Source organism: Marinicella sediminis, from assembly GCF_002000055.1.
Lineage (GTDB): Bacteria > Pseudomonadota > Gammaproteobacteria > Xanthomonadales > Marinicellaceae > Marinicella > Marinicella sediminis.
This window is the reverse complement of sequence record NZ_MVBD01000003.1, coordinates 1-57,671: the sequence shown is the minus strand read 5'-3', so window position 1 is coordinate 57,671 and position 57,671 is coordinate 1. Positions and strand designations below refer to the sequence as shown.

The window sequence follows — 57,671 nt, the reverse complement described above, 5'->3', positions numbered from 1 at the left end:
AGAAACTGGCTGAGGGCTTTTTTGTCATTGATCTTCTGCTGGTACAGAAATGCCGAGGTGCCGGCCAGAAAGACAAACACCGGAGCACAAAAATGGGTGATCCAGCGGGTGAAAAAATATTCTGGTGAAGTTTGCGTGAGGTCTTCAGGGGCAAACGGTTCCACCGACCAGAAATCGCGGACATGGTCGATGGCCATAAGGATGATCACCAGCCCCCGAAGGATGTCCAGTGACTGAATGCGGTTGCGGCTGTCTGTCATAAGTGGCCCCTTTGATGATAAGGAATGATCTTGGGACTTCATTCAATTTTGTTCCAAACAAAATTGAAAGCGGCCACGGCGATCATGGCTTTAATTGATGCGCGAACGACGTCATCCGCACAAGCTTTCTTTTGCACAGCAAAAACCAGCATGTGCTTCATGACTGTTCTGACCCTATGATTGGCCTCCATGGATGGAGGTCTGCCGCGATAGCATGGAGCGGAAGCGGCCAACAAAGTTGAACCAACCGGGTCGGCGAGTCGAGCTGATAATTAGCTCTCATTCGATTCTAGCACCATTGAACCAGACCGGCCAGTGCAATCTACGAAAAGCTTACAACATACCCAGTAATTGTAACCAGGGCGGTAACACAAAGGCCATCAGCAAGGCCGACAAAGCCATGGCCAGACCAGAAAACGCCCCCATCACCGGATGGATCTGCAGCGCCCGGGCGGTGCCCACACCATGGGCTGAGACACCCATGGCGATGCCCTTAACCCGCTGATCCCGGATGCCGGCATAGGTAAACACCACTCCACCCAGCATCGCTCCCACCACCCCGGTGATGATCACAAAACCTGCCGTCAATGCCGGAATTCCGCCGATCTGTTCAGCCACCACAATCGCCACTGGCGTGGTCACCGAGCGCGGTGCCAATGACCATTGCACCAATTGATCGGCACCCAGCCAACCGGCCAGCAGCACCACACAAACCGATCCAAACAACAAACCGGCCAACACCGAGATCAGGATCGGCCACAGCAAGCTCCTGACCAGCGACAGGTGCTGGTACAACGGCCAGGCCAGCGCCACGGTGGCCGGCCCCAGAAAAAAATGAATCCATTGGCCACCCAACCAATAGTCCTCATAAGACACTCCTGTGATCAGCAACACACCCATCAGCACCAGCATGGCAATTAAAACCGGATGCAACAGCGGTTGTTCACCACAGCGCCGGAACAACCAGCGGGCACTGAAAAACACCAGCAGGGTCAGGCCCAACGCCGCAACCGCCAGCAGCCATTGATGGGTATCCGCAGGCCAGTTAATCATGCGGGGTGTGTTCCTTTGGCATCAGCAGCTGCATCAACCAACCGGTGAACAGCATGGACAACACCGTACTGATCACCAGTGAAACCAACATGGCCAGCCATTGATCACGGATCAGCTCCAACAGCAACACCACCCCAACCCCGGCAGGCACAAACAACAAAGCCAGGTGTCGGAGCAGAAAATCAGCGCCGACAGTGACCATTTCCGGCGGTTTGCGAAGCGCCAGCAAGGTCAAAAAAAACAACAACATACCGACCACCGCACCAGGCAATGTCCAGCCGGCCAGGCGCACCAGCCATTCACCGAGCTGATGGTAAACAATCAGGATCAAGACACCAGCGATGCGTTTCATGGTCAGGGTTGTGCGCACGCCAATTGGTGATGACTGTTGCGTAAGACCAGTTGCTGATCTGCCAGATCGGTTTGTTTGAAAGTCATCTCCCAAACCGGTTTCCAGCCACCTTCATGGCTGTCGTCCTGTTGGGTCATCACCGAGGTGTAATGCTGCTCACCCAGGGTCCAGCTGGTTTTGTAGACCACAGCTTGACCGTTTTGCTGGTATGTTTCATCAGGAAACAGCAAATGTGCGCCGGCAAAGGCCACTGAACCGCTACTGACCATACCCAGAGAATTGTAATAATGGTAACTGATGCCACCCGTTTCGGCGTCCCTGGCGTACCAGGTGCTGCCATGATACGGCGTTGCACCGGGGCCACAGACCACGTGATTATCCACGATGAACGCTCCGCCATACTGCAAACTGAAACAATGGGTGTCGGTTTTTTTGCCATCGGGAAAATCAGCCTGCCAACAATGTCCCGCCAGTTGATGCAGGTTGCCAAAAGGCTCAGCATTCACCAGCTGGCTGGTCAGTAACATTGAGGTCAGTTTCAACAGTGCTTTCATGTCATCTTCAGAAGTAATTTGGAACAACCATTATCCATGATTCAGTTCAGGATCAAAAATATGATTGCATAAAATCAGAAAGCAAACACTGTTTTGTCATCGCGCACACAGCCGAGAGATCTCCCCAAGCTGGCCAGCAGATTGAAAAACACCCCTGTAGATGAACCACTGACCTCCAGTCATGAAGACAACCTTGAACTGCGTTTCAGGCGTGTTATGATGAAACGAATCAAACAAATATAGAAGAAGGTGACTGATGATCAGGGTGTGTTTATTGATGTTGTGTTGTTCCTGGGTACAGGCTGAAACCACGGTGCTGAAAGCCAAAGCTTATCTGGATGTGCGCTCCGGTAACTGGGTCAGTCCGGCAGTATTGGTGATTGCGGGGGAACAGATTCAAGCCATTAACCCGGATCAAGTGCCGGATGTGGCAACCACCATCGACCTGGGTGAGCATCGGTTGTTGCCCGGCCTGATGGACATGCACACCCACCTGGACCTGGATTACAACAACGGCTTTGGCAACATCATCACTGGTGAAAGTGCCAGTAAAGGTGCCATCCGGGCCGCTAAAAACGCTGAAAAAACCCTGCTCGCAGGGTTCACCACGGTGCGCAATGTTGGCCAGGTCCACATCACCGGCGAACTGATTGGTGCAGCTTTGTCCGAGGCCGAACAGGCGGGTTGGATTGTCTCACCTCGGGTGGTTCCGGCCGGACACATGATCAGCATATCAGGTGGCCATGGCGATTTATCACTGGGACTGTCCGAAAACCTGTTTGAACCCGAGCCCAAACATGGCATTATCAATGGGCCGATTGACGCCATTGAAGCGGTGCGCTATCAAATAAAACACGGTGCCAAAGTGATCAAAATCCACGCCACCGCCGGGGTCATGTCACTGGAAGATTCGGTCGGCGCGCAGCAACTGAGTGATGAAGAGATGCGCACCATTGTCGAGGAAGCTGAACGTCATCACTTGCGGGTGGCCGCCCATGCCCATGGTGCCGAAGGGATCAAAGCAGCGATCCAGGCCGGGGTGCATTCCATTGAACATGGCTCACTGCTGGATGCCGAGGGCATCAAACTGATGAAAAAACACAACGTACATCTGGTGCCGACCACCGGACTGGTGGATTACGTGATGCAGGGCATCGACAACAATGATCCGAAAATCGCCGCCAAAGCCAAATACGTGTTACCACTGGCCAAGGATAACCTCAGCAAAGCCATCAAAGCCGGGGTCAAAATATCTTTGGGTACCGATTCACCATTAATACCCCACGGCGAAAACGCCTATGAACTGTCAGCCATGATGGCCCAGGGCATGAGTGCCATACAAGCCATTCGCTCGGCGACCATCCATCCGGCTGAATTGCTGGGAGTGGAAGACCGCGGTGAAATCAAGGCCGGCTTGCTGGCCGACCTGATTGCCGTCAGCGGAGATCCTTTGAACGACATGACGATCTTGAAAGACGTGCGTTTCGTGATGAAGGGTGGCCGGGTATATAAACAACCCTAAGCAGGTCAGCGACTGATTTCGGTGAACTTGGAACCTTCCAGGGTGAGGTTAAACATCAGACCTTTGTTACTGAATACAAACCCGACCACCGGGTCTTTGATGTCCAGCGTGTTGATGTCTTCTCCCACACCCCATTTGATCACTGCCACAGAACCATCGACCCCGGCTTTCCAGCCCTTTTTACCACGAAAGTCGGTCAATGCCTGCTGATTCATGAAGACCACCACCACTGCTTTTGATTGAGCACCGGCCTGAAAACCGATGGAGGCCGCAGCAGTGCTGTAATAAGCCACGTTTTGACCACCTTGTCGCAACACCCCTTCTCCATATTCTCCACCAATGCCAAAACCGGCTTTGAGCACCTGCGGGAACACCAATACCGCAGCGGCTTCATTGAGAAACCGCTGTCCACCGGTGATTTCTTCAGCAAAACGTTCCAGGGTGGCATCGGCCAGGATGTTGATCTCCTGGGCTGATTTGGCCAATCCAGCCAGAGGCAGGGCCAGTAACAGGCAAAAAATGGTGTTTTTCATGTTCAGCTTAGTATTTGAGTTGACTGCATGCTACCACAAGATGACTGAACGAAAGTTAAACCTTATTCACAAAACCACATGCCTGCCAGACAAGTATGGATGCAACCAGACCACCAACGCCACCACCCCCAGACTGACCAGCACCCCAAGGATTTCTTTGGGCCAGCTGACCACTTCAGGTGCCTGCCAACGTCCGTCACGGCGATTGATCAACAGGATTTCCGATCCGGCCCACAACAGCATCCAACTGAATACCAACACCGATTTATGATCACCATTGAGCAACAAATGAGCAGTAGCCCACAGCATGAAACCAGTCAGTTGTGGATGCCGTAACCAGGCTTTCAGACGGGAAGCGTAGTTGGCGGCACCCATCAGAATAAACCCAACAACCACCAAACCCATGGCCGGATGACGCCATGACAACATCGGCTGATATACATGCTCAGGTGGCGTGCTGCGCCAACCCAGCACAATCAACACCAGTGCGCTGATGATCAACAACGCAAAACTGCCCTGATAAGCCCCAGGCCCCAGGGTATTTTTCCATCGCGTTTTGATACCTGGGAACAGCGCAGGGGTCCAGTGAACCAAGGTCCATAACAACAAGCCAGCAAATATCAAAGTCATGAGATGCCCCACATAATTTCAATAAGCTTCAGGTTACCGCAGTCCGGTCTACCGATCAACTCCTGAGCTCATTGCCTGGCATAGTTCAATACAAATCCGGGGTTACTTCGTGAACTGACTTGCACGTTAAGAACACCATCCGCAGTCATCTGATACGCCAAAAACTGCGGAAAATCATGACCTTCATTGCTGAACACCACCCTGCCCGGCTCACAGGAATGAGCGGCAAAGGCAATCGGTAAATGGTTGTTGGGCACTTTGGCCAAAAAAAACACCTCTCCGGACATTTCCACCAGGCGCATGGTTTCTGAAGTGGTCTGACCAGGGTGCTGTTTGCTGGTGGTGGTCCCTCTGCCCTCGAAGCTGACGTCACTGACCTGTTGCCAGTGTTCTGCCACCTGGCTGTTGGGCCCATCCATCTGCCACAGGCCGAGCAACCAATCCAGTTGGCTCAAACGGGTGCAATCAGCTGCCTTTGCTGAAGGTATCATCACCACCAGCATCGCCCAAATGAATGGTCGCATCATTCAGTTGGTCGGTTGCTTTCTTTGCGGTCAGCAAAATCAAGCAAGGCTTTTTTCTGCGCTTTGTCCAACTCATAAATTGAGTCAATGGTGCATTCCTGGCTGAACTGTCCAGGCACCTGAATGGAATCGAACTTGGCATTGAGCACGGTACTGAAATCCTGTTTCAACAATATGTTTTGCGCAAACGGCAGTTCAGTGCACACCGACATCAGGCGGATCAGGTAACTGCGTTGTTGTGAGGATCGTAAAATCAGGTGCCGGTCATCCAGTGGTTGCCAGCCCTGAAAACGAAACTGTTGCACTCGTTTTTTGGCCAGCAAGCCTTGATCAGCTATATAAGCCTGAAAATCAGGGCGTTTGCTGGTGTTGCCCTGGCAGGCGGCCAATAGCAAAACCATCACCATGGTCATTAAAGTTTTCATCATTTCGCTCCCAAATAAGTCCATTTATATCAAAATGAATGCATATTTTTTGTTAAATCATTCCACTGATCTCTGCAGACACAAAAAAAGGCACCCGCAGGTGCCTTTTCAATGGGTTCACCGGGTGACTGATGTTCAATCAAGGAACTCAGTCCAGCCAGCCGTCCAATCTTGTGCTTGTGACTTGAAAGCACCAGCATAGTTGGTTTTGTCAAAGAACGCACCAAACTGCTCAGGATTCATTGCTTCAACCGCTGGTGTATTGGCCGTAGGATAAATACCGTCCAATTGTGGGTTGGCCACCAGGTTACCGGTTTGTGCTTCAAAGAAAGCCTGCACAGTGAATGCATCACCCGCTTCTTCTTCAAAATTTTGCGCACAGCTGATGATGGTGTTTTCCATGGTCAGGCTACCACTGAGGTTGGTGGGCGTACCAGCCGCCGCAAAAGTAGCGTCTGAATCCAGGTCCAGGCATTTCTCAAAACCTGTCACAATGGTATGAGTGAAGTTGGCACCGGTACCACGACGCAACACCATACCGGTGGTGGTTTTGTTGTCAGACGGACCACCGATGAAAGTGGCATTGGCGATCACTGGATTAGATCGAGGTGACGCATCATTGTTGTCTTCGAAGTTATCCGCTTCGATGCCACGCTCTTTATCAGCCGCTGCATCCGGATCCTGCTTAACCACCACGTATTGAACGTTACCGGTCCAACCGTGGGTCCAGTCCAGAGAATCATCTTTGATGCCAGTCAATACCAGATGTTTGGCATTCACGGTACCACCAAAGAACTCAACACCATCGTCTTCGTTGGCGTGAACCTGTACGTGGTCAACCACAGTACCCGAACCCACAGCCTGGAAAGCAATGCCATTCAACTCGTCTTCGTCATTAATCCGGAAACCACCGAATTGAACACGCACGTATTTCAGTACACCACTGGAATCATTCGGCAGGTTACCACCGAAGTTTCCTGAGCTGCCCTCACCCACGTCTTCACATTGCTCGAAAGGTACTTCGTCGCCACAAATGTTGATCGGGGCACGACCATTGATCACCAGACCACCCCAGTTACCGGCACCGGCAGCCGGATCATTGGCTGCAAAAGGACCGGTGAATACGATGGGCGCTGTTGGCGTGCCTTCAGCAAAGATTTTGGAACCACGTTGAACGGCCAGGAAGTCATTACCGGTCACACCCAGCACACGGGTACCTGGCTCAATGGTCAGGTTACCAGCGGTACCGCCGTCTTCACCGACGAACACACCACCTTGCAACACCCAGTTGGTGTCGTTGGTGAAAGTCACATCACCCGTCAAAGTACCGCTCACCGCACAGGTTTTGGGTTGTGCGGTTTCAGTGGCAAATGCAGGACAGCCTGAGAAAGTGGTTTGGAATGGACACACAGATGCATCCCTTGGGGTACCCGCGATTTCATCAATTGGAGACAGTTCAAACTGTGCATTTGTGGCCGAAATGAATTGGCTGCTCATGTTGCTGATGGTGGCCGAAATGCTGCGACAGTTATTCACTTCAAAAGTCATGTCACCAATGGGTTGTAAGTCTCTGGTGGTGTCGGTATCAAATGATCCGCCAGTGACTTCATACAGCGCGAAATCCAGGGTGGACTGACCTGCCACCACTGAGGCCTGACCACCTACCCAGGTTGGGTCATTGTCGTCATTGAATAAAAAACCGGTGACAAAGAACACACCTGCTTCCGGACCGGTTTTGATGTAATCCATCTGCCAACCCGTTCCATTGTCCTGGTCGCCACGATACCACTGACCTTCAAACAAACCATCTACATTGATCGCTGATGCCGATCCTGTCAACATAACACCACCCAGAATGGCAGCTCTTAAGTTACCCAATTTCATGTTAAATACCTCTGTCAAGAATTTCAAAAAACCGAAATTCTAGAGCCCGGTTGTTTCAGTTAAGTGACTGTTTTATGAAGTTTTTATGACACGACCGATTTCACTCCTTATATATATGGGAATTTTAATTTATCGTGGTTTCGGTAACCATTCTGTCACATAAGGTTCTTAAAATTTGCCGCATTCTTACAGTTGAGTGCTTTACTTATGTCACGCCAAATCACCTTTCACCGGGCCCACAATCCGGTGACCCAGTCCTTAAAGAAATGGTCATTGATCCTGTGTTGTGCATGTACAGGTCAACAAGTCATGGCTCAGGAAAACACCGATGAAATCGTTGAAAACCTGATTCAACTGCGTGGCCAGGTTGAAGACCTGCAGGCAGAACTGCAAATCCTCAAAGCAGAACATACACAGTCAATGAGTTATCTGAATACACGCAAAACAGAGCTGGAAGCCAACATCGACCGCAAACAATTGCAGATCAAACAGTCTCAGGCTGAAATGATTGATCTGCAGGAAAAAATCAAAGACCTGGGTGCTGATTCTGAGCAAATGATTCCTGATGTCCTGGCCATGGCCAACGACATTCAACAAGGCATCGTCACAGGTATTCCCTTCAAATATCAGGAACGCAGCAGTGTCGTTGATGACATCACCCGCGACCTGCAAGGCCGCAAAATCACCGCTCAACATGCCATCAATCGCTTGTGGGCTTTTCTGGAAGATGAAATGCGTTTGGCCCGGGAAAATGCCGTTTATTCACAAACCATTGAGCTGAATGGTGAACAGGTTTTGGTTGATGTGGCCAAACTCGGCACGGTGTTGATGTATTTCAAAACCCGGGATGACCGGTACGGCCAGGCAATCAGGAGCAACAACCAGTGGCGTTTTGAGTTACTTGCTGATGACACGCAGGCACAAGCGGTGGCCATTTTATTTGATTCCCTGAAAAAACAAATCAGACAAGGGTATTTCACTTTACCGCTTAACCTGCAGACCCAAGGATAAACTGAGGATACATCATGAAAAAAATATCAATCATCATTTGCCTGCTGATGTGCCCCTGGGTGATGGCGCAGGATACAGAACAAGCTGCCACCACAACGCAGCCACCTGTACCTCAGGCTGATCCTGTTCAAGCCAGGCAAGATCTGCTGCTGGCTTATAAAAAGGAACATGCTTTTCTGACCGCTCAGGTGAACAACATCACCCGCCGGCTGGCAGAGTACAAACAAAATTCAGCAGTTGAAAAACGCCGCATTGAATCAATGATTTCACAACTGGAAAATCAATTGCTGGCAGCTGAATCAACCGCCAGTGAGTTGGAAGACGATATCTACCAGATCCAACGTCATTCAGAATCAGCGCAGGACAATCAGGGATTGATTGAATCAACCATCATTCAGGCGCAATCCACCATGACTGAACATGGTTTCAGTGGGTTTGAACCGGCTGCTGAACCAGCCCTGACAGAATTGGATAAGATCAATACGCTGGTGGGTTTGGCCACAGATCACCTGGATCAGCAAGCCAGCATCACGCGTCAACCGGGTCAATTCTTTTTGACTGACGGTACAGCTGTCAATGGCCAGATCATCCAGGTCGGCAGCATCGCATCCTATGGCAACAGCCCCCAGGGTTCCGGCGTTCTGGCGCCTGCTGGGGAGCAACAATTCAAAGTCTGGCAGGACAGTGACCCTGAAGCTGCAGCTGGCATTTTCAATGGACAGTCTGCAGGCCTGTTACCTATTTTTCTCTATGAGTCTGCGTTGAAAGCCATCGAGGAACGTGAACAAAAAACCATCATCAGTGTGATCAATTCAGGAGGTCTCATTGCCTGGATCATCGCCGGCCTCGGTGCTTTCGCCCTGTTACTCATTGTGTTGCGGGTGTTCTTCTTGAACCGTGCATCAGCCAGTACCGAAAAACTGCTCGGCGGCGTGGTGACACAAATTGAAAACCGTGATGTAGAGGGTGCGATAAAACTGGCTCACCAGGAGTCCAGCTCAAGTTCGCGGGTGTTGTTGTCGGCCTTGCGCAACATTGAGCGTGACCGGGAACACATCGAAGACATTGTTTCTGAATCGATTCTACATGAATCCAGTCAATTGAACCGTTTTGGTTCACTGATCATCGTGATCGCCACCGTGGCTCCTCTACTGGGTCTTTTGGGAACTGTAACCGGCATGATCTCGACTTTTGACATCATCACTGAATTTGGTACTGGTGATCCCAAACTGTTGTCCAGCGGAATTTCCATAGCCCTGGTGACCACTGAAGTGGGGCTGGCTGTGGCCATCCCGGCCTTGTTGTTCGGCAACATCCTGTCTGGTTGGGCTGAACGCATCAAGGACGACATGGAAAAAGCCGCATTGCGGGCAATCAATGTTTACAAAAAAGTATTTGGCTGATCATGAATGACTTGAGCCAACAACTGCTGGGCTACTTTTCTTCAGGCGGCTATGTGATGCCGCCTTTGATCATTGCCACACTGGTGTTGTGGTGGACCCTCGGATATCGCATGATGGCGCTGCGCAGGGGTTCGGTCCGCAGTACCCGAACCATGGTTTTTCGTTACCTGAAAGGCATCTTACCGAGTAATCAGGGCGTACTGGTCAGGGTGTTGCACAAAGGCATGAAGCTGCGGGCCCAGGCACTGCCCGATCTGCGGCGCTATCTGGATGATGCCTTCGCTGAAGAAGCCAATGAAATCCGCAAATACAAAGTGCTGATCACCACCATTGTACTGGTGGCACCATTGCTTGGGCTGTTGGGCACTGTATCGGGCATGATTGAAACATTTGACTCATTGGGAGACATGTCACTGTTTTCTCAGTCAGGCGGCATTGCCGGGGGCATTTCTCAGGCCCTGATCACCACCCAGATGGGTCTGGCCGTTTCCATACCGGGCTTGATTGTGAACGGCATTCTGGACAAAAAACAAAAACAACTGGAAATCGAAATGGCACAGCTCAAAGACTACCTGTGCAGCCCGATTCCCGGCTACGAAACCGATTGAGGACAACACAATGAGATACCGCGAAAGCAAAGAAACGGTCCAGGACCTGAACATCTCGCCATTGATTGACATGGTGTTTATATTGCTGATTTTTTTTATGGTCAGCACCACTTTTGTCAAAGACATGAAACTCGACCTGGAGCGTCCGGCGGCATCCAGTTCAAGCACGGCTTCAACCAAAGCGGTGCGCTTATACATCGACAACGCCGGTGAAGTGTATCTGGATGGCGAAAGTATCCGCTCATGGGTGATCCAATCCAGACTCAGGGACTTATTGAAAACCAAAACACAAAAATCGGTGTTGGTGGTCACGGATGAAAACGTGCCTTCGGGCAAACTCGTTGAAGTGGTTGACCAGGCCCGTTTGGCCGGGGCATCAGACGTCGGTGTGGCCACAGAAAAAGAAGTAGGAGCAGGCTGATGAGCAAAAACATGTTAAGGCAAGAAAAAATAAAACGCAATCTGGCGGCCATGGGATCCATGGTCTTTGGTACCGTGTTGGTACTGGGTACGGTGGTACTGATCAATGATTCAGATAACTTAATGGACCAGGCAAAAGACGCGCAGGGTTCAAACATCAAAATCACCAAACAAAAACCACCTGCCAAGCAGGAAATCAAAAAGCCCAAACCCAAGCCCAAACCCCAACGTTCACGACCGGCACCGCCAACGCCACTGCTTGGGCTGAACAGTTCACTGAGCGGTCTGGACCTGGGCTTGCCTGATTTTTCTATGGACGGTCTGGCTGGCCTGGATGGCGACATCCTCGGTGGCGGCAATGGTGTGATCATGACCGATGACACCGTCGACCAATCACCCAAAGCAGTGTGGCAGGCGCCCATGGTTTACCCCCCAAGAGCCCGTGCCAAAGGCATTGAAGGGTATGTGGTATTTTCGTTGTTGATTGGCATCACCGGAGAAATTGAGCAGGTGAAGATTGTTGAATCATTTCCTGACGGGGTATTTGATGAAGTGGCCATGCAAGGCATCAACAGTTGGCGTTTTGAACCAGCTCAGTATCAAGGCAAATCAGTCAAATCATGGGCCAAGCAACGCATTCGGTTTGATTTGAGTTAATGCATCAGAGAATTTGAGAAACCCATGAAGAATAATTGGCTGTTGGCCTGCCTGATGGTCCTGAGTATGCAGGTTGAGGCACAAGACCAGGACAACCCGGATGAAGTCAATCACCTGGAACTGGCATCACTGATGCTCAAAGACAACAACCTGGAGCGCGCAGAACGGGCATTGGGTCAGGTTGATCTTGCTGAAGAAGGGCTGGATCTGCAGCGGTTTCATGTATTGACCGGCTTGTTGAAAGTGCGTCAGGGTCAGCATCAGCCAGCCATTGACGCCTTTCAGGAAGCCAAAAAACTGGGGGAAGTGGATGCCGTGATTCATGTTTATCTGGCTCAGTCCGCCTTTGCTCTTGAACAATACCAACTGGCCATTGAAGCCTTGGGTGGTGCCGGTGATGCCGTGGCCCGGATTCCATCGGTATATCACATGCGTGCGCAATCTCACTGGTTATTAAAGCAACATGAAATGGCCCTGGCGGTGATGGATCAGGCCAGCCTGATCTTCACTGAAGACGCTTCCTTTCCACAACGTAAAATATTTTACCTGATTGAATTGGGCTTGAATTCAACCGCAGCAGAATTGGGTCAACAATACCTCGAACAACACCAGGCCGGTGCCACTGATTATGTGGCCATTGGCAATGCCCTACGGGCTTCCGGAAACCTGATTCTGGCCTTGCGTTTTCTGGAACGGGCCAAACTTAAATTTCCTCAGGACGCAGATGTCAGTAAAGCCCTGGCCGCTACCTACATCAGTGATCAGAAATTTCATGCTGCAGCCAAACTGGTCCACCACCTGGCGCTGACCGACAACAGCCTGCTGAGTGAAGCCGCTGAACTGTATCGCCGGGCCGGTCAACGGCACCTGGCGCTGACCCTTAACAGCCAGATTGAAGACCAGGAAACCAAGTTCAAACAACGACTGGGCTTGCTGATTGAACTGGAAAATTATGAACAAGCGGCCGCCATGGAACAGGACATCAAACGGGTTCGGGTTGATCAGGATGAACACATCCAGTACGCCCTGGCTTATGCGTTATTCAAAGTGGGTGATTATGAACTGGCAGAACAATACCTGGCCAGAATCACTGACACCCAGTTATTCCAGAAAGCCGTTGAAGTCCGCAAAATCATGGCCGATTGTGCCGATGAACCCTGGCGATGTCAGTAACACCAGCGCCAGCCTGACCAACAGGCCGGTTTAATCCATACCGAATAAAATGAAGACTATCATGAAAAAGACCGGTTTTTCACTGCTCCTGATGTGGTGCAGTTCTGCCTTGTGGGCAACCGATGCCAACATCGCCGTTTATGTGTTCCTCAAAGGCAATCCCTTGAGTCAAATTGAAGTCAGCAGCCAAGCCCAGACATTGGGCACAACAGACACATCCGGACTGGTGCGTTTTGCACTACCACCCGGTGATCACACCCTGCAGTTCACTGCCGAAGGTAACGCGTTGTATCAATACGAGCTGTCCACCAGTAAGGATGAAATCCTGCAATTGCTGATTGATTTCCAGGTCAAAGGTGATACCGATCCGCTGGTTGATGTAGAAAGCTCCATCGATGCCCAAACTCTGATTCAGGAATCAGCCAGTGAGGTTGAGGAAACCTACCCGGTGACCCTGAGCGGACTCATCACCGATGCCGAAAACCAATCTCCGGTGGTAGGTGCCAAGGTCTATTTGTCGGGTATAGCTGAACATGTGGTCACTGATCAACAAGGGCGTTTCACCACTGAATTGAATGCCGGCACATATAACATCAGTGTGCTGCATGCGCAGTTCAATAGTCAAATCAAAAACCAGGTGGAAGTCACCAGCAAAGAAGGCCATGAAATCAACATCGAATTGACTCCGGCTGGCGCTGAGCTGCCAGAGTTTGTGGTGGTTGAACCATTCATCGAAGGCTCCCTGGCTTCTGTTCTCGAAGAGCGTCGGGCCAATAATTCGGTGGCCAATTACCTGAGTATGGAACAGATTTCCAAGTCCGGTGATTCAGACGTCGCCGGCGCCCTGAAGCGGGTTACCGGACTGACCCTGGTGGACGGTAAGTTCATCTTCATCCGTGGCTTGGGTGAACGCTATTCAAGCACCTTGCTCAACGGCGCCAACCTACCCAGCCCAGACCCCACCAGGCGCGTGGTGCCACTGGATTTATTTCCCACCAGCATCATCGAAAGCATTGAGGTACAAAAAGGCTATTCATCCCACCTGCCAGCGGAGTTTGGTGGTGGTTCAGTGGTGCTCAGAACCATCAATGTCCCTGAAGAAAACTTCCTGAACTTCGGTCTTTCCTACGGGCACAACACGCAAACCACCGGTAAAGAAGGCTTGAAATACCAAGGTGGCAGTGATGACTGGACCGGCCGTGATGACGGCTCCAGGGCCTTACCTCAGGTTCTGGCAGACGCCATTGCAGGGGACACCGAGCTGAGACCCAATAACCCTTTCTTTGATGGTGGCTTCTCCCCAGAAGAACTGGAACTATTTGGTGAGTCGCTGAACAGCAACTATGACCTGCGTTTGGCTGACATCGATCCAGGCCTGGGTTTCGATGCCGCCGGCGGCATGCGTTTTGACCTGGCATCAGGACCCACGCTGGGATTCTCGGCAGCCCTCGAATACGGCAACGATTTTGCCACCCGTTCTGAGCTGCGTCGCAGCTATAACGTCTCATCAGGCGATCAGCTGGGGCTGGAAAGTGAAGAAGTATCAACCACCACCAGTCGTGACATCAGCGCCAGCGGATTCATCACATCTGGCATCAGGTTCAACGATCAGCATGAGTTGAATGCCAATTACATGTTACTGCGCAGTACCCAGGATTTTGCCGAAATTGCCGAAGGTTTCAATGAAGACCTGGGTAACTCCAGAAGAATCTATGAATTACGCTGGACCGAACGGGAGCTGGGCTCTACCCAGGTTTTCGGGGAACACAGTTATCAACAGCTCGGCAACCTCAAACTGAACTGGCAATTCACCGATTCAGAAGCCACTTTTGCGGAACCGGACAACCGCATATATCGGTATGACCAACGTGATGAAGGCGATTTTGTGTTTTCCTCCCGCAATGATTCAAACTCCAGGGTATTCCGTGAACTGGTTGATGAAAGCCGCAACATCCGCTATGACCTTGACTTTCCCCTGACCTTTGGCAACCACCATGATTTGTTGTTCCAATTTGGTCACAACTGGGTGAAAAAAGAACGCAACTCAGACATCAGGCGGTTTGTATTTGATGACGCCGGTCCCCTGGCCAATGAGGCAGACCGTTCAGATCCATTGAGTGAAATCCTTAATCCCACATTCATAGCACCCAATGGCTACCAGCTGATTGAAGTGACCCGCGCCACCGATAACTATTTTGCCAATCTGGACATCAAAGGAACTTATTTTGGTATGGATTACGCTTATCGGGACAACCTGCGCTTTACCCTGGGTGCCAGACGTGAAACCTTTGCTCAATCAGTGACCACTTTCAGGTTGTTTGACCCCGACCAAAGTCCAATCACCGCCAGTTTAGAAGATGACGATTGGTTCCCGGCCTTTTCATCCACCTGGATCATGAATGAATCACATCAATTTCGTTTCAATTATTCTGAAACTGCCACCCGTCCAGATTTCAAAGAATTGTCACCGGCCCAGTTCAAAGACCCGGTCCTCAACCGCAACGTGATCGGTAACCCGGATCTGGTGGCAGGCAAAATCACCCATTATGACCTGCGTTGGGACAAATACTTTTCACCCGGTGAATTTGTGTCTTTGAGCTTGTTCTATAAGGAATTCACTCAACCCATTGAAGTCACCATCCTGCCTGGATCATCCAACATCATCAGCTTCCAAAATGCCCTGGCGGCTGAAAATGCCGGTATAGAACTGGAAGTTTATAAAGACTTTTCATTCATTGGCGACCGCTTTGCTGACTTTTATGTCAGTGCCAACTACGCTTACATCGATTCGGAAATCCAACTGGACACCAATGGTCCGTCAGGACAGACCAATAACGTCCGTCCACTGCAGGGACAATCTCCCTACGTGGTCAACCTGCAGTTTGGTTATGACAACAAAGACCGTGGCATCAGTGCATCCTTGTTGTTCAATCAGTTTGGTGAACGGATTTCAGAAGCCGGCACATCGGGCAGCCCGGACATTTATGAGCAACCCTTTCAACAGGTCGACTTTGTCTACACCCATGCGTTTGCCGGTCGCTGGAAACTGAGCTTCAAAGCCAAAAACCTGCTGGATGATGAGGTCCTGTTCCTGCAAGGCAGTGAAATCACCCGCTCGTTCACCAAAGGCCGCGACTTCAGTTTGGGCCTGTCACTGGACATTTTTTAAACGGATGTGAGCTGACCCCTTGTAATTCCATGGCAAACTCAATAACATGGGTGCCATGCAAAACCGAACCAACACAACGACCACCATTACCACCAGGCATCCAATGGTCATGTGCTGATTCGTTAACATAACTGACAAAGCCCGTGACCTGGAATCAGCTCACGGGCTTTTTTGTTTCAGGGGAGCACATCCCCACAACAAGGAAAACCTATGAAAGTCATGAAATTTGGTGGCTCATCGCTGGCCACAGCAGCCAAATTTAAACAAGTGGTTGAGCTCATCGAACTCCGCAGCGAACCCGTTGCAGCGGTGTTTTCAGCACCCCAGGGCATCACCAACGCATTGGTTGAACTGATTGAACTGGCTCGCCAGGGCAGCGATCTGACCCCCCAACTGGATGACATCAGCCAACGACTGCTGACCTTGTGTACCGATTGTGCAGGCTGGCGTGAGGGCTTTGATGTCAGTCACAGCCAGCAACAAACCTCAGGTTTACTGGATCAGTTGCGCACCCTGGCCCAGGGTTGTGCCATGATCGGCCAGTGTCCTGAGGTCACCGCTGCACAAATCCTATCGGTGGGAGAAAAGTTCAGCACTTTGCTGATGGCCGCCTTATTGCGCAGTCAACATCCGGTGACGGTCATTGATCCCAAACTGTTCCTCACCACAGAAGATGACAGTGGTGAGCCTGTGGCCGACATTGTTACCAGCCAGCAACGCTTTCAAAGTCACTATGGCGATGCTGAAGAACTGGCGGTGATGCCGGGGTTTTATGGCCGTCACCCGAACGGAGATTTGTGCTTATTGGGTCGCAATGGCTCAGATTACTCTGCCGCGGTACTGGCAGTCTGTACCGGCGCTGAGCGCTGTGAAATCTGGACCGATGTGGATGGCATCTATTCAGTCGATCCCCGGCTGGTTGATGGTGCCCAGCTGATCACCCGCATGTCATATCAGGAAGCCATGGAGTTGTCCTATTTCGGGGCCAAAGTACTGCACCCCAAAACCATTACCCCATTGTCCAGACACCAGATCATTTGTGCCATCAAAAACACCACCAACCCACAGCATCCCGGCACCCTGATTTCAGCCACCACCGACGAAGGCAAAGCCGTGAAAGCCATTTCCAAATTGTCTGATGTGGCCATGATCAATGTGGCTGGTCCCGGCATGAAGGGCATGGTCGGGATGGCTGCCAGGGTGTTTGCCAGCATGGCAGAATCTGACATTTCAGTGATCCTCATCAGTCAATCATCCTCAGAATACAGCATCAGTTTGTGTGTTCCGGGGGATGAGGCAGACCGGGCCGTCAAACACTTACAACGGTCCTTTCGTCTGGAGTTGAAAAACGGCATGCTGGAACCAGTCGACTGCCAGGAAAACCTGGCCATCATTACCCTGATTGGTGATCGCATGCATCAGCAAAAAGGCACCGCCAGCCGGTTTTTTGGGGCTTTATCACATGCCCGCGTTAACATCATCGCCATCGCCCAGGATTCATCTGAACGCTCCATATCGGCGGTCGTCAGGGCCAAACGGGCTGATGATGCAGTGGCGGTTTGTCACCAACAATTGTTCCTCAAGAAACCCCGCATTGATGCCTTTCTGATCGGTTGTGGCACCGTTGGTAAAGAACTGATTGCCCAAATCAATCGCCAGCAAGCCTGGCTCAAGGACAATGACATCGAACTGAACCTGGTGGGCATTGCCAACAGCCGGCAATGTCTGTTGGACGCCAAAGGCATTGAACTGAGCAACTGGCCGGAACAACTGGCGGCCTGCCGGCAGGGTCTGTCTCTAGAGCGCCTTCAGGGCTTTGTCCGCGAAGCCCACCTGACCAATCCGGTGATCATTGACTGTACCAGTAATCAGGACATTGCCATGAGTTATCTGAATTATCTGCAAGCCAGTTTTCACGTAGTCACTGCGAACAAAAAGGCCAACACCGATACCCTGACCTATTACCACCAACTGCAGGCCATGGCCACCAAAAGACAACGCCGTTTTTTGTATGAAACCAATGTCGGTGCCGGCTTGCCGGTGATTGATAACCTGCAAAGCTTGTTGCGAGCCGGCGATGAGTTGTTGCAGTTCGAGGGCATCTTGTCCGGTTCTTTGTCTTACATTTTTGGTGAAATCCACCAGGGCCTGAGTTTATCAGCGGCCACTGCCAAAGCAAGGGATCTGGGCTACACCGAACCCAATCCGGCAGAAGACCTCAATGGCCTGGATGTGGCCCGTAAAGTACTGGTCATCGCCCGTGAGGCAGGCTTGCCGCTGGAGCTCAGCGATGTCGACCTGCAGCCGGTGGTACCTGATGAGCTGGCCGCCATTGAGGATGGTGATGAATTCATGCGCCGGTTACCGGAACATGATTCGGTGTTTCAACAGTTGATTGATCAGGCCGAGTCCAATCACCAGAAATTGCGCTATGTGGCCATCATCAAAGATCAACGCTGTGCCGTCAAAATTCAGTCAGTAGGTCCGGATCATCCATTGTATGAAATTGAAGCTGGCGAAAACGCCCTGGCCATCAACACCCGGTATTACCAACCTAAACCATTCATCATCCGCGGTTATGGAGCCGGAGCTGAAGTCACCGCAGCGGGTTTGTTTGGTGATTTATTGAGAACACTTTCATGGGAACAGGAGCATTGACGATGAATAAAAAAGTGAAAGTATTTGCCCCGGTTTCCATTGGCAACGTCAGTGTCGGCTTTGATTCCCTGGGTTTGGCTCTGACCCCCATTGATGGCCAGATGCTGGGCGATGTGGTGATCATCAAGTCCACTGAAGGTGACAGCCATTTTGTCCTCAAAGGTCGTTACGCTTCGCGCCTCCCAGATGACCCTGAGCGCAATGTGGTGTGGCAGATCCGCAGCACCTTTGAAGCTGCGCTGCAACAACAGGGCATTACACCTCAGCCCATGGTGATCAAGCTGAAAAAACACATCCCGGTCTGTAGCGGCCTGGGTTCCAGTGCCTGCTCAGTGGTGGCTGCCCTGGTGGCACTCAATGCATTTTATGATCAACCTTTTGATCAGCAAACCTTGTTGCGTATGATGGGTGAAGCCGAAGCCACCATCAGTGGCTCCGTGCATTTTGACAATGTCGCCCCCAGTTTTCTCGGCGGGATGCAGCTGATGCTTAGTGAAGCTGAACAGGTGGCGGTATCCGTGCCTTTGTTTGAAGACATCTATTGGGTACTGGCCTATCCTGATGTGCTTGTCAGCACCCAGGCTGCCCGTGAGCGTTTACCACAACAGTATGACCGCAGCACCCTGATTCGTTTCGGTCAAAACCTGGCTGGTTTTGTCAGCGCCTGTTACCGTCAGGATGCTGACCTGGCCTTTGCCCTGCTGAAAGATGAAGTGGCAGAACCCTACCGGGCTGAACTGTTACCCAACTTCAACCAAACCAAACAACAATTGCTGCGCATGGGCTCATTGGCCGCCGGAATCTCCGGCTCAGGTCCTACCCTGTTTTCCGCCTGTGATGATCTGGTCACGGCGCAAGCTCAGGCGGTGTGGCTGAAACAACACTACCTGCAATCTGATGATGGCTTTGTGGCCATTTGTCAGGCAGATACCGAAGGAGCGAGGATTCTCTCATGAAACTGTATAACCTCAAAGACCCCGAACAAGTGGTGGATTTTGCCACTGCCGTCAGAACCGGACTGGGTAACAACCGCGGCTTGTTTTTCCCACGCTCCATTCCACCATTGAACAACATCAATGAATTGTTGAACATGCCGGTGCTTGAACGCAATCAGCACATCCTCAGGGCTTTTGTCAGCGACAACATCGATGACCAGGCCCTGCAACAAATCATCGAAGAAACCTTCAGTTTCCCGGCACCGCTTGTTCAGGTAGAAGATCATATACATTGCCTGGAATTGTTTCACGGTCCAACCCTGGCCTTCAAAGATTTCGGCGCCCGCTTCATGGCCCGCTGTCTGCAACATTTTGCCACCGAGCAAAAAATCACCATCCTCACCGCCACCTCAGGTGACACCGGGGCTGCCGTGGCCCATGCCTTCCATGGCATGGACAATATCGAGGTGGTCATCCTGTTTCCTAAAGGCAAAATCAGTGAACTACAACAAAAAATGTTCACCACCTTGTCCGGCAACATCCGCACGGTGGCCATAGAGGGCGATTTTGATGACTGTCAGAAGCTGGTAAAAAGCTGTTTTGATGATCCACAATTGGTACAAGCCGTGGGCCTGAATTCGGCCAATTCGATCAACGTCAGTCGCCTGTTTGCGCAAATCTGTTATTACTTCGATGGCCTGGCACAATTACCGGCAGCACAGCGCGATCAAACCGTGGTGGCCGTTCCCAGTGGTAATTTTGGCAACCTGTGTGCCGGTATCATTGCCAAAACCCTGGGGCTCCCGATCAAGCGCTTCATCGCCTCCACCAACCTCAACGACACCGTACCCCGTTACCTGCAGGATGGTGTGTGGTCGCCCAATAACACGGTAGAAACACTGTCCAATGCGATGGACGTGTCCCGACCCAACAACTGGCCCCGGATTGAATACCTGATGACATCAGGTCAATTTGACCGCAGTCTGTTAACCGGCCTGGCGGTGGATGAAGCAAAAACCGCGGACACCCTGCGCCATCTGTTTGCTCAGGGCTACCTGAGTGAACCCCACGCCGCAGTGGCCTATCAGGGCTTGCATGATTCCCTGCAGCCAGACGAAACCGGGGTGTTTCTGGGCACCGCCCATCCAGCCAAATTCAAGTCCGCGGTGGAGGAGATCCTGGACACCGAACTGGATTTGCCGCAAGCGATCGCTGATTGCGCCCGTCTGCCGGATTTGTCGGTTGATATGCCGGCTGATTATGCCGCATTGCGCGACTTATTGATGAGCTGATGCAACACTGAACACGCTGATCTGTTGATTGAGATGCTTTGGCTGCCTCACTTGTGGCAGCCATCAGTTCTTATGACACATGACACAATTCCCTCTTTAAGCTACAATGAGTGATTCTCAACACAAGGAAGTTATGATGCACAAACACCTCTTTTTTCTCCTCAGCCTGTCAATGTTGACAGCCCACACGGCAACGGCCAATCCACAGGGCATGACCGAACAGGTACTGAAAATCTCGCCGGCCGCTTTTTATCCACTGCATGGTGGAGTGATCAGTAGTTTCAATGGCTGTTTTTTAAGCCGACTGGGTCTTGGAGGAGAGCCGGATGGCCCCATGTACGCCGGTGTTTCATTGCCACCTGGATCGGTGATCACCCGTGTGGTGGGCCATTTTTACGACATCACCAACCCCAGTTCAGGACCCAGGCCAAAAATGGAATTCCGCCAACATGATGGCACCGGCAACCTCAATACCCTGGCAACCATCATCAATCCGGACATGACCACTGACTTTCTGGCATACTACCCTTATGAGGTTGATCTGGATCCGGATTTCAGTGTCATGGAAGGTGATTTTTTTGACCTTTTGTTCATTCCTCAAGGACCGACCCAGAATGCCAATTACATCTGTGGGGTTGATGTCTTCTATCAACCAGCCACACCCTGAGGTGCATCATGAAATCGATTTTCAGAATTTTGCCTTATTGGCTGCTGTTGATCAGTGGTTCAAATGAGGCATCAACACTTCATGTCCCTGGTGCGCTGTTCAAAAACCTGTCTGGTATTCCAGCAGATGTAAGTGAGTCGGCTGGTTGTTACTTTGAAGTACAAAATGCTGGATTCACCTTACCAGCTGATGCCACTGTGTTCTCCATCGAAGTGAGTACCTCCAACCTGACCAGCAGTGACGTCAATGTTAATGTTTTTTTCAGCAGGCATGTGGGTGTCGACTTTCCACAATCCGTCCTCAGTGAATCAATAACAGTTTCACCCGGTTATCACACCAACGTATTGCCTGTTCAAACCGGGAACGGGCATATTTCAACTGATGAATTCACAGTTTTATCAGTCTGGCCAAGCGATGATCAAGTCGGTATTTGCGGCCTCAAAATCCACTACCTGGATGACCTGATTTACGCCGGCTCATTTGACTGAAGCAGAATCGCAGCCGGTCACCCCACCGGCTGCAGTATAAACGTAAAAACGATCAAGCGTTGCGGAAGCGGAAGCTGTAGACAAACATCAGCATCCCGGCGACCATCAGCATCATGCCCAGACTGGCAATCAGGTCATTGGGCGATGACTCCAGTGGTTTTTCTTCGCGAAAATCATACAATCGGCGGCCACCGGGTACTTCGCTGATAAAGGTTCTGCCAGCATATTCAGTGATGGTCAGATATTGGGTGCTCAGCCGGTCCCGGTTGTTGCGTGCCCGTTCGATGAACTCTTCACGGGTTTCCATGACTTCTTTGATCGGATGATCCTGAAACTGGTGCACTGTTTCGCCGGGCCGGATCACCCCGGCGGATTCATAGATGTATTGGGCATTGGCAAAAAACACCCCAAAGATGCCCATAAAAAACAGCCCCACACCAAGGACCACCACCATCGACGAGCCCATAAACCGCCATTTGAGTCGGCTTTGCTGACGGCGTTTGATGGACGCATATTCGGCCGCCACCTCCGGGATGTGTGACAACTGTTGTTCGATGTAAGACTGACTGAGGCTGTTGATCAGCTCCATCCCGGTTACCTCAAAAGCCTGGGCGATTTTATGGATCACCTCATAAGATGGCGAACCTTTGTCATTTTCCAGCTTCGACAGGTAGGACTGTTCAATACCGGCCCTGGCAGCCAGTTCCGGCTGAGTCAATTGCTCAGCGGTTCTGAGTAATTTGATTTTTTCTCCGAGTGTCATGTAATGCTCCGTGGTTTGATTGAGAGCCTCTATTCTTGGCTGTCATATCAGGAATAGACAGCTGAATATTCTGCCATAAGCAGGAATTTCAGGAATGATCCGGCCGAGAGCAAACCAATCTGGGTTAATCGGCCTTTTCCTGTTGTTGGGCCTGCCACAGTCTGGCATAGGCACCTTTTGCCGCCAACAAACTTTGGTGGGTGCCCTGTTCTACCACCTGACCCCGCTCCAGCACCAGGATTTGATCGGCATGCACCACCGTCGACAAACGGTGGGCAATCACCACATTGGTGGTCTCCCGGCTGACCTCATCAATGGCTTGGAGGATCATCTGCTCGGCCTGACTGTCCAGTGACGAAGTGGCCTCATCAAACACCATGATCGGTGGTCGCTTCAACAAAGTCCGGGCGATCGCCACCCGTTGTTTTTCACCGCCGGACAGTTTTAATCCACGTTCACCGACCTGGGTGTTCACCCCGTCGGGTAACTCGGCAATGAAGTCATCCAGATAAGCCAGGCTGATGGCTTCCCGAACTTCCTCATCGCTGGCTTCAGGCCGGCCATAGCGAATGTTTTCGAAAATCGAGTCATTGAACAACACCGTGTCCTGCGGCACGATACCTATGGACTGTCGCAACGACAATTGTGAGACCCGGGCGATGTCCTGCTCATCGATCAGGATACGACCGGCAACCGGATCGTAAAAACGAAACAATAATTTCACCAGGGTGGATTTACCTGAACCACTGGGACCCACAACGGCCAGGGTTTGTCCCGCCGCCACTGAAAAACTGACGCCACGGATGATCGGCCGGTCTTCGCGGTAATGAAACACCACATTTTCAAAGCGCAGCGCACCGGCTTTGACCTGAAGCTCCTGAGCGGCTGCCACATCCTTGATTTTGGGATCAATGTCGAGGATGTCAAACATGCTTTCGATATTGATCATTGAAGTTTTGATTTCCCGGTAGACAAAACCCAATGAGCCCAGTGGAATGAATAATTGCATCATGAAGGCATTAACCAGTACAAAATCTCCAACGGTCATGGAACCGTCCAACACGCCAAGCACGGCCAACAGCATCATGGCCGTCATCGCCAAACTGATGATCAAAGCCTGGCCACCATTCAGCGCAAACAATGACAAACGGTTTTGGCGTTTGGCCTGTTCCAGCTTCTTGAGGTTGTCGTCATAGCGCCCGGCCTCGAAAGCTTCATTGCTGTAATATTTGACCGTTTCATAATTCAGCAGGCTGTCGATGGCCCGACTGTTGCTGGCTGAATCAGCGGTGTTGGCGGCCCTGAGAAAAGCCTTGCGCCATTCTGTGATGCGCACCGAAAACAGGATGTATACCACAATCGCCACCAATGTGGTCAGGCCAAAAGACCAGCCATACTGGAACAACAGAATACCGACCACCAACAAGATCTCAATCAATGCCGGTAAAATACTGAACACCATAAAGCGCAACAGAAAACTGATACCGCTCACCCCACGTTCAATATCCCTGGCCACACCACCGGTTTTGCGGTTCAGGTGGTAACCCAGATCCAGGCGGTGCAGATGAACAAAGACTTCATGAGCGATGCGGCGCATGGCCCGCTCGGTGACTTTACCGAACAAGGTGTCACGAATTTCACCAAACAACACATTGGCAAAGCGCAAAGCCCCATACAACAGCACCAATGCCACCGGTGCCAACAACCATTGATTGGCCTGATCTGCCGATCCATCCAACTGATCCACCATGCCCTTCATCAAAAACGGCATACCGGTGGTGGCCAGCTTGGCCGCCAATAAAAACGAGAGCGCGAATAACACCCGACCTTTGTATTCAGCCAGATAGGGAATGAGTTTTTTTAAGACACCCCAGTTTTCCGGTTGGTTGTGATCAGGTGGTGGTTGTCCGCGCATGACTCATTCAGGAAGGATCATCCTGCTCAATGACCACCATCGCCTGTTGGTTGGGGTTGGCTGCTTCACGAAAGTGGCTGAGAGCCTGCTCAGATTTATCCTGATCCTGGTAGATCAGTGCAAGTAGTTGATGTACTTCCTGGCTGGGTGCTACTTTGAGCAGCTCCAGCAACAGGCTTTCGGCTTTTTCACGGTTTTGCTTGGCCATTTGTAGTTTGGCATTACATAACAAGACTGATGGTCTTTTGGGGTGCTGAACCAACCATTTTTCTGCCACTTTGAGGCGGTGATTGAGGTTGTGCGGTAAGGCCGACCAAAAGCCCACCAGCTGATCATCAAACTGGTATTTCTGGGCTTTTTCGATGTGCCCGGTGAGTTCCTGAAATGCCCCTACCCTCAGCGCCTGCTCACAATAAGTGTGGTTGTAACGTTGTTGTTGCTTCTTATTCAGGGCCTGCCAGATTTCCTGCAGTTCTTCGGGACTTTGAACCTGGGCAAAACGCTCCAGTGTCACTTGCTTTTTCAATTCATTGGTCTGCTGATGTGATATCAATTGCAGTTTTTCGGCCTTGGGCAAGGTCTCACCCAATAATTTCCAGTCTTGCGTTTGCTGACTGGCCTGGGTTAACAGGTGCACCGCTCGCGGGTTGTTGGGGTAAGTGTTCAGGATTCCTTGCAGAAGGGGCATGGCCCGCTCAGCCTGACCTGACTTGATCCAAATCTCACAACGTGTCAGATCCACCGTCAATGGATTATCAATGACCTGTTCAGCTGCATCAAGGTGGGCTTCAGCCCGCTGCAATTGTTGTTGCGCCACTGCGGCCCTGGCTGCGGCCATATAACTCAATTCAGGAGTGGGGCTTTTCGTTGCCGATGCCAGCAACAGTTTCTCAGCCTGAGACCATTTACCCTCACTCAGGGCCAACAAACCGCGGGCAAATTTCTTGCGGCTTTGGTTGGCAGTGAGGTGATTGATGGCTTTTTTCGGGGCTTTGATTAAACCAATCACCAACCAGATCAACAAAAACAATGCGAACAGTAACAGACTGGCAGCAATCACCGTCATCTGGATCTGATAGCCCAGCAGCTCAATCTGTATCAACCCAGGATTTCGGATCAAATGTGGTGTCAGCCAGGCGGCCAGCAACAACAAAGCAAATAACAACAGGATTTTGATGCCTTTGATCATGGCTGCAACCCCTTGATGGTGGTTTTAAGCGCGGGCAGGTTCAGTTCATCTGGCCAGATCACACTGACTTGTTGAGCCGCCAGATCCCCCAATTGTTCAAGTATATGTTGCGCTGCAGGCAGCTTTTGTTCCAGCAGTTGCCTGGCTTCAGACAAGTGGTTTTGCCAACCGCTCTGATCATGCATCAACAGTGACCACTCAGCCTGATTCAGCAACTGTGTGAGGTTCGCTTTCAGAGTCATGAGTTGCAAACTGGATTGCACTGTGCTCTGATCTTCAGCGATTTTTTTCACACTGATCAACTGTTCATACCATTTGGCCTCAGTGCTGACTGCTTCATTGCTGGCTAAACGCAGTTGCTCAACGGCTTGTTTGAGCGCCGCGAGTTGTTGGCGCAGACCCTGAACATCAGGCTCATTGACTGTTTGCAAGGTTTGATTCAACGCAGTCATCAGACCAGCGATCTGTGCATCTGTGGGTGGTTGAGTTACAAAGTCATTCACCACCTGTCGGGCTTTGTCTGGCTGATTGCCGGTCACCCACAGACTGACCTGATCCAGTGCCAGCAGTGCCGCCTGCTGATCCCACAACAAACCATGATCTACTGTGGATAAGGGTTGGCTCTGGCTGGTTGCTGGCGCTTGGTTCAGCTGTGCAGCAAGCTGTTGTTGTAATTGCTCAATACGGGATTGTTGCGCAGTCAATTGTTGGCTCAGTGCTTGCAAGGCAGCCATGTTGGCACTGTTGTCAAATTCTGCCGGTCCAACGGTGGCCGGTTGCGGACGTTGTGCCAATTGTGCAGCCAGGTCCTGGACTTGCTGGCGGAGGGTGGTCAACTCTCCATTGAGCTGTTTTACATCCACATTCAGATTGGTCAGATCAGTGGCCAGTACCTGGTTGGCATCTGCCAGTGGTTGTAACTGTCCACTCAGATTTGAGGCCTTTGGGGTCGCCGATGACTGCCATTGCTGATAATAGAGGTAACCGGTAGCACCCAGTGCCAGCAATGAGAACAGCAGGCTCAGTCCTCCACCGCTTTGCTTTTTTACCTGGACCACCTGAGCTGACGACTCACCAGGCGCCTCCAGCTGTTCGGTGCTTTCTTCGTTGACCTGATTGGTTTCCTCTGGGACCGTGGTTTGCTCGTTGGTTTCTGGGTCTGTGTTGTTTTTTTCCATGGTAGCCATTGTTGTCTGATGGAACAATTTTAACCCAGCATGACCCACAGGTCACACCTTTCGATCCTTGATAGAACAATGTTTACATTTATTATCAAACCCGGTTTTGCTATCATGCTGGTTTTTGAGAGCCAAATTCTGCACATGAAAAATCTGATGATATGGACAGCCCTGATGTTGCTAACCGCCTGTTCTGAAGCGCCCAAAGATAACAACAATCAACCAGAGAACAACCCCAAAGCCAATCGTTTTGAGGTGGCTGCCCAGGAAAAAATCAAAGCCGCCAACGCAGGCATGACCAACGCTCAGGCAGCATGCGTGGTGGGTAAACTCACCGGTGATGGTACCTTTGGAGTGGGGGAAATCAATCAAATGAAAACCACTGAACAGGGCCTGAGTGGAAACAGCCGGTTGACCACAGCTTATCAACAAGCCCTCAAGGATTGTCAGTAAGTCCGAACACCGGCCAGTCCGCAACCATGACGACGAAAATCACCAACCGCAGTGGTGGTGGTGCCGCATTGCACTGCGTTGACGCCACCAAAATACAGGTTGTGATTGTGCCACAGGGAATGAATCGGCGCGGCTTTTTGTAAGGTCACCAGATCAGCCGGGGAAAACCCTGGCTCGATGTCGAGGTGACCGTTTTCAAAATGCATCCGCGGTGCCTCAACCGCATGTTTCAATTGGCTTTGCTCATTGACCAAATGGCTGATGACCTGGAACATCGCAGTTTTGATGCGGTTTGAGCCGCCGGTACCCAGTGCATACTGCTGATCGCTGCCCAATATCAACGTGGGTGCCATCATGGAGCTCATGCGTTGCCTGTTCTGCCAATTGAAAAAGCCGTTGGCATTGATGTCTTCTTCACCCAGAAAATTATTCATCATAAAGCCGCATCCTGGCACCATCAACCCATTACCCTCGCCGTTTGACAAGGTCAGACTGGCCAGATTACCCGCGCCGTCTGTGACACTGATGTGGGTGGTACCACGAGACACTTCAGTCAACGGGGTTCGCTTGAGGTCATCGGCGTGTTGCATGGCTTCGAGCACCGCTTCAACATCCGTTCTGGATTTGAGTCGTTTTAACTGCTCAGCGATCAGCCGACCACCTGTACTCGGTTCCGGATTGGTCAGAATGCGGTCATCACCCAGGGTCAACTCAAGCGGATCCCTGACGGCACAGCCATAGTCAGCAAAATCTTCCTGCTGTAACAACCCGTTGGGCTGCTGTACCAGAATCTCGGCCAGCTCACCCTTGTAAAACCAGTCATGATCGGCTTTTGACAGGGTGTCAAGAAAGTCTGCCAGCTGTAAATTAAGCCATTCCCGGCCAGCCTGGAAATCTGCAAACACCTGTTGAGCGGCAGGTGTGGCATCAATGATTGGCTTCAGTATCATTGCCACAAAAGCCTGTTGCTGATTAACCATTACACCGGTTCTGGCGGCCCGGATGGCCGGAGCGGCCAGCACACTCAGTGGCAACGAGCACAGTTTCTCATGGGCCCTGAAAATACCCGCTGGCACACCGGGTACAGCCGCTGACGCATGGCCAATGTGAAACTCCTGACGGCGGGTACCAAAGTCGCCCATAATGGGGTAAAAATCCAGGCCATCCCGGTTGTCATCTGTGACCTGTTGCAACGGGGTGTCAGAGAAAAAATCAAGCAACTGAGGACGTTGCTGAGGGCCGGCAACCATGAGGAAACCACCACCACCTGGCGAAGCCAGAAGCGGTTCAGCCACGAAAGACATCATCATCGCTGCCAGGATGGCATCAAAAGCCTGACCTCCAGCCTGTAATATTTCTTCGGCAGCGGCCACAGTTTGAGGGTGTCCGGCTGCGATGGCGTAGGTGGATGACTGTGGCATAACTGAATGATATAAAATGACTGGCAATTGACCATTGTATGTCATGCCATTTGCAAGTCAAAACAATTATAATAGCGCCAGACACAGATGATTTGATGACAACAATATGACAGACAACAACCACGACTTATTCCACAAAGCCCAGCAATTCATTCCCGGCGGGGTCAATTCACCGGTCCGAGCCTTCAAAGGCGTTGGCGGAGAACCCTTGTTCATTGCCGCTGCAAAAGGCCCGCATATGATGGATGTGAATGGAAAATCTTACATAGATTACATCGGCAGCTGGGGGCCCATGATTGCCGGACACAGCAATGAACGGGTACTGGCAGCTGTGCATGCAGCCGTTGACCATGGTTTGAGTTTTGGTGCGCCGGCTGAAGCTGAAGTCAACCTGGCAGAAAAAATCTGCGCCATGATTCCATCCGTGGAACTGGTACGGATGGTCAATTCCGGTACCGAGGCGACCATGAGTGCCATTCGCCTGGCCCGCGGCTTCACCGGGCGTGACAAAATCATCAAATTTGAGGGTTGTTACCATGGTCATGCCGACTCTTTTCTGGTCAAAGCCGGCAGCGGGGTTTTGACCCTCGGGATTCCCGGTTCACCTGGGGTACCTGATGCTGTGGCTGACCTGACCCTCACCGTGCCATTCAATGACCTGGACAGCCTCAAGGCCGTGATGAATTCTGTGGGAGATGAAGTCGCAGCCATCATTGTTGAACCAATAGCCGGCAACATGAACATGATTGAGCCCCTACCCGGCTACCTGGAAGGCATGCGCGCCTTGTGTGATCAACATGGATCGGTGTTGATTTTTGATGAAGTGATGACCGGATTTCGGGTGGCCCGTGGAGGTGCACAGGAACTGTATGGCGTAAAACCTGACCTGACCACCTTTGGTAAGGTCATCGGTGGCGGACTACCGGTCGGAGCGTTCGGAGGTCGTCACGACATCATGAGCCACATCGCCCCCAGCGGTCCGGTTTACCAGGCCGGTACGTTGTCAGGCAACCCACTGGCCATGGCCGCTGGTGCAGCGATGATGAACATTGTTTCAGAAGAGGGTTTCTATGCACACCTTGGGGCACAGACCAAAAAACTGACTGAAGGCATGCAACAAGTCGCAGATGAAGCCGGGGTGGCCTTTTCCACCTGTCAGCAAGGCGGCATGTTTGGCTTTTATTTCACTGATCAGCCGGTGCACCGTTTTGATGACCTGGCCAATTGTGACGAGGACCACTTCAAGCGATTCTTCCACGCCATGCTGCAACACGGTGTTTATTTGGCGCCATCTGCTTATGAAGCAGGCTTTGTCAGCAGCAAACACAATGATGACATCATTGCGCAAACCCTGACCGCAGCCAGGTCAGCCATCAAAGCCTGATCATGGAACCTACCGGCTGGGTAAAAGACGTATACGACTGGATTCAGGCCAATCCTAACTGGACCGGCATACTGATCTTTTTGTTCGCTTTTGCTGAATCCATCCTGCTGGTGGGCATCATTTTTCCTGGAGCGGCATTCCTGGTCAGCCTCGGCGCCCTGATCGGATTGGGCGTGCTGGATTTTTATACCGCCTGGATCTGGGCCTCCTTGGGTGGCTTTCTGGGTGACGGCATCAGCTTCTGGATTGGCCATAAATACAAGCGCAATCTGCTGAAGATGTGGCCGATGTATAAATTCCCCGAACTGATTGAAAAGGGCGAACATTTTTTTGCTAAATACGGTGGCATCAGTGTTTTCATCGGTCGCTTTGTCGGTCCGGTCAGACCAGTCATTCCTGCCATTGCCGGCATGATGGGCATGCAGATCAAACGCTATGTCCTCATCAGTCTGGTGGCTTCTGTCTTGTGGGCTCCTTTCTACCTGTTGCCAGGCATGTTGTTTGGTTCAGCCATGGAAACCATGGCCAAAGTAGCGGTCAAGTTATCTGTTCTGGTACTGGTATTGGTGGTACTCATCTGGGTAGCTTACTGGGTCATCAATGTGATTTACAAACTACTGGTTCCCCGAACATACCACAGACTCAGTGGCTTGCTCGCCTGGACCCAAAGGCACCCAACCCTGGGACGACTCACCTCCGGCCTGGTTGATCCGCGCCAGCCAGAAAAAGGGTCACTGGCGATGTTGGCCATGATCCTGTTGATTTTTCTGGTGGCAGCCATTTGGTTCATGGCCATCAGCCAAACCCTGATCCACTGGAACCAGGTTAGCGAATCATTCTTTTTTGCGTTCCATAACCCCTGGACAGTTCTGCCCATGAAATGGTTGTTGTTCCTGGGGCATGACCTGAGTGTCCTGGTGGCGGTGATTGCGGTCGCCGTGTGGCTGATTTACCGCCGTCTGTATCTGGTGTTACAACACTGGCTGCTGGTCGCTGTCACAAGCTATGTTTTTGCGGTGCTGATTTGCCGTGTTGGTCATGACCAGTGGCACCTGGTCAGTTCACATCATGTGTTCTGGTTCACCTCAATGGCCAGTTTTTGGGCCATCCTGGTGGCTGGTGCCTATCCAATTAAATGGCGCAGCTGGCCCTACGTGGTGGCTGGTGTACTGATTTTGCTGTATGCCTTTGCCTCCTTGTTTTTCTATCAGATGAACCTGGCTATGGTGATGTTATCGGTGCTCATTGCCAGCATCTGGTCAATGCTGATTGGCATCGCCTTCAGAACCCGCTCCAGAAAGCAATTCCTTGGCCTGCCTATCAAAATCACCTACCTCACCACGGTGTTGCTGGTCCCGGTTCTCAGCTGGCTGTTATTCACCGCTGATGCCACCGTCAGTAAACCTGAGTGGCTGATCAAACGCAGCGCACAAACCACCACCGGATGGGCCAACAACGGTGAACAAAAACTTGATATCCTGATCGATGCTGACCTTGGATTGTTACAGAAATCCTTGCATGATGCCGGCTGGCAGACTCATGAACCTCGCACCTGGGCCAATGTCTATCTGGCCCTGAAAGCCGAAGCCGATGCCGAAGAACTGCCATTGTTTTCTTATGTTCACCGGGGAGAAGTCGAGCGCTTGCTGATGAGCGTGGCTGATGGTGATGGGTTGATTGTGCTTCGTGTCTGGGCCGACAGCGCACAACAGCCAAACGACCGATGGCGGGCCACGCTGACACGTCATGTCCGGGATACCGACCTGTATGTATTTAACCACTGGGGCTATCAGGCAACTCAGGCAGACAAATCACCTTTGACCGCCGCCCTGTCATCACCACCCTATCTGTTTAATCAGTTACCCGATAACATCCTGCAAATCAGGCAAAAAAGAAAATGAAGTGGCTGGGACTCCTGTTGCTCATCCCGCTGCTGCTGATGGCTGCAATTTACGGACTTCGTGAACCAGCACCTGAGGTATACCATGCTGATTTCACCGGCAGTGAAGTGTGTGGTGATTGTCACTGGATCAATTATGCAGCCTGGGAAATTTCCCCACATCACAACATTGCCAGATTACCCGCCCAAAACACCATGCTGGGGAATTTTGACCAGGGTTCTTATCACCTCCCTCAACAATCTGCAGATGATTTGCCTGTGGCCAGAATGTACCGTCGGGGGGATGATTTTTTCATGGCATTGCGTGACCCTGGACAAACCAGCTTCACAGAATTCCGCATCGCCAAAGTTTTGGGGTTTCAGTATCGGCAAACCTACCTGACCCAGGAACATGGTGGCGTCCTCAGACGCCTGCCGATTCAATGGTCGATTCCCCGCCAGGCATATTTCGCATATTGGAACGAGCAGGAACAATCTCCACAGTCTGTGACCGATTTATGGGCCCAGATGGAACCGCTGAACTCTGCCTGGAATTTGTATTGCGCCCGATGTCACACCACCAATTTACAGGAAATCAGCAAGGACCGGGCCCACACTGTCGCCGAGGTCGAGTGGACTGAACTTGGGGTCGGCTGTGAAGTCTGTCACGGACCGGGAAAACAACACGTTGAATACATGCAGGACCAACCGATCAACCGCCTGGCATCCTGGCTGGATCAACGACTGTTTGATAAAACCGCGCCTTACATCATCAACGCCGGGAAACAACAACAGGGTTTTGCCCTGAGTGTGTGCGCACGTTGCCATGGCGCCGATATTTTCCGCAGTCGCCAATCGTTGTACCGGAATTATCAGCCCGGTTATGATGAACACGGTAACCTCAACGATCTGTCACCTTATTTTACCGAAGCCCCTTTGCAACCAGGGCGAACCACTCCAACCATCGAAGTGTGGCCGGATGGACGTCCCAAAGGTTTGGGAACCTTGTTCCGTTCATTTGCTGACTCTTCACACTATCAGCAAACGGACATGCGTTGTTACACTTGTCATGACCCTCACAACAACAAGAAACCAGCAAGTACCGGACTGCTCAGGCCCACTGAACAAAGCAATGCCTTTTGTCTTGGTTGTCATCAGGACCTGGCTGAAGATGTGAAGGCGCACACCAGACACGAAAGTGGGCAACCAGGGGGATTCTGTTATGACTGCCACATGCCAAAGAACATCCTTAATCAGGTATCCGGGGTGAATCATTTTGTCCGCAGCCACAACATGGGCAGCATTCCTAACCCCCTGTTGTCACAAAAAATGGGTACTGAACATTCACCCAACGCCTGTCAGGACTGTCATCAGGATCAGGACAGTCAATGGGCCATAGACCACCTGCGCGACTGGGGCCTGGACGGGCACCTGATTGACACAGACTTACACCTGCAACGCGACGCCCATTCAGACACGATCCATCAGTGACTGATCACAAGGTGCTGATGAACTCCACCCTGAGTTCCCGCTCAAAAACGTCCTGATAGTTTTCATAAGGCAATAATTCAACCTCCTCAAGGGCGGCTTCAATTTCCTCTGCCAGTTGTTGGCTGATGAAACAGTTTTCCTGCAATGTACTTTTGAAAGGCAAGCCCCCTGGCATTTGCTGAATTTGAACGGTACAGGTACCTGAGACGGCATTGTTCCGCCAGGCCCGTTTGAAGGTCATCACCAACTGGTTCAGGTAGCGGGTCAGGGTGGGGTTCTCGTTGTCCAGGTATTGCTTTTCATGGTCATTGGTAAAGGTGGCATAGAACAGGCTGCGATACACCTGATCGGCAAACATCTGACTGCTCAAAGCCAATTGTTTTGGATTCAGCACAACCGTACTGAGCGTGGGCTGCAAGCCCAGGGTGTCATTGATGGTCAGACGCAACATCAACATCTGACTTGATTCGAACAACCTCCCTTCAATCACATAGCGGATGTCATTCAACCGCCAGGCATACATATTGGATTGGTCAGCTGGCACTTCATAACGGTATGGCATACTGAACAGACCAGTACTGGACAAAGCCTGGACCAGGTGGTTCTCCACAGTCACTGCCGGGCTGACGCCATTGCCTTCATAAGTGAATGGCAGAGTCACAAACTTCACCGGATGGGCGTCATCACCAACCACCAGTAACTCCACTTCGGCATGTAGCTGAAAACAGCTCAGCAACAACCACAAAATTGCATGTCTCATGGTCTCATTTTATCACAGCACAGCCAACACATTGTTTATGCCGGGGAATTCTCAATATCCGTCGTTCTGGTTTGGTACAATGCGGTTTTTGACCATCCGGAAAAACATGATCAGACTGAGAATTGGTGGGGTACCAGAACATTACAATTTGCCCTGGCACATGGCCAGACAATCAGGGGCTTTGCAAAACCAGGGCATCAAACCTGAGTGGACTGACTTTTATGAAGGCACCGGCGGCATGATCCAGGCCCTCAAGAATGATGAACTGGACGTGGCAATATTACTGACTGAAGGCGCCATTTCCGGCATTTCCCGCAGCGCCAACTATAAAATCGTTTCCTTCTACACCGACTCACCAATCATTTGGGGTATCCATGTACCGGCAGATTCAGACATCTATGACGTCAATGAAATCTACCATCACCGCTATGCCATCAGCCGCTATGGTTCCGGTTCACACCTGATGCCTTATGTTCACGCCCGGCAAAAAGACTGGCCGGTGCATAAACTTCAGTTTCGCGTGATCAACAACCTTGATGGCGCACGCATGGCCTTTCGGGAAGACAAAGCCGATGTGTTTTTCTGGGAAAAATTCACCACCAAACCTTATGTTGACAGTGGCGAGTTTCGCTGTATCGGTGAATGCCCAACCCCCTGGTCCTGTTTTGTGGTGGTGGCCAGTCATCAAACCCTGGCATTGCATGCCGACAAGGTCAGATCACTGCTGGAAGAAACCTTCGCCCAGGCGCAAAAGCTGTATCAGGATCCCGACCGGATCAACATCATCAGCAAAACCTTTGATTTACAACCTGAAGATGTTGAGGCCTGGTTGTCCTATACCCGCTGGTCGAATCAGATCGACCTGAAAAAAACTGTGCTGGCTGAAACCACTGACACCCTCAAAGACCTTGGCCTGGTTCATCAGAAATTCAAAGTTGAAGAAACTTATCAGGAGATCTGAAATCCAAACCAAACCCTTCTACCATATGTGATCAAACGCGGATGAAAAAAGTCAGGAACAGCATCATAACCAGCGCCCTGGTGGTGCTGGCTGTGTGGCTCTGGCTCAATCAACCCAAGCCAGGCAAAACCTCAGGCACCCCACATCTGGTGACCCAACAGACAGACCTTGCTACCCCGCCACTCATAACCACCCAAAATGCGACCAAACCAGGCTCAACAGCACACCCCCTGACTGACCAGGCGGTGCCAGTCATGGACGATGCGCCCATCAAACCTGAACCCTACAGCTGGATGGCCATCTACCGCATAAAAAGACAATGGCAACGCTGTGGCAACATGATCATCGACCTCATCCGGCAAGGCGATGATTATGACCCATTGGCCAAAATCAACAGCTACATCCAGAATCTGAACACCTATCAACCAGGCTGGCCAACGTCCCAACAAGTCAACGCGCTGAACAGGCAAACTCACCAATGCCGCAGGGTGATTGAACAAGTCAGGGCACTGCCCTTACCATTGTTACCGGTTATTGATGAACAACCGTATGTTTCCAATCTGCAACAAACCACTGAACAACTGGCGTACTACCTGCTAAGCCTCACGCCTGAACACCCTCATGAACAGGCCATTGCTGACAGCCTGCGACTCATCCTGCAGTGGCGGGAGCAGGTGGCCCAGGTGACCAGGATATCCAAAGGCAGCGAAGTTCCAAACCAAACAACCATTGATCAGTTAAGAGCTGAACAGCAACAACTGGAAAACCGGCTGGACCTGATTCAAAAGGCCTTACGGCAGCAAGACAACAACGCACCTCTGGCTGAGGAATGGGCCCGGATTCAAACCAGACTGAACCTGATCAATCAGCAAATCAAAGCACTCAAAGTCATCAATCAACCACAGCGTGATGAAGCAATCGCGGCTTTTCAGTTAAGCCATGACGCATTGAATAATTTGCTGCGAAGCCGCAACCCAGACGTGTTCTTTGAAGTGCAGTCCGCACTGGAACAAATCGGCTCACTGCGACAGTTCGGCTACAACCCTAATAAATTCAACGATCGGTTTGAGTTCAAAACTCCTTTTATAGAATACGTATCTCCCGGGGAAGTGGTTCAACAACTGATTGGCGTTGAAAACGATGAATGGTTTCAACGTCTGGTGCACTATGCCACCCGTTTGTACCATTGTGAACTGGGGGCCGACTGCGGCCCTACCGGCGACTGGATTGCTTACCACTGTCTGACCGCATTCACGGAACTGTATGCCAACAGCTGTGATCAGGATTTGACCGTCTTTTATCAGCAATTACTGAGCGAAAACCATTGGTCAGACGTTCAGTACACCCTCGATGTCATCAGAGGTTTGTATGCTCCGTAAATCACTGGTCATTATTATTTTGCTGGCGGGTTTGGCCCTGCTCCTTTTTTGGTTGGCCATACACAACAAACAGGAACACAGTAACCTGAAAGCCAACAACCCGCAAAAGACCGATCCACAAGCAACCATTGAACGACCTGATAACCGACAGCCAAAAGATCCAACAATCCATCAAAATGAGCCTGACAAAACTCATTCCTACAGTGCCTTAAAGCAAAAGTTGCTGGCAGAAATGACCAGCAGAACCTACAGTGACGACCCTTATCTGGAAGTCAAGTCACTGGCCTGGGAGCTGGGTTATTGTGCTCAGCAAGCAGAGCTCGGCACCCTGTTTGGTGAACAGCCCAGTACAGAACAAGTCGCCCTGCTTGAACTGGTGGCTGAAAACTGTGAACTCAAAGCCCAGGCATATCCCACACTGCTTGAGCTCTATAACGACAATAACTGGCAAGACCTGTTTCAACCACAAAGCCATTTGGCTCAGGTGTTCGAATTGAGAAAAACCGCCCGCAATAAAGATGAAATCAGGGAGTTGACCCAGTCCATCATCACAGCTGCGCTGCAATCAGAAAACGGGGCATTGCTGATGGGCGAGACGCTACTTGGCTACCTGGATCAAGGCTCACTGCTGTTCGCCGCTGACCAACTGCTCGGAACCAAAGACCAGGACTATGCCAACAACATCAATACGGCCGCATTGACCTTGCTTGCCTGCGGTTTCAATGAGGGTATACATTGTCAAAGCGATGGTATGTATATGCTGTTTAACTGTGCCTACCAACATTCTGCCTGTGGCCTGGATTACACCACCTGGTTTCAGCAAAACACCTTGCCAGGCATGCAACAGGACGTACAAATTTTGGTCCATTTTTATCAGCAAATCAGTTCACCCAGTCGCTGAGTATAAAAAAACCTTCCCAGACTGATTATTTTGCTTGATTTCAACCATCATTTTATGAATAATTCGCGCACTTTTTCTGTCTGATCAGTCAGGCATTTTTTTTGCGAGGCCTGGCGTTATAGACCCCTGAGCCGCTTTTTTTATTGTGGGAATCTGATCCTGCAATGTTTTTTAAGTGGAAAAAATCATGTTAAAAAACCCTTATACGCAGCGTCCTGAGGCTGCTTCAGAAAACTCATGGACTCAACAAGACAATGTGGTATGGCCTCACTTTGAACAAGGTCCCGAAGATGATCGCCTGGATCATTTCATTCACCGCAATGGCCATGTATTTGCCGGAACACATCTCATTGTCGACTTATGGGGCGCCAGTCGCCTGGATGAGTTGGCTCACATGGAAGCGGCCATGAGGGAGGCTGTTCAACAATCCAAAGCCACTTTGCTGCACATTCACCTGCATCACTTTACCCCCAATGGTGGCATTTCCGGAGTGGCTGTGCTGGCTGAATCACACATCAGTGTACACACCTGGCCGGAAAAAAATTATGCAGCCTTTGATGTCTTCATGTGCGGTGATGCCGAGCCGGAAAAAGCCATCGATGTTTTTCGTTCGTATTTTTCACCCGAGCGGGATGAGATAACAAACCTCATGCGAGGCAAAGTCTCATGAAAAAACAGATTCAGGAAAGTCTCTACCCTGGTTGGGGACAGTCATTCGGAATGGATGAAGTGTTGTTTGAGCATCAAACCGATCATCAACACCTGGTGATTTTCAACAACCAGCGTTGGGGCACCGTCATGATGCTTGATGGCGTGGTCCAAACCACAGAAAAAGATGAATTCATTTACCATGAAATGATGACCCATGTGCCCATGCTGTCACACCCGGAACCGAAGAACGTACTCATCATTGGTGGTGGCGATGGCGGTATCCTCAGAGAAGTTCTGAAACACCCCACCGTCGAATCAGTGACTCAAGTAGAAATCGATCAGGCGGTGATTGATATGTGTGTCAAATACCTGCCCAATCATTCATCTGGTGCCTTTGAAGACCCCCGGGTCAAGGTGGTGATTGATGACGGTGTCAACTTTGTTGACCAATGCGAAGAGCGTTTTGACGTGATCATTTCAGATTCCACAGACCCCATTGGCCCCGGTGAATCACTGTTCACCTCACGCTTCTATCAGGGCATTGCCCAATGTCTGGATAAAAATGGTGTGTTCGTGGCACAAAATGGCGTGAGCTTTATGCAAATGGATGAAGTCACTACCAGTCACCAACGTTTAACGCCCTGCTTCAAGGAAGTGACATTCTACGCTGCTGCTGTACCCACATATGTGGGTGGCATCATGACGTTCGCCTGGGCAACCCAGAACCCTGAATTACAATCTACCAGCACTGATGATCTGCTGCAGCGTCAGTTGGATCGTGGTATCAAAACCAATTATTATCGTCCCGCCGTACATCAGGCAAGTTTTGCTTTACCTGCTTATGTCATTGACGCCATTGAAGCGGTGAGTGAACGATGAAAAAAATACACGCCCTGAAAGCCCATTTTGCTGAGCAGGTATACCCTGATCAGCTGGGCAATTATTCCCGCCGAAAACTGGCAGAACTGGCTTTGCAACATGGTACTCCAACTGTGGTCATTGATCAGGACATCATTTCAGCACAGTATCTGCAATTAACCGCCGCCTTACCGGGGGTTAACATGCGTTATGCCATCAAAGCACTGCCTCAACCTGAAGTGATCGAGCACCTGAACTCATTGGGATGCGGTTTTGATTTAGCCACCAGCGGAGAAATCAGACTGTTGCAACAACTGGGCATCAGCGCACAAGACGCCATTCATACACATCCGATCAAAAAAGACCAGGAAATTAAAGAAGCCATCGCTTTTGGTTGTCGGTTTTTTGTGATTGACAACAGCCATGAACTGGATAAATTCCTGCCCTACAAGGATCAGGTTTCCTTGCTGATACGGGTTAATTTTCGCAATCAGGATGCGGTGGTTGATTTGTCACGTAAATTTGGCTGTGAACTCACCAAAGTACCCGCACTGGTGGAACAAGCCCTCCATTCAGGCATCGAAATTGCCGGCCTGTCATTCCATGTGGGCTCTCAGGTTCCATCACCCTACGCCCATGTCAACGCCATCGAACAATGTTTGGATGTATTCAAGACCATGCCATATGTGAATTGGCAAATCCTCGATATTGGAGGTGGTTTTCCCATTGAATACCTTGGCCCCTGTCCGTCCATCCAGGATTTCTGTGCACCCATCAACGACGCCCTGCAATCTGTTGATACCCATATTCAGATTTTGGCAGAACCAGGGCGTTACATCGCTGGCCCAAGTGCCATCCAATTGTTATCGGTGGTAGGCAAAGCCCAACGAGGTGCGCGCACCTGGTACTACCTGGATGACGGTGTATATGGAGCGCTCAGTGGGCAGTTATTTGATCATGCCCGCTATCCAATCACTACCTTGCGGGAACATGATCTGACCCAGGGACTGAAGCCCAGCGTGCTGGCCGGCCCCACCTGTGACAGCATTGATGTGATTGATGAAGACATCGTGCTGCCGGAACTGGAGATCGGAGATTTGCTGGTAGCCTCGCAGGTCGGTGCATACACCCTGGCCTCAGCCACAGAGTTCAATCTTTACGACAAGCCCAAAGTATTGTGGCTGAGCGGCGAAAAACAGTTGCACAGCGACAAGCCCGCTTCGTAAAATAAATAAGACCTTCCAATAAAATGGCCCACAAGAACGGTCTGCAACTGTCCCATGCACAGCAACAGATTAATCCTCAACCGCGGAGCGCTGATGATCAGCCCGACCCGCCGACTCGGTTGGTTCGTATAAGACGTATCAGAGAGTCATTAACATTATGAGCAACGTGGCCGCTTTCACTTTTGTCCAAGCAAAACTGAATGAAGTCCCAAAATCATACCTAATATGAGTGGAACCAAGCATGAACAAGCATGACAAAATCACCCTGCAATGTGCAGATTGTGATCACAAATCCAAGAAGACCCTGAAATGGCTGGAGAACGCACACACCCTGGTGTGCGCTCACTGCAAAGCCGAACTGGACATTGATGAAGTCTATAACGACGTGATGACCAGTGACCAAGAACATGGACTCTATGTGGTTTATCAGAAATGACTGAACCGGGCCAGTCTTCTCCCATAGACTGGCCAACATGTGGTTCTGAACCAATGGTTGAACCAGACTGACCAGTCAGTGGTTGCCGTCCCGGTTCACCAGTTCGTTCTGCCGCATGGCTCTTACATACCGGTATTGAAATACAAATCAGTGGTCAATCATGAGGTATAATGGACAGAGTTTCTAAAACAAGGAGTTTTATCACATGAAGTGTTTCATTTACCTGACCATCACATTTTTAAACATTCACCATGATGCAGTTGCCAGCCTGGATGAGCTGCGCCCGCCTGTGGTCAGCGACCAAAAATGGCAATCCCTCAAATCAGCAGTTCAGGAAGCCAAGCTGTTACCAACACCAGCAGGTTTTGGTGGGCAAGCTCTTGAGTTTGGTTATTCAGTATCACTGGATGGTGACCTTGCCTTGATTGGGGCTCCGGAAATGGCAGCCAGTGGTGCGGCAGTTATCATGCGGTTTGATGGACAAAACTGGTCACAAGAGGCACAGCTTATTCCCGAAAACGGTGTTGAAAATGAGCGCTTTGGTTCATCGGTGAGTTTATCAGGCCATCGCGCCTTGATTGGATCATATGGTGACAACGTGAGTGGGGTTGCTTCTGGTTCGGCTTCTGTTTATGAATTTGATGGCAGTGAGTGGTTATTGGTACAGAAATTAACCGCAAGTGATGGCGAGCAGTCAGATTCATTTGGTTATTCCGTGGCTTTGCACGGAAGTACTGCACTGATTGGTGCATACAATGATGATGACAATGGAAATGGCTCAGGCTCAGCCTATGTGTTCGGGTTCAATGGAAGCAGTTGGGTTGAATCACAAAAACTGACAGCCAGTGATGGGGCAGCGGTTGATTATTTCGGCAAATCAGTGACCATCGAAGGAGATCGGGCATTAATTGGTGCCACACATTTTGGGCACCTTGTGTCTGGTTTTGGTTCAGCCTATGTGTTTGACAAGGTCGGTGGTGTCTGGACCGAATCACAGAAACTAACCCCGGGTGACGGACAAATCAATAATCAATTTGGGCATGCTTTGAGCTTGTCTGGTCACTCAGCCTTGATCAGTGCTCCGGGTCACAACGAACTCGGTGAAGATTCCGGTGCTGCCTATGTGTTTAATTTTGATGGCAGCAACTGGGCGGAAACTCAAAAATTACAGGCCAGTGATGCCTACCAGGGTGACCATTTCGGTTCTTCTGTAAGCATCACAGGCAACACGCTGCTGGTTGGCGCACATCTGGATCACAATGCCGGTTCGGCATATCTGTTTGAGTTTGATGGATCTGACTGGCAAGAAACCGATCATTTCAGGAGTCTTGACAGCAACGTCCATGATCGTTTCGGACATTCTGTCAGCCTGTCTGCTGACAGAATTCTGATCGGCGCATTCCAATACCATGAAGCAGGTGTCAGTTCTGGTGGGGCTTTGGTGTTTGAACACAACGGTACTGAATGGGCAGAAACCTCACAACTGTTGGCTGGTGACGGTGCTGCCAGAGATGTGTTTGGTACATCAGTCAGTATATTTGGTCAACGTGCACTGGTGGGTGCTCCTGCCGACGACAATGGTGGCCGGAATTCAGGTTCTGCCTATATTTTTGACTTCAATGGCAACGAATGGATCAACACCCATAAATTATTGACCAGTGATCATTCTGAACAAGATGGTTTTGGTGGTGCTGTCAGCCTCTATGGCAACACAGCGATGGTTGGGGCAGACAATAAAAATGTTCAAGGTCTCAGAAAGGGGGCTGTTTTTGTGTTCGAATTTGATGGTTCCAGTTGGACTGAAACTCAAATGCTTGAGGCCAGCGATGGCGCCTTTGATGACAAGTTTGGCAATGCTTTGAGTGTGCACCATGACCGGGCAATGATCGGAGCTTATTTTGATGATGACAATGGGTTTGCATCGGGATCTGTTTATGTCTTTGATTATGATGGAACGAGTTGGTCTGAAACAGACAAATTGACAGCTACCGATGGAGGGGCATACCAAAACTTTGGCAAAGCCCTGGACTTAGACGGCCAACGCCTCATCATCGGAGCTCCTGGAGATGATTCAACAAACTCAAACGCTGGTGCTGTCTATGAGTATCAGTTGGACAACCAATCCTGGACCATCAAACAAAAACTCACCTCAAGTGATGGCCAAGCAAATCAATTTTTCGGCAGTTCACTCAGTCTTTATCAAAACAGACTCCTCATTGGTGCAACTGGTGATGATGATCGTGGATTTGGGGCAGGAGCAGCGTTCATTTTTGACCATGATGGCACGACTTGGACTGAAACAAGCAAGTTGCAAGGTTTGGACACCGCTTCAAGAGATCGTTTTGGTACTGCTCTTAGTTTATCGTCAAACCTGGCCCTCGTGGGAGCTCCAAGCGACAGCGACAATGGCGCATATTCAGGAGCGGCTTACACATTCAGGTTCAATGGTGCCAACTGGAGCCAGGAAGAAAAACTCATTCCTGTTGACAATTCAACCTTTGACAACTTTGGCAACGCCGTGAGCCTCTCAGGAGACCTTGCTCTGGTGGGAGCTGTTTGGGACGATGACCACGGAACCGATTCAGGTTCAGCTTATATCTTTGACCTGCTTACAGATTATGAAGTCATTGTTAGCGTTACCGGATTGGCTACCGGCAATTCGATCTCACTCAACAACGATGATGATACATTGACCATTTTGGAAAACAATACCCAAACCCTGTCGACTTTGCATGACGGCAGTGATTATGATGTCATGATCACAACCCAACCCACCACCCCCAACCAGTTGTGCAGTTTCATCTCTGCTGCCAGCGGCACCCTGAATGGCGCGGATGTGGTGATTCAGGTTCAGTGTGTGACCATGCAATACACCGTGAGCGGCACTGCCACAGGACTGGCTGCCGGCAATACCGTGGTGTTACAAAACAACCTGGCCGACGATTTAATCGTTTCCGACAATGGCGGGTTCACTTTCCCAACCCCGCTGGATGATGAATCCACATATGCCGTCTCAGTACTGACCAACCCGGACAACCCGAATCAATCCTGTGAAGTCACCCAGGAGTCAGGACAGTTGGCCGGAGCGCCGGTCAGTGATGTGCTGATCAATTGCGTGACCGAGTCTTATACAGTTGGCGGTCAGGTCACAGGCCTGGAAGCTGGCAATTCGCTCACGTTATCGCTCAATGATGGTGAGCAATACCTGGTGGTTGATGGCAATGGTGTGTTTCATTTCAGCAACCCGCTGGAGGATCTGAGTGGCTACACCACTTCGGTCCACACCACTCCTGACACGCCCAGTCAAAGCTGTCTGATCAACAACGCCAGTGGCATTATCTCTGGCGGCCCGGCCAATGATATTCAGGTGAATTGTGAGGTTGACCGGTTTTTCATTGGAGGCTTTGTGGCCGGGTTAATTGCTGACAATAATCTGGTGGTACAAAACAACGGAACCGACCAGCTGTTGGTCATGTCTGAAGGGCCCTTTGTCTTTGGCACACCACTGGAAGATGAGGCAGACTTTGCCGTCACCATCATGATCCAGCCGGATGACCCGCTGCAAGACTGTGAGCTGTTCAATGACACCGGCACCCTGGCTGGCGATGACGTGGACAACATCTTCATCAGTTGCGCCTTCGGAGATGATCTGATTTACCGCCATGGATTTGATGACCCGAATCCAATCAATCAAACCACCTGGGAACCTGAGCTGACACAATAAACACCACAAGGAATGAAGCCTGCCTTCATCACACAGATGAGAGCAAGCAAAGTCCCATTCATGTCGGGACCCCGTCCCGACTCAATAAACGACTTCGCGAAGCCGGTTTACCAGCACAGCTGGTAAGAAGGGAAGCAAGGTACTTCAGCTGTGCTATAATTTTTTGCCAACCAGGCCTCAGCGGCCTGATAACAACAATTCTACGGGAGCTATTTATGTCTGATCAGCAGGTCACTGCAACAGGCCCAATCACGCGTGGCGCGTATCCGGAACTGACGCCGCACGCGGTGATTGTGGGTTATTTTCTGGGGGTCATCCTGGCCGTCTCCATTGGTTATGCTTCATTGAAGCTGGGCTTTTCCATTGAAGGCTCTGAACTCGCCGCCATCCTCGGCTTTGGTATCCTGCGGGGCATCATGCGCCGCCGTTCAATCATTGAAAACAACGTGGCCCAAACCGTGGCCTCAGCGGTCAATGGTGCGTCATCGGGCATGATGTTTTCGGTACCCGCGATCTTCATTCTGGGTTATGCCACTGAGTTCAATCCTTATGTACTGACTTTTGGAGCAATAGCCGGTGCGTTTCTGGGCATCGCTTTCATCATTCCATTGCGTAAACAGATGATCGATTACGAACGGCTTACCTACCCTGGTGGGGTGGCTGTGGCCTCGATTCTGAAATCACCAGGTGCTGGCATCAACAAAGCCATGTTGTTACTGGGCGCCATGCTGGTCTCTGGATTGGTCCACCTGATCACCATCTATTACGATGTACATGACTGGAGGCTGTTTCATCAACTCGGTTTGCCAGAATACCTCAATGGAACCTGGTATTTGTCATTGATGACCATTGGTGTGGCATTCATCGCCGGACGGGGCGGGTTGGCCTTCATCATTGGGGGTTTTGTTTGCTACTGGATCATTGCGCCATTACTGGACATTACTGGCATGTTCCCAGTCAATGAGGCCGGACAAGCCGTCACTGACCCTAACCAACTGCGCCTGATGTTGTTCCGCCCAACTGGTATTGGTATGTTGATCGGTGGTGCCATTGTTGGCGTCCTGTTTGCATTACCACTGATTAAATCAGCGGTTAAATCCATGCAATCATCGGCCAAGAGTGAAGCGGCCATGAGTAAAGATGAATTACCCATTAAACTGTTGTATTTCGCAGTGGCCGGCGCAGCCGTACTGTTGTGTGTGATGGCCGTGACCTCGACTCAGGAAGTGGGCATCGTTCGCGGTCTGATGATGGCCGTTTTGGGCACTTTATGGATCTGGATGGCCGGCATCATTTTGTCAGAAGCCATTGGCCGGACCAACTGGTCACCTTTGTCTGGCATGACACTGATTGCCGTCACCCTGTTGATTATGATCACCCAAACCTTTGGCGGTATGAGCACTGGCTCAGCCATCGTGGCTGCTGTTACGGTGGGTGCTGCTACTTGTGTGGCGATGAGCCAGGCCACCGATCTGATGCTGGATATGAAAACCGGTTATTTGGTGGGTGCCACCCCCAGAAAACAACAGCTGGGCCAATTCTTTGGCGCCTGGCTGGGACCCATCGTGGTCATCATCCTGATCTTCACCCTGGACAAAGCCTTCGGGTTAGGTGGTGATGAGTTTCCTGCACCACAAGGTCAGGCCCTGGCATCGATGGTTCAAGGCATCACCGGCGGTGACGTACCGACTGAAAAATACATCGCTGGTGCTGTGCTCGGCGGACTGTTGTCCTTGCTGCAAACCGGCCTGGGTATCACCGTGGGCCTGGGTTTCTACCTGCCATTCAACATCGTACTGACCTACGCCATAGGTACTTTGTTGCGGGAAATTGTTGACCGCACCAAAGGCAAGCCCTGGTCCGAATCCAAAGGCATTCCAATAGCTGCCGGACTGATTGTGGGCGAAGCCCTGGTTGGCGTGGGCAACGCCGTTTACGTCATTGCCACAGCAGGATAAGGAGAAAACATATGAAAAACATGGCATTTATTTTAGTCATCCTGTCCTTCCTGGCAGGTGCATTTTTGGCCTCTTTGGACGAGCGGGCAATGAACTGGACCTATTTCATTCCGGTGATGCTGGTCGGTTTTATTGGCGCATTCATCTATAAAAAAGAATCCAGTGCCGCCGCCAAACATGGCGATTTACTGCAGAACAACAAAAAAGTTCTGATCGAATCACTGGATAATTTACTGACCAACCTGGAAGCCCTTAATGGCCGCAAAGACAAAGTGCCCACTTATGAAATGCGCTTTGAAATTGACAAACTGTTCCGTGCTGATCTGATGAATTTCGCCGAAGCCAGGGAGTCAATGAAACACCTGTTTGGTATTCAGGATTACGCCGACATCATGTCCAGCTTCGCCGCCGGCGAACGCTACATCAACCGCGTCTGGTCGGCCTCCACAGATGGTTACGTCGATGAAGTGATGTTGTACGTGGAAAAAGCCCTGTCTCAATTCGAACACGCCAAAGAAGAATTTGACACGGCTTTGAACAAGGCTTAAACAAAAGGCCCTGGCAGTAAAAAGGCCGCTTTGTGCGGCCTTTTTTCATGGCTCCTTGATGATTATTTGCCGCTGTTATGCAACTTGGTGACATGCACGATGGGTGCAGCAAGGATTAAAAAGGAGTCACCTTTCACATTACAAGCCCCAACAATGCCATGCAAGTTATATGGTTCACCATTGGCTTTGAATTCATTGTCTATGAAATTGAGAATATAATCTCTGGGTCCGTAAAAATGGACCGAACCGCCAAAAGCATAACCCCCGTCTGTCACACCGGGTGTCCACCCTTCCCAGTTACACGCCCTGGGATCCAAACCATTGCTGTCCAACTCTTCTGTGGCCGTTGGTGGACTGAAGGGTCCGCCATAAACAGAATGGGAGTAATAGTGGGTCAATTCATTTGAACCCGGCACGCCGGTGGGCTCAGAGTACAGGTATTGCAGGCTGGCGGAATTGATGTATTCGGTGCCTCCGCTGGTCACGATGTATTTGGCGGCGTATTCATGCATGTATTTATAGGCTTCCTGTTCCCACAATAATCCGCTGTACTCACGTGGCCAACCATTCGAATAGTTTCTGTCCACATAATTGGCCACAAACCGGTCGAGTGCCGCTGAACCGACTCCTGTTACCATCATCATCGCTGCCGTTAAGGTTAATTTTTTATTCATCGTAGTCTCCTTGAAATATTTGATTTTTTTGACTTTTATCCTGATACCTTCTGATGAATTTTGAGTTCCGGACTCCTGGTATCAAAGTCCCGTCATGGATAAGCTCAGTTTGCTTCGTTTCATCATCTCTACCAAGCTTCACCTTAATAAACGAAATAAATGCAGAAACCTTGTCAGGATCTCTGTTATGACTCTTCCACTCAACCGGTTCCATTTTCATTGTCATAGGCTGACACTGAACTGATCTGAGCTCACTTTTTTGCACACTTAATGGTTTATAGATATACTGAATAAAACAATAATGAATAACGGGGTAACAATCATGACAGTTTCTTTGCTGCAGCTTTGGCTGCCAATTGTATTAGCCGGGGTGTTTTGCTGGATAGCCAGCGCACTGATTCACATGGTCATCAAATACCACAATGCCGACTACAAACCGTTGGACAACGAAGATCAGGTGTCCGATGCTTTGCGTGCCGGTAATCCGAAACCAGGCTTGTATACCATGCCACACTGTGCTGACATGAAAGACATGAATGGCGAGGCCATGCAAGACAAATTCAAGCAGGGGCCGGTGGCCATGATCAGTGTATTTGACAATGGCATGCCACCCATGGGTAAGTTGCTGTTACAACAGATCATGCACTTTTTTATCGGTGCGCTGCTGGTGGCTTATGTGGCTTGTTTGGTACTGACAGCAGGAGCTGACTACATGAGTGTATTCCGCCTGGTGATGGCAGTCAGTTTTCTGGCATATGGTTATGGTGTGATACCTTTTTCCATCTGGTATGGCCATCCATGGTCAAACACAGCACGGTTTCTGTTGGATGCCCTGATTTATGCTGCCGTAACGGCTGGTACTTTTGCCTGGTTGTGGCCTGCTGCCGGCTGAAGCCGTCACTCCATCATCCTGTTGAGCTAAAAACCCATGAGCGTTGACTTCAGTCAACGTTGGGTTTTTGGCTCGCCATGTCCGAGTTCATACAAATCACTTTATCATTCAATTAACTGATGTCATTGCGAGGGCGCGCAGCGACTGTGGCAATCTCATATTCACTTGCCAGATTATGCTGCTCAAAAGTGACCCGTCAAATTAAATTCTCTGTAATTGCAACACATCCAATAGCTCACCAAAATGATGAATTTCGTGATCATGGTCTTCAAAATCATGGGGTACGCCCCGCAGATTAAACCAACAGGTTTTCATACCAAAGCCGGCCGCGCCCTGGATATCACAACGGTAATTGTCACCCACCATCAACACCTCTTCGGGTTGAGCCCAGTTCATCTGCTCACAGGTGTGAGCAAAAATCTCAGGGTCTGGTTTGGCCACTCCCAATTCTTCAGAAATCACCAGGGCCCCGAAATGCGCCCTGATCGGGCTGTTGGCCAGGCGTGGTTTTTGTACCCTGGACAGCCCATTGGTGATGATTGCCATCTCACAGTGATCAGTCAACTGCTGTAAAGTTTCACTGACATGATTCAATAAAAACTGACAGTTGGCCAGCTCATCCAGGTAGTGATGACTGAAATCCTGTACATCGGCCTCCTGGCCCACAAAAGCAAATAATTGTTCGGCCCTTTGTTGTTTCAATTCAGCAATGCTGATCACTTTATTGTCCAGCTGTTGCCACAAAGTGGCATTCATCCGGCGGTAAAAATCGAGCAAGCCATCGGGGGTGGGCATGGCGAAATCTTTAAGGGTGTTAAGCAAAGCGGTGGCCTCTGCCTGATCAAAATCAAACAGTGTGTTATCGGCATCAAAAATCAGCTTTTGGTATCGGCTCATGACAATATGCCTCGCTCCTTCAGGTTCTGCCTGATGTCTCTCAAGGTGTCAGCCAATGGGGTGATCTGATAGCCCAGTTCGTCTTTGGCTTTCTGACTTGAGGTGCTGTATTGATGGGAGATGATTTGCAAAGACTCAGGCGTCAGGTCAGGTTCTTTGCCGGTCAGATAACCGAGTGTTGACTGAACTTTGGCCGCCAGTCTGATCAATGGCATCGGCTTATGGCGACGGGTTACCTGCAGAGCAAAACTGTCAGCCACCTGATCAATGAAGCCAGCAAAATCGAGATTATGACCACCAAGGATGTAATTGTCTCCAGTCCGGCCATGTTCAGCAGCCTGAATACAGCCCCGGGCGACATCACGCACATCAACAAAGGACCCTGCGCCGACCGGAACCGTGGGTAGTTCATCTTTGATCATCATCTTGAACAGACGGATCCAGTTGTGCTGATCATCCGGACCAATGATGTGAGTGGGATTCACTATCAGGGCATTCAGCTTACTGGCCTTCTCCCTGATCATCTCTTCGGCCTGGGATTTGGTTTTCACGTAATTTACCCGGCTGCTGAGACCTTCCTGCGGAGTCTGTTCGGTAAGTTGCATCAGCCCATGATGGTCAACACCATAAGTGGTGATCGATGACACATGCACCCAGCGTTTGGCCTGGCGCTGTTCAGCTGCAGCCATCAGGTTTTCAGTGCCCTGCAAATTGGTGCGGGTTTGGCGGGGGTTATTCTTGCGCCAGGTGTTGGTGTCTGCTGCGGTATGAAACAACACATCGATCTGGTCTGGCAAAGCCGCTTTTAATGAGTGGGCATCCAGCAAATCTGCCGTCACGTAGTTCACCCCATCAACGGCATTTTCTGGTAAGCTTCGACACATGGCAGTTACCTGCCAGCCTGCAGCGGCGAGTTGCTGACACAGATGTCGGCCAAGAAAACCGGTTGAGCCTGTCACAAATGCTGTTTGAGCCATGGTTGATCCTTCCGCAAAAACAAAATCACAGTTTAATCGATTCTGTTACACATAGAGAACAACAACGGGTAAATAATCATGGAAGCGATGCCTTTCAAAAGACACCTCAGTCAAACCATCAAATTATCGACGCCATTGATCATCAGTCAGATCACTGTGGTGGCCATGACTTTTGTGGATACCGTGATGGCGGGCCGGTTGGGTTCAGTGACCCTGGCAGCGGTCGCCGTAGGCAGTTCATTGTGGGCCACCGCGATCCTTTTTGTGTTCGGTATCCTGATGGCCATCCCGCCAGTGATCTCAGAAATGGATGGTGCCAACAAACGCCACAAAATCGCCCCGTTTTTTCGTCAGGCCATGTGGCTGGCATTCATTCTGGGCTTGTTTTTTACCGGGGCGATCCTGGTGATGGACCCCTTGTTTGCCTTGTTTAACACCCAGGCAGAGGTGATTCCTGAAGCTGAAGCTTATCTGCATGCCCTCGCCTGGGGGGTGATGCCGTTGTCATTTTTCGTGACCTTCCGGTATTTGGCCGATGGTCTGTCAGTGACCAAAACCACCATGTACGTCTCCTTTCTTGGACTGCTGCTGAACATCCCTTTGAACTACATCCTGATGTTCGGCAAACTGGGCCTGCCCCAATTAGGCGCACAGGGTTGTGGTTACGCCACCGCCATTGTATTGTGGGTACAAATGATTGCTTATGTGATCATCACCCATAAACACAAAGTGATGGGTTCGCTGCACATTTTCAGCCATCTGGCCAAACCCGACTGGAATGAAATCTGGCGCTTTTTCCGCCTTGGATTTCCGGTCGGTATGTCCATGTTTGCTGAAGTGGGATTTTTCTCGGTGATCACCTTGTTGGCTTCTTCACTGGACACCGACACAGTGGCTGCCCACCAGATCGCTTTGAACTTTTCGTCCCTGTTATTCATGGTGCCACTGGGCTTGTCCATGGGCATCACCATCCGGGTAGGTAATGCGGTCGGTCGCAACAACCCCATTGACATCAAAAATGCCGGTTTTTACGGTGTCGGCATGGTGCTGTTCACCCAACTGTTTTCCGCCACCATAACGGTGTTGTTTGCCAGTCAGATTGTCGGCCTGTACATCGATGATGCTGCGGTGGCAACCATCGCAGTGAGCCTGCTGTTTTATGCCGCAGTTTTTCAGTTGTCTGATGGCATCCAGGTCGCTTCAGCCGGTGCTTTGCGGGGCATCAAGGACATGAATTTCATCATGTTCAGCAACCTGTTTTCCTTCTGGCTGCTGGGCTTTGCCGCCTCCTGGTATCTGTGTTTCGAACGGGGTATGGGAGCCGAGGGACTGTGGATTGGAATCATTGTCGGCCTGACTGCTGCAGCCGTACTGAACACCTTGCGATTCAAAGCCAAAACACAAGCCAAAATGGTTCCGCCAGGTTCATGACAGATGTTCAATTTTGCCTAAATCTGACCCTTAGTTTGCGCAAAAAATGAGGTTAATTTGCTAAGTCATTGATATTAGGATGACGGAAAAATTTAGCCGATTTTATCCTTGCCAGTCACTGAAAATTTAAGATATTATCTTGTGTTGAGAGAGAGTAGTTCGGGAAGATTTGTGCCAGTGCGTGGCGCAAAACTTAACATTAGCCATCAGTGAAATAATCCAGGAATATGCAGCATACAGATCAAGAGTCCAAGTCCGGCAACGACGTTCAGAGTGCCGATCCCAAAGCAAGCAAATCCGAGTCCCAAGAGACCATCAACAACACTTCAAAATTCAACGTCATCCGTCGCAATGGTCAGGTAACTGCATTTGACGGGTCAAAAATTCAGGTCGCCATGACCAAGGCTTTTCTGGCTGTCGAGGGCGGGCAAGCCGCGGCGTCCAGACGGGTCAGAGAAACCGTAGAACAACTGGCCGACCAGGTATACATGGCTTTGTTCAGACACATGGACGATGGTGGCACGGTTCATATTGAGGACATTCAGGATCAGGTTGAACTGGCAATGATGCGAGCTGGCGAACACAAAGCCGCCCGTAATTACGTACTCTACCGCGAAAAACAAAACGAAAAACGAGCCAGGGCCAAAGCCCGGGCTGAAAAGAATGAGCCTGAAGCTGCCGCCAACGAGGAAGTCCTGCATGTGATTGATGCCGACGGTAACCGCAAACCATTGGACATGGCCCGCATTGAAACCATCATCACCGAAGCCACCCGTGGGCTGAAAGGCGTGACCAAAGAACTGATCATCAAAGACGTACGCCGCAATCTGTTTGATGGCATGGCAGAATCTGATGTCAATGCATCGGTCACCATGTCAGCCAGACAACTGATCGAAAAAGACCCCAACTATTCCCATGTCACGGCCCGCCTGCTGATGGATGGCATCCGTGCAGAGGCGCTGAGTTTCATCAACGGTGAACCCACTGTGGCCACTCAGAAAGACATGCAGGAAATCTACCCGGATTACTTCGGAAAATACATCCAACGTGGAGTTGAACTGAATCTGCTGGATTCAGAACTGACCCGCTATGACCTGCCCAGACTGGCCGCAGCGATCAAACCCGAACGAGATAAGAAATTCACTTACCTCGGCCTGCAAACCCTGTTTGACCGCTACTTCATTCACATGGGCAAAACCCGCATTGAATTGCCACAGGCATTTTTCATGCGCGTCTCCATGGGCCTGGCCATCAATGAGATTGACCGCGAAGCCCGGGCCATTGAATTCTATGAACTGCTCAGTTCATTTGATTTCATGAGCTCCACCCCAACTTTATTTAACTCAGGCACCCTGCGTCCACAGCTGTCCAGCTGTTACCTGACCACCGTACCTGATGACCTGGATGGCATTTTCAGCGCCATCAAAGACGATGCCCTGTTGTCCAAATACGCAGGTGGATTGGGCAATGACTGGACCCGTGTTCGTGGGTTGGGCTCACACATCAAAGGCACCAATGGTGAATCACAGGGTGTGGTACCCTTCCTGAAAGTCGCTAATGACACCGCCGTCGCGGTTAACCAGGGCGGTAAGCGCAAAGGAGCGATGTGCGCCTACCTGGAAACCTGGCACATTGACATGGAAGAGTTTCTTGAGCTGCGCAAAAACACCGGTGATGACCGGCGTCGAACGCACGACATGAACACCGCCAACTGGATCCCTGATTTATTCATGGAACGGGTTGCCAAAGACGAAAGCTGGACGCTGTTTTCGCCTGAAGAAGTGCCTGAGTTACATGAACTGTATGGCAAGGCCTTCAGAGAGCAGTACGAACAATACGAACTAGCCGCTCAAAACGGCGGAATCAAAAACTTCAAAGTGATCAAGGCCACTGATCTGTGGCGCAAGATGCTGGGTATGCTGTTTGAAACCGGCCACCCCTGGATCACCTTCAAAGACCCTTGTAACATCCGTTCACCACAACGCCATGCCGGTGTCGTGCACTCATCCAATCTGTGTACCGAAATCACCCTGAACACTTCAGATGCCGAGATCGCGGTGTGCAACCTCGGTTCAGTCAACCTGCCACATCATGTAACCGATAAAGGCATTGATCACAAGAAACTGGAAAAAACCATCACCACGGCCATGCGCATGCTGGATAACGTGATTGATTACAACTTCTATTCAGTACCTCAGGCCAGACGCTCCAATCTGAAACACCGTCCGGTTGGTCTCGGCTTGATGGGCTTCCAGGATGCCCTGTACAGCCAGGACCTGGCCTACGCCACCGAAGCAGCCATTCAGTTTGCTGATGAAACCATGGAAGCGGTGTCCTACTATGCCATCCAGGCATCCAGTGATCTGGCTGCAGAGCGTGGCACGTACCCTTCTTATGATGGCTCACTGTGGTCACAAGGCATTTTGCCAATTGATTCGGTCCAAATGCTTAAGGAAGAACGCGGTCAATTCATTGAACAAGACCAAAGCAGTACCCTGGACTGGGACACCCTGCGGGATAAAATCAAAACCCAGGGTATGCGCAACTCCAACACCATGGCAATCGCTCCGACGGCCACCATCTCCAACATCTCAGGGGTTTCTCAATCGGTCGAACCGGTTTACCAAAATCTGTTTGTTAAGTCCAACCTGTCCGGAGAATTCACCGTCATCAACCCATACCTGGTAGAAGACCTGAAAAAACTCGACATGTGGGATGATGTGATGGTCAACGACCTGAAATATTTTGATGGCAGTGTACAGCCCATCGATCGCGTCCCGGAAGAACTGAAAGCCAAATACGCCACCGCCTTTGAAATTGATTCCAGGTGGTTGGTGGAAGCCGCTTCACGAAGACAAAAATGGATTGACCAGGGTCAGTCACTGAACCTGTACATGGTTGAGCCTTCCGGTAAAAAACTGGACTCACTGTATAAACTCGCCTGGGTGCGTGGCCTGAAAACCACCTACTACCTGCGTTCGATTGGCGCCACCCATGTTGAGAAAAGTGTCGATTCAAGTTCGAACCAGGCCCCACAAATTTCCGAGCCGGGATCAGCAGCACCAAAAGCCTGCTCCATCCTCGATCCGGATTGTGAAGCCTGTCAATAAAGTCAGCGACCAGATGGGGTATCCTCATCTGGTCACTTCAATCAGCTGACCTTTTTCACAAACAAACGAAGGTCCGCTGAATATACTACGGACTGGAAACAGCTCGTGTGATTGGCCGGTGTATTGACACCAGCCTGCATGAAACCAACAAGCGATGTTCACACCCTGGCCGGTAACCACTGGACTGGAAACCTGAACACGTAAACAAATAGTGTGTGTAAGCGCTGGGATGGACCCATGCGTATTAGACTGAATCATTGAACCGATTATTTTAGGAGCTAAAAAAATCATGATGAATTGGGACGACCCGTTGGGCGTTGGCAAACCAAAAGAAGATGCCAAACAACCACCTGCGACTGAGCCGGCCAAAAAGCCAGCAGCTGAAGTCAAAAAACCTGAACCGGAAACCCTCAATGTGACCCCGGAAAACACATTGAACAATGCCTCCAGTGGTGTGGAACCGGTACGGGCTGAAGACAAACGGGTGATCAACGGACTGACCGATGTGAATCAGCTGGCACCGTTCAAATACCCCTGGGCGTGGAAGTTCTTCCTCAACGCCAATAAGAATCACTGGACGCCACTGGACATCAACATGACCCAGGACGTACATGATTATAACAAAACCCTGACCGAAGACGAAAAACACGTCTATCAGAACGTGCTGTCCTACCTGACCACGTCTGACATCCTGGCGATGCGTAACATTGGCCTGGCAGTGATGGAAAAAATGTCGGCTCCCGAACTACAAATCTACCAGGCCCGACAGGTCTATGAAGAAGCCCTGCACACCTGGACCTACCAGCACTGCATCGAGACCATTGGCCTCGACCAGGGGGAAATCTACAACCGCTACCGCGTGGTTCCGGAGATCAACCAAAAAATTCAGGTCGCCAACCGCCGCCTGAACAGTGTGTTGCGCCCCAACATCGACCTGAATGACCGCGACGAACTGGAAAACTTCGTGCTGGCCTACATGTTCTTTGGCGCGATCTTCGAAGGCTGCTGGTTCTACAACGGCTTCAGCCCAATCTTCGCTTTACAACGTCGTGGCCTGATGAAAGGCACCGCCGAACAGCTGCAATACATCATGCGTGATGAGGTGATGCACGCCTCCTTCGGTATCCGCGTGGTCAAGCAAATCATCGAAGAAGAAAACGTTAAACTGGACCCAGCCAAAATCCGCGAGATGTGGGATGAGTCAGAAGCCGCTGAAATCGGTTACGCCAAATACCTGCTGCGCCGCCCTATCCTCGGCTACTCAGCCGAAGACCACTCAGAACAGTTCCGCTACATCGCCAACCGCAGAGCCAGACAACTGGGCATTGAAGAACCCTTCCCAGGCGCCGAATGCACCCTGCCCTGGCTGGACGAACAATCCAACCTGAGAAAAGAAAAGAACTTCTTTGAAACCCGTGTAACGGAATACCAGACCGGTGGTGCGTTGAGTTGGGATTAATCAATTTCCCCCCTGACGCGTCAAGATCGATGAGATTTACGTCAAAGTATGTGAGATTTTAGCGTCAATCTTAATGAGATTAATAGGCCTTGCATTATATTGCAGGGCCTTTTTTTGGGTATATATCGTAATGGGATGCATAAAATGAGATTAGAGCCCTAATAAATGAGATTATTGGGATACATAAAATGAGATTAAAAGACCAGGCGCGTCTCGATTTATGAGATAAAAGTCATTTACCTTGAGTTTATTGGTTCAAGATAAATGAGCCTACAAGGCTTGAATTTATTATTCAGGCCTTTTTTGCGGACAAAAAATCAAACTTGTTAGGACTGAACTTACTCAAAATTCTTTTGGTGTTTTTCGAATTCAATCATTTTATTATTGACTTAGATGCTGAATACCTAATCTGTATTGATAACTATCTGTAACAAATGAATCTACTCCACTATCTATCAAAACCTTACTTATTACGATAGAAAACATGATTATTGACAATCCATTAATTTCACTGATATGGATCTTTGATAAAAATTCGTTTTCTTCACCCTTGGGATGAGTAATACCTGCTCTAATACGTGAAATTGACCTTCCTGGATCTAAATTAAATTTCTTCAAGAAGAATCGTTTTAATTTATTATTAATTAATTCAGATCCAAATTTCTCTATTGGAAATAAAAACTTTGAGTCTGTCTCATTGTATTCCTTACTTATTGACTCGAATTGAGCACATAGGAGTATGTAATCACCATATATATCCCTAATATTTACCCATTCCCCTCTATGTTGAACCATAGTGGACAATACATTTACATTGTATTGACCCCTACCCAGAAACAGTACCAGCCAAAACTAGAGATTTCTGACTCTTTCTCTGTTGTTGACAAAACTCCTTGGGGGTGAGATTTGACAGCGATGAATGTGGTCGGAACTCGTTG

Annotated in this window: 50 protein-coding genes (1 of these 50 running past the window's edge); 31 read left to right on the top strand and 19 right to left on the bottom strand. The window is 50.5% G+C overall.

Annotation, left to right across the window (positions count from 1 at the left end; genetic code table 11):
- From B0475_RS05065 to B0475_RS05050, 5 genes are all read right to left on the bottom strand, one after another.
- Nucleotides 1-260: the beginning of a DUF1624 domain-containing protein gene (locus B0475_RS05065; RefSeq protein ID WP_157892718.1), read on the bottom strand. Its footprint begins 910 nt before the window's first position; 260 of the gene's 1,170 nt are visible here — the first part of the coding sequence; it begins with the start codon at nucleotides 258-260; the stop codon falls past the left edge of the window.
- Nucleotides 261-298: 38 nt separating this feature from the next.
- Nucleotides 299-421, bottom strand: a complete 123-nt coding sequence (locus B0475_RS17965; RefSeq protein WP_269799117.1) for a hypothetical protein — start codon at nucleotides 419-421, stop codon at nucleotides 299-301.
- Nucleotides 422-593: 172 nt separating this feature from the next.
- Nucleotides 594-1,313 carry an LrgB family protein gene (locus tag B0475_RS05060; RefSeq protein WP_077410679.1) on the bottom strand — a complete coding sequence of 240 codons (720 nt, stop codon included), beginning with the start codon at nucleotides 1,311-1,313 and terminating at the stop codon, nucleotides 594-596.
- Entirely contained in the window at nucleotides 1,306-1,683 is a 378-nt protein-coding gene (locus B0475_RS05055) for a CidA/LrgA family protein (RefSeq protein WP_198538127.1), read from the bottom strand. Before B0475_RS05055 ends, B0475_RS05060 begins: the two co-directional genes overlap by 8 nt.
- Nucleotides 1,668-2,219 (bottom strand): hypothetical protein, encoded by a 552-nt coding sequence (locus B0475_RS05050; RefSeq protein WP_157892717.1) that lies wholly within the window; start codon nucleotides 2,217-2,219, stop codon nucleotides 1,668-1,670. Before B0475_RS05050 ends, B0475_RS05055 begins: the two co-directional genes overlap by 16 nt.
- Before the next feature lie 256 nt (nucleotides 2,220-2,475).
- Here B0475_RS05050 and B0475_RS05045 point away from each other — a divergent pair, with 256 nt between their 5' ends.
- Nucleotides 2,476-3,741 (top strand): metal-dependent hydrolase family protein, encoded by a 1,266-nt coding sequence (locus B0475_RS05045; protein ID WP_198538126.1) that lies wholly within the window; start codon nucleotides 2,476-2,478, stop codon nucleotides 3,739-3,741.
- A gap of 5 nt (nucleotides 3,742-3,746) precedes the next feature.
- On the opposite strand, the gene B0475_RS05040 is transcribed toward B0475_RS05045, so the two are convergent.
- The 5 genes from B0475_RS05040 to B0475_RS05020 form a co-directional block, all read right to left on the bottom strand.
- Nucleotides 3,747-4,274 (bottom strand): lipid-binding SYLF domain-containing protein, encoded by a 528-nt coding sequence (locus B0475_RS05040; RefSeq protein ID WP_109862348.1) that lies wholly within the window; start codon nucleotides 4,272-4,274, stop codon nucleotides 3,747-3,749.
- Nucleotides 4,275-4,340: 66 nt separating this feature from the next.
- Entirely contained in the window at nucleotides 4,341-4,904 is a 564-nt protein-coding gene (locus B0475_RS05035; RefSeq protein WP_077410675.1) for an NnrU family protein, read from the bottom strand.
- A 68-nt stretch (nucleotides 4,905-4,972) separates the two neighbouring features.
- Nucleotides 4,973-5,431, bottom strand: a complete 459-nt coding sequence (locus B0475_RS05030; RefSeq protein ID WP_077410674.1) for a DUF6265 family protein — start codon at nucleotides 5,429-5,431, stop codon at nucleotides 4,973-4,975.
- Nucleotides 5,428-5,856 carry a DUF6491 family protein gene (locus B0475_RS05025; RefSeq protein ID WP_157892716.1) on the bottom strand — a complete coding sequence of 143 codons (429 nt, stop codon included), beginning with the start codon at nucleotides 5,854-5,856 and terminating at the stop codon, nucleotides 5,428-5,430. Before B0475_RS05025 ends, B0475_RS05030 begins: the two co-directional genes overlap by 4 nt.
- A 132-nt stretch (nucleotides 5,857-5,988) precedes the next feature.
- On the bottom strand, nucleotides 5,989-7,737 hold the full coding sequence (locus B0475_RS05020) for a hypothetical protein (protein ID WP_077410672.1): 1,749 nt from the start codon (nucleotides 7,735-7,737) through the stop codon (nucleotides 5,989-5,991).
- A 207-nt stretch (nucleotides 7,738-7,944) separates the two neighbouring features.
- Between B0475_RS05020 and B0475_RS05015 the strand changes: the two genes are divergently transcribed.
- From B0475_RS05015 to B0475_RS04960, 12 genes are all read left to right on the top strand, one after another.
- The gene (locus B0475_RS05015) at nucleotides 7,945-8,748 is read left to right on the top strand and encodes a DUF3450 family protein (protein ID WP_077410671.1); all 804 of its coding nucleotides are present in this window, start codon (nucleotides 7,945-7,947) and stop codon (nucleotides 8,746-8,748) included.
- A gap of 14 nt (nucleotides 8,749-8,762) precedes the next feature.
- Nucleotides 8,763-10,151: a MotA/TolQ/ExbB proton channel family protein gene (locus B0475_RS05010; protein WP_077410670.1), complete on the top strand. Its 1,389-nt coding sequence runs from the start codon at nucleotides 8,763-8,765 to the stop codon at nucleotides 10,149-10,151.
- A gap of 2 nt (nucleotides 10,152-10,153) precedes the next feature.
- Nucleotides 10,154-10,759, top strand: coding sequence for a MotA/TolQ/ExbB proton channel family protein (locus B0475_RS05005; protein ID WP_077410669.1), 606 nt, complete (start codon nucleotides 10,154-10,156; stop codon nucleotides 10,757-10,759).
- A gap of 10 nt (nucleotides 10,760-10,769) precedes the next feature.
- Complete coding sequence (locus B0475_RS05000; protein ID WP_077410668.1) at nucleotides 10,770-11,180, top strand: ExbD/TolR family protein; 411 nt, start codon at nucleotides 10,770-10,772, stop codon at nucleotides 11,178-11,180.
- An 11-nt stretch (nucleotides 11,181-11,191) separates the two neighbouring features.
- The gene (locus tag B0475_RS04995; RefSeq protein WP_198538125.1) at nucleotides 11,192-11,836 is read left to right on the top strand and encodes an energy transducer TonB; all 645 of its coding nucleotides are present in this window, start codon (nucleotides 11,192-11,194) and stop codon (nucleotides 11,834-11,836) included.
- Nucleotides 11,837-11,860: 24 nt separating this feature from the next.
- Nucleotides 11,861-13,009, top strand: a complete 1,149-nt coding sequence (locus B0475_RS04990; RefSeq protein WP_077410666.1) for a tetratricopeptide repeat protein — start codon at nucleotides 11,861-11,863, stop codon at nucleotides 13,007-13,009.
- Between the two features lie 61 nt (nucleotides 13,010-13,070).
- Complete coding sequence (locus B0475_RS04985; RefSeq protein WP_198538124.1) at nucleotides 13,071-16,178, top strand: TonB-dependent receptor domain-containing protein; 3,108 nt, start codon at nucleotides 13,071-13,073, stop codon at nucleotides 16,176-16,178.
- A gap of 210 nt (nucleotides 16,179-16,388) precedes the next feature.
- The gene (gene thrA, locus B0475_RS04980; RefSeq protein WP_077410664.1) at nucleotides 16,389-18,836 is read left to right on the top strand and encodes a bifunctional aspartate kinase/homoserine dehydrogenase I; all 2,448 of its coding nucleotides are present in this window, start codon (nucleotides 16,389-16,391) and stop codon (nucleotides 18,834-18,836) included.
- Between the two features lie 2 nt (nucleotides 18,837-18,838).
- Nucleotides 18,839-19,792 (top strand): homoserine kinase, encoded by a 954-nt coding sequence (gene thrB, locus B0475_RS04975; RefSeq protein WP_198538123.1) that lies wholly within the window; start codon nucleotides 18,839-18,841, stop codon nucleotides 19,790-19,792.
- Nucleotides 19,789-21,063: a threonine synthase gene (thrC, locus tag B0475_RS04970; protein ID WP_077410662.1), complete on the top strand. Its 1,275-nt coding sequence runs from the start codon at nucleotides 19,789-19,791 to the stop codon at nucleotides 21,061-21,063. Before thrB ends, thrC begins: the two co-directional genes overlap by 4 nt.
- 172 nt (nucleotides 21,064-21,235) lie before the next feature.
- Nucleotides 21,236-21,730: a hypothetical protein gene (locus B0475_RS04965; protein ID WP_198538122.1), complete on the top strand. Its 495-nt coding sequence runs from the start codon at nucleotides 21,236-21,238 to the stop codon at nucleotides 21,728-21,730.
- 8 nt (nucleotides 21,731-21,738) lie between these two features.
- Nucleotides 21,739-22,218 carry a hypothetical protein gene (locus B0475_RS04960; RefSeq protein ID WP_077410660.1) on the top strand — a complete coding sequence of 160 codons (480 nt, stop codon included), beginning with the start codon at nucleotides 21,739-21,741 and terminating at the stop codon, nucleotides 22,216-22,218.
- 52 nt (nucleotides 22,219-22,270) lie between these two features.
- On the opposite strand, the gene B0475_RS04955 is transcribed toward B0475_RS04960, so the two are convergent.
- The 4 genes from B0475_RS04955 to B0475_RS04940 all read right to left on the bottom strand — a co-directional run bounded on the left by B0475_RS04955 (nucleotide 22,271) and on the right by B0475_RS04940 (nucleotide 27,272).
- Nucleotides 22,271-22,981 (bottom strand): helix-turn-helix domain-containing protein, encoded by a 711-nt coding sequence (locus B0475_RS04955; protein WP_077410659.1) that lies wholly within the window; start codon nucleotides 22,979-22,981, stop codon nucleotides 22,271-22,273.
- Nucleotides 22,982-23,105: 124 nt separating this feature from the next.
- A complete protein-coding gene (locus B0475_RS04950; protein ID WP_077410658.1) occupies nucleotides 23,106-24,896 on the bottom strand; it encodes an ABCB family ABC transporter ATP-binding protein/permease in 1,791 nt (596 codons plus the stop codon).
- A gap of 7 nt (nucleotides 24,897-24,903) precedes the next feature.
- Complete coding sequence (locus tag B0475_RS04945; RefSeq protein ID WP_077410657.1) at nucleotides 24,904-26,085, bottom strand: heme biosynthesis protein HemY; 1,182 nt, start codon at nucleotides 26,083-26,085, stop codon at nucleotides 24,904-24,906.
- The gene (locus B0475_RS04940; RefSeq protein ID WP_077410656.1) at nucleotides 26,082-27,272 is read right to left on the bottom strand and encodes a uroporphyrinogen-III C-methyltransferase; all 1,191 of its coding nucleotides are present in this window, start codon (nucleotides 27,270-27,272) and stop codon (nucleotides 26,082-26,084) included. Before B0475_RS04940 ends, B0475_RS04945 begins: the two co-directional genes overlap by 4 nt.
- Nucleotides 27,273-27,437: 165 nt before the next feature.
- Between B0475_RS04940 and B0475_RS04935 the strand changes: the two genes are divergently transcribed.
- The gene (locus B0475_RS04935; protein ID WP_198538121.1) at nucleotides 27,438-27,716 is read left to right on the top strand and encodes a hypothetical protein; all 279 of its coding nucleotides are present in this window, start codon (nucleotides 27,438-27,440) and stop codon (nucleotides 27,714-27,716) included.
- Here the strand turns inward: B0475_RS04935 and B0475_RS04930 are convergent.
- Nucleotides 27,710-29,137, bottom strand: coding sequence for a gamma-glutamyltransferase (locus B0475_RS04930; protein ID WP_198538120.1), 1,428 nt, complete (start codon nucleotides 29,135-29,137; stop codon nucleotides 27,710-27,712). The genes B0475_RS04935 and B0475_RS04930 overlap by 7 nt on opposite strands.
- Nucleotides 29,138-29,243: 106 nt before the next feature.
- Here B0475_RS04930 and hemL point away from each other — a divergent pair, with 106 nt between their 5' ends.
- Genes hemL through B0475_RS04915 form a run of 3 tightly spaced genes read left to right on the top strand, consistent with a single transcriptional unit; the run spans nucleotide 29,244 to nucleotide 33,891 of the window.
- Nucleotides 29,244-30,521 (top strand): glutamate-1-semialdehyde 2,1-aminomutase, encoded by a 1,278-nt coding sequence (gene hemL, locus B0475_RS04925; protein WP_077410653.1) that lies wholly within the window; start codon nucleotides 29,244-29,246, stop codon nucleotides 30,519-30,521.
- A 2-nt stretch (nucleotides 30,522-30,523) separates the two neighbouring features.
- Complete coding sequence (locus tag B0475_RS04920; RefSeq protein ID WP_077410652.1) at nucleotides 30,524-32,422, top strand: DedA family protein; 1,899 nt, start codon at nucleotides 30,524-30,526, stop codon at nucleotides 32,420-32,422.
- A complete protein-coding gene (locus B0475_RS04915; RefSeq protein WP_077410651.1) occupies nucleotides 32,419-33,891 on the top strand; it encodes a multiheme c-type cytochrome in 1,473 nt (490 codons plus the stop codon). The genes B0475_RS04920 and B0475_RS04915 overlap by 4 nt, the downstream gene beginning before the upstream one ends.
- A 4-nt stretch (nucleotides 33,892-33,895) precedes the next feature.
- Here B0475_RS04915 and B0475_RS04910 read toward each other — a convergent pair whose 3' ends face one another.
- Nucleotides 33,896-34,651 carry a hypothetical protein gene (locus B0475_RS04910; protein WP_077410650.1) on the bottom strand — a complete coding sequence of 252 codons (756 nt, stop codon included), beginning with the start codon at nucleotides 34,649-34,651 and terminating at the stop codon, nucleotides 33,896-33,898.
- A 106-nt stretch (nucleotides 34,652-34,757) separates the two neighbouring features.
- Here B0475_RS04910 and B0475_RS04905 point away from each other — a divergent pair, with 106 nt between their 5' ends.
- From B0475_RS04905 to B0475_RS04860, 10 genes are all read left to right on the top strand, one after another.
- Nucleotides 34,758-35,612, top strand: a complete 855-nt coding sequence (locus B0475_RS04905) for a substrate-binding domain-containing protein (RefSeq protein WP_157892713.1) — start codon at nucleotides 34,758-34,760, stop codon at nucleotides 35,610-35,612.
- 41 nt (nucleotides 35,613-35,653) lie between these two features.
- Nucleotides 35,654-36,991, top strand: coding sequence for a GumC domain-containing protein (locus B0475_RS04900; protein WP_077410648.1), 1,338 nt, complete (start codon nucleotides 35,654-35,656; stop codon nucleotides 36,989-36,991).
- Nucleotides 36,981-37,892, top strand: a complete 912-nt coding sequence (locus B0475_RS04895) for a PIN domain-containing protein (RefSeq protein ID WP_077410647.1) — start codon at nucleotides 36,981-36,983, stop codon at nucleotides 37,890-37,892. The genes B0475_RS04900 and B0475_RS04895 overlap by 11 nt, the downstream gene beginning before the upstream one ends.
- Before the next feature lie 187 nt (nucleotides 37,893-38,079).
- Nucleotides 38,080-38,562, top strand: a complete 483-nt coding sequence (gene speD / locus B0475_RS04890) for an adenosylmethionine decarboxylase (protein WP_077410925.1) — start codon at nucleotides 38,080-38,082, stop codon at nucleotides 38,560-38,562.
- Entirely contained in the window at nucleotides 38,559-39,422 is an 864-nt protein-coding gene (speE, locus tag B0475_RS04885) for a polyamine aminopropyltransferase (protein WP_077410646.1), read from the top strand. The genes speD and speE overlap by 4 nt, the downstream gene beginning before the upstream one ends.
- Nucleotides 39,419-40,627 (top strand): type III PLP-dependent enzyme, encoded by a 1,209-nt coding sequence (locus tag B0475_RS04880; protein ID WP_077410645.1) that lies wholly within the window; start codon nucleotides 39,419-39,421, stop codon nucleotides 40,625-40,627. Before speE ends, B0475_RS04880 begins: the two co-directional genes overlap by 4 nt.
- 241 nt (nucleotides 40,628-40,868) lie before the next feature.
- The gene (locus B0475_RS04875; RefSeq protein WP_077410644.1) at nucleotides 40,869-41,063 is read left to right on the top strand and encodes a hypothetical protein; all 195 of its coding nucleotides are present in this window, start codon (nucleotides 40,869-40,871) and stop codon (nucleotides 41,061-41,063) included.
- Between the two features lie 205 nt (nucleotides 41,064-41,268).
- Nucleotides 41,269-44,787 carry an FG-GAP repeat protein gene (locus B0475_RS04870; RefSeq protein ID WP_077410643.1) on the top strand — a complete coding sequence of 1,173 codons (3,519 nt, stop codon included), beginning with the start codon at nucleotides 41,269-41,271 and terminating at the stop codon, nucleotides 44,785-44,787.
- 215 nt (nucleotides 44,788-45,002) lie between these two features.
- Nucleotides 45,003-46,745 carry an OPT family oligopeptide transporter gene (locus B0475_RS04865; RefSeq protein ID WP_077410642.1) on the top strand — a complete coding sequence of 581 codons (1,743 nt, stop codon included), beginning with the start codon at nucleotides 45,003-45,005 and terminating at the stop codon, nucleotides 46,743-46,745.
- A gap of 11 nt (nucleotides 46,746-46,756) precedes the next feature.
- The gene (locus B0475_RS04860) at nucleotides 46,757-47,293 is read left to right on the top strand and encodes a hypothetical protein (RefSeq protein ID WP_077410641.1); all 537 of its coding nucleotides are present in this window, start codon (nucleotides 46,757-46,759) and stop codon (nucleotides 47,291-47,293) included.
- A 62-nt stretch (nucleotides 47,294-47,355) separates the two neighbouring features.
- Here the strand turns inward: B0475_RS04860 and B0475_RS04855 are convergent, their stop codons facing one another.
- Nucleotides 47,356-47,967, bottom strand: a complete 612-nt coding sequence (locus B0475_RS04855) for a hypothetical protein (protein ID WP_157892712.1) — start codon at nucleotides 47,965-47,967, stop codon at nucleotides 47,356-47,358.
- Between the two features lie 322 nt (nucleotides 47,968-48,289).
- Here B0475_RS04855 and B0475_RS04845 point away from each other — a divergent pair, with 322 nt between their 5' ends.
- Nucleotides 48,290-48,859, top strand: coding sequence for a hypothetical protein (locus tag B0475_RS04845; protein ID WP_077410638.1), 570 nt, complete (start codon nucleotides 48,290-48,292; stop codon nucleotides 48,857-48,859).
- Between the two features lie 201 nt (nucleotides 48,860-49,060).
- Here the strand turns inward: B0475_RS04845 and B0475_RS04840 are convergent, their stop codons facing one another.
- Together B0475_RS04840 and B0475_RS04835 are read right to left on the bottom strand one after the other, a co-directional pair.
- A complete protein-coding gene (locus B0475_RS04840; protein ID WP_077410637.1) occupies nucleotides 49,061-49,756 on the bottom strand; it encodes a YjjG family noncanonical pyrimidine nucleotidase in 696 nt (231 codons plus the stop codon).
- A complete protein-coding gene (locus B0475_RS04835) occupies nucleotides 49,753-50,733 on the bottom strand; it encodes an NAD-dependent epimerase/dehydratase family protein (protein WP_077410636.1) in 981 nt (326 codons plus the stop codon). The genes B0475_RS04840 and B0475_RS04835 overlap by 4 nt, the downstream gene beginning before the upstream one ends.
- A gap of 87 nt (nucleotides 50,734-50,820) precedes the next feature.
- On the opposite strand from B0475_RS04835, the gene B0475_RS04830 reads away from it, so the two are divergent.
- The 3 genes from B0475_RS04830 to B0475_RS04820 all read left to right on the top strand — a co-directional run bounded on the left by B0475_RS04830 (nucleotide 50,821) and on the right by B0475_RS04820 (nucleotide 56,733).
- Entirely contained in the window at nucleotides 50,821-52,164 is a 1,344-nt protein-coding gene (locus B0475_RS04830; RefSeq protein WP_198538119.1) for an MATE family efflux transporter, read from the top strand.
- Nucleotides 52,165-52,391: 227 nt separating this feature from the next.
- Nucleotides 52,392-55,274, top strand: a complete 2,883-nt coding sequence (locus tag B0475_RS04825; RefSeq protein ID WP_077410634.1) for a ribonucleoside-diphosphate reductase subunit alpha — start codon at nucleotides 52,392-52,394, stop codon at nucleotides 55,272-55,274.
- Nucleotides 55,275-55,563: 289 nt separating this feature from the next.
- Complete coding sequence (locus B0475_RS04820) at nucleotides 55,564-56,733, top strand: ribonucleotide-diphosphate reductase subunit beta (RefSeq protein WP_077410633.1); 1,170 nt, start codon at nucleotides 55,564-55,566, stop codon at nucleotides 56,731-56,733.
- Nucleotides 56,734-57,671 lie beyond the last annotated feature (938 nt).

Coding starts and splice junctions, on each gene's coding strand:
- B0475_RS17965 (WP_269799117.1), bottom strand. CDS start 421: ATGAAGCACATGCTGGTTTTTGCTGTGCAAAAGAAAGCTTGTGCGGAT.
- B0475_RS05060 (WP_077410679.1), bottom strand. CDS start 1,313: ATGATTAACTGGCCTGCGGATACCCATCAATGGCTGCTGGCGGTTGCG.
- B0475_RS05050 (WP_157892717.1), bottom strand. CDS start 2,219: ATGAAAGCACTGTTGAAACTGACCTCAATGTTACTGACCAGCCAGCTG.
- B0475_RS05045 (WP_198538126.1), top strand. CDS start 2,476: ATGATCAGGGTGTGTTTATTGATGTTGTGTTGTTCCTGGGTACAGGCT.
- B0475_RS05040 (WP_109862348.1), bottom strand. CDS start 4,274: ATGAAAAACACCATTTTTTGCCTGTTACTGGCCCTGCCTCTGGCTGGA.
- B0475_RS05035 (WP_077410675.1), bottom strand. CDS start 4,904: ATGACTTTGATATTTGCTGGCTTGTTGTTATGGACCTTGGTTCACTGG.
- B0475_RS05030 (WP_077410674.1), bottom strand. CDS start 5,431: ATGATGCGACCATTCATTTGGGCGATGCTGGTGGTGATGATACCTTCA.
- B0475_RS05025 (WP_157892716.1), bottom strand. CDS start 5,856: ATGATGAAAACTTTAATGACCATGGTGATGGTTTTGCTATTGGCCGCC.
- B0475_RS05020 (WP_077410672.1), bottom strand. CDS start 7,737: ATGAAATTGGGTAACTTAAGAGCTGCCATTCTGGGTGGTGTTATGTTG.
- B0475_RS05015 (WP_077410671.1), top strand. CDS start 7,945: ATGTCACGCCAAATCACCTTTCACCGGGCCCACAATCCGGTGACCCAG.
- B0475_RS05010 (WP_077410670.1), top strand. CDS start 8,763: ATGAAAAAAATATCAATCATCATTTGCCTGCTGATGTGCCCCTGGGTG.
- B0475_RS05005 (WP_077410669.1), top strand. CDS start 10,154: ATGAATGACTTGAGCCAACAACTGCTGGGCTACTTTTCTTCAGGCGGC.
- B0475_RS05000 (WP_077410668.1), top strand. CDS start 10,770: ATGAGATACCGCGAAAGCAAAGAAACGGTCCAGGACCTGAACATCTCG.
- B0475_RS04995 (WP_198538125.1), top strand. CDS start 11,192: ATGTTAAGGCAAGAAAAAATAAAACGCAATCTGGCGGCCATGGGATCC.
- B0475_RS04990 (WP_077410666.1), top strand. CDS start 11,861: ATGAAGAATAATTGGCTGTTGGCCTGCCTGATGGTCCTGAGTATGCAG.
- B0475_RS04985 (WP_198538124.1), top strand. CDS start 13,071: ATGAAAAAGACCGGTTTTTCACTGCTCCTGATGTGGTGCAGTTCTGCC.
- thrA (WP_077410664.1), top strand. CDS start 16,389: ATGAAAGTCATGAAATTTGGTGGCTCATCGCTGGCCACAGCAGCCAAA.
- thrB (WP_198538123.1), top strand. CDS start 18,839: ATGAATAAAAAAGTGAAAGTATTTGCCCCGGTTTCCATTGGCAACGTC.
- thrC (WP_077410662.1), top strand. CDS start 19,789: ATGAAACTGTATAACCTCAAAGACCCCGAACAAGTGGTGGATTTTGCC.
- B0475_RS04965 (WP_198538122.1), top strand. CDS start 21,236: ATGTTGACAGCCCACACGGCAACGGCCAATCCACAGGGCATGACCGAA.
- B0475_RS04960 (WP_077410660.1), top strand. CDS start 21,739: ATGAAATCGATTTTCAGAATTTTGCCTTATTGGCTGCTGTTGATCAGT.
- B0475_RS04955 (WP_077410659.1), bottom strand. CDS start 22,981: ATGACACTCGGAGAAAAAATCAAATTACTCAGAACCGCTGAGCAATTG.
- B0475_RS04950 (WP_077410658.1), bottom strand. CDS start 24,896: ATGCGCGGACAACCACCACCTGATCACAACCAACCGGAAAACTGGGGT.
- B0475_RS04945 (WP_077410657.1), bottom strand. CDS start 26,085: ATGATCAAAGGCATCAAAATCCTGTTGTTATTTGCTTTGTTGTTGCTG.
- B0475_RS04940 (WP_077410656.1), bottom strand. CDS start 27,272: ATGGCTACCATGGAAAAAAACAACACAGACCCAGAAACCAACGAGCAA.
- B0475_RS04935 (WP_198538121.1), top strand. CDS start 27,438: ATGTTGCTAACCGCCTGTTCTGAAGCGCCCAAAGATAACAACAATCAA.
- B0475_RS04930 (WP_198538120.1), bottom strand. CDS start 29,137: ATGCCACAGTCATCCACCTACGCCATCGCAGCCGGACACCCTCAAACT.
- hemL (WP_077410653.1), top strand. CDS start 29,244: ATGACAGACAACAACCACGACTTATTCCACAAAGCCCAGCAATTCATT.
- B0475_RS04920 (WP_077410652.1), top strand. CDS start 30,524: ATGGAACCTACCGGCTGGGTAAAAGACGTATACGACTGGATTCAGGCC.
- B0475_RS04915 (WP_077410651.1), top strand. CDS start 32,419: ATGAAGTGGCTGGGACTCCTGTTGCTCATCCCGCTGCTGCTGATGGCT.
- B0475_RS04910 (WP_077410650.1), bottom strand. CDS start 34,651: ATGAGACATGCAATTTTGTGGTTGTTGCTGAGCTGTTTTCAGCTACAT.
- B0475_RS04905 (WP_157892713.1), top strand. CDS start 34,758: ATGATCAGACTGAGAATTGGTGGGGTACCAGAACATTACAATTTGCCC.
- B0475_RS04900 (WP_077410648.1), top strand. CDS start 35,654: ATGAAAAAAGTCAGGAACAGCATCATAACCAGCGCCCTGGTGGTGCTG.
- B0475_RS04895 (WP_077410647.1), top strand. CDS start 36,981: ATGCTCCGTAAATCACTGGTCATTATTATTTTGCTGGCGGGTTTGGCC.
- speD (WP_077410925.1), top strand. CDS start 38,080: ATGTTAAAAAACCCTTATACGCAGCGTCCTGAGGCTGCTTCAGAAAAC.
- speE (WP_077410646.1), top strand. CDS start 38,559: ATGAAAAAACAGATTCAGGAAAGTCTCTACCCTGGTTGGGGACAGTCA.
- B0475_RS04880 (WP_077410645.1), top strand. CDS start 39,419: ATGAAAAAAATACACGCCCTGAAAGCCCATTTTGCTGAGCAGGTATAC.
- B0475_RS04875 (WP_077410644.1), top strand. CDS start 40,869: ATGAACAAGCATGACAAAATCACCCTGCAATGTGCAGATTGTGATCAC.
- B0475_RS04870 (WP_077410643.1), top strand. CDS start 41,269: ATGAAGTGTTTCATTTACCTGACCATCACATTTTTAAACATTCACCAT.
- B0475_RS04865 (WP_077410642.1), top strand. CDS start 45,003: ATGTCTGATCAGCAGGTCACTGCAACAGGCCCAATCACGCGTGGCGCG.
- B0475_RS04860 (WP_077410641.1), top strand. CDS start 46,757: ATGAAAAACATGGCATTTATTTTAGTCATCCTGTCCTTCCTGGCAGGT.
- B0475_RS04855 (WP_157892712.1), bottom strand. CDS start 47,967: ATGAATAAAAAATTAACCTTAACGGCAGCGATGATGATGGTAACAGGA.
- B0475_RS04845 (WP_077410638.1), top strand. CDS start 48,290: ATGACAGTTTCTTTGCTGCAGCTTTGGCTGCCAATTGTATTAGCCGGG.
- B0475_RS04840 (WP_077410637.1), bottom strand. CDS start 49,756: ATGAGCCGATACCAAAAGCTGATTTTTGATGCCGATAACACACTGTTT.
- B0475_RS04835 (WP_077410636.1), bottom strand. CDS start 50,733: ATGGCTCAAACAGCATTTGTGACAGGCTCAACCGGTTTTCTTGGCCGA.
- B0475_RS04830 (WP_198538119.1), top strand. CDS start 50,821: ATGCCTTTCAAAAGACACCTCAGTCAAACCATCAAATTATCGACGCCA.
- B0475_RS04825 (WP_077410634.1), top strand. CDS start 52,392: ATGCAGCATACAGATCAAGAGTCCAAGTCCGGCAACGACGTTCAGAGT.
- B0475_RS04820 (WP_077410633.1), top strand. CDS start 55,564: ATGATGAATTGGGACGACCCGTTGGGCGTTGGCAAACCAAAAGAAGAT.